The 57,671-nt window shown below is 37.7% G+C and carries 49 protein-coding genes (2 of these 49 cut by a window edge); 3 read left to right on the top strand and 46 right to left on the bottom strand.

Features of this window, described 5'->3' with window-relative positions; genetic code table 11:
- The 16 genes from VEHSUH06_RS04250 to VEHSUH06_RS04175 all read right to left on the bottom strand — a co-directional run.
- A protein-coding gene (locus VEHSUH06_RS04250; RefSeq protein WP_105097893.1) for an aminopeptidase crosses the window boundary here: on the bottom strand, positions 1-1,061 show its 5' portion. 331 nt of this gene lie to the left of the window's left edge; the window shows 1,061 of its 1,392 coding nt (coding positions 1-1,061); its start codon is at positions 1,059-1,061; the stop codon falls past the left edge of the window.
- 70 nt (positions 1,062-1,131) lie between these two features.
- A complete protein-coding gene (locus VEHSUH06_RS04245; RefSeq protein ID WP_105097892.1) occupies positions 1,132-2,115 on the bottom strand; it encodes a 3'-5' exonuclease in 984 nt (327 codons plus the stop codon).
- A 6-nt stretch (positions 2,116-2,121) separates the two neighbouring features.
- Positions 2,122-3,162: a glycosyltransferase family 9 protein gene (locus tag VEHSUH06_RS04240; RefSeq protein WP_105097891.1), complete on the bottom strand. Its 1,041-nt coding sequence runs from the start codon at positions 3,160-3,162 to the stop codon at positions 2,122-2,124.
- A complete protein-coding gene (locus tag VEHSUH06_RS04235) occupies positions 3,162-4,181 on the bottom strand; it encodes a glycosyltransferase family 9 protein (protein ID WP_105097890.1) in 1,020 nt (339 codons plus the stop codon). Before VEHSUH06_RS04235 ends, VEHSUH06_RS04240 begins: the two co-directional genes overlap by 1 nt.
- Positions 4,182-4,304: 123 nt before the next feature.
- A complete protein-coding gene (locus VEHSUH06_RS04230) occupies positions 4,305-4,799 on the bottom strand; it encodes a D-glycero-beta-D-manno-heptose 1,7-bisphosphate 7-phosphatase (protein ID WP_105097889.1) in 495 nt (164 codons plus the stop codon).
- Positions 4,799-5,764, bottom strand: coding sequence for an ADP-glyceromanno-heptose 6-epimerase (gene rfaD / locus VEHSUH06_RS04225; RefSeq protein ID WP_105097888.1), 966 nt, complete (start codon positions 5,762-5,764; stop codon positions 4,799-4,801). Before rfaD ends, VEHSUH06_RS04230 begins: the two co-directional genes overlap by 1 nt.
- Positions 5,761-7,239 carry a D-glycero-beta-D-manno-heptose-7-phosphate kinase gene (gene rfaE1, locus VEHSUH06_RS04220; protein ID WP_105097887.1) on the bottom strand — a complete coding sequence of 493 codons (1,479 nt, stop codon included), beginning with the start codon at positions 7,237-7,239 and terminating at the stop codon, positions 5,761-5,763. The genes rfaD and rfaE1 overlap by 4 nt, the downstream gene beginning before the upstream one ends.
- Positions 7,240-7,332: 93 nt before the next feature.
- A complete protein-coding gene (gmhA, locus tag VEHSUH06_RS04215) occupies positions 7,333-7,902 on the bottom strand; it encodes a D-sedoheptulose 7-phosphate isomerase (RefSeq protein WP_054747248.1) in 570 nt (189 codons plus the stop codon).
- Positions 7,902-8,828 (bottom strand): dipeptidase, encoded by a 927-nt coding sequence (locus VEHSUH06_RS04210; RefSeq protein WP_105097886.1) that lies wholly within the window; start codon positions 8,826-8,828, stop codon positions 7,902-7,904. Before VEHSUH06_RS04210 ends, gmhA begins: the two co-directional genes overlap by 1 nt.
- Before the next feature lie 26 nt (positions 8,829-8,854).
- Positions 8,855-9,331, bottom strand: coding sequence for a transcriptional regulator NrdR (nrdR, locus tag VEHSUH06_RS04205; RefSeq protein ID WP_009372078.1), 477 nt, complete (start codon positions 9,329-9,331; stop codon positions 8,855-8,857).
- 389 nt (positions 9,332-9,720) lie between these two features.
- Positions 9,721-13,167: a pyruvate carboxylase gene (locus VEHSUH06_RS04200; RefSeq protein WP_105097885.1), complete on the bottom strand. Its 3,447-nt coding sequence runs from the start codon at positions 13,165-13,167 to the stop codon at positions 9,721-9,723.
- A gap of 282 nt (positions 13,168-13,449) precedes the next feature.
- Positions 13,450-14,799 (bottom strand): M18 family aminopeptidase, encoded by a 1,350-nt coding sequence (locus tag VEHSUH06_RS04195; RefSeq protein ID WP_105081084.1) that lies wholly within the window; start codon positions 14,797-14,799, stop codon positions 13,450-13,452.
- 254 nt (positions 14,800-15,053) lie between these two features.
- Positions 15,054-16,454, bottom strand: a complete 1,401-nt coding sequence (locus VEHSUH06_RS04190) for an anion permease (RefSeq protein ID WP_009372098.1) — start codon at positions 16,452-16,454, stop codon at positions 15,054-15,056.
- Between the two features lie 138 nt (positions 16,455-16,592).
- Positions 16,593-17,426, bottom strand: coding sequence for an Mrp/NBP35 family ATP-binding protein (locus tag VEHSUH06_RS04185; protein ID WP_009350926.1), 834 nt, complete (start codon positions 17,424-17,426; stop codon positions 16,593-16,595).
- Positions 17,427-17,549: 123 nt separating this feature from the next.
- Positions 17,550-18,743 (bottom strand): PLP-dependent aminotransferase family protein, encoded by a 1,194-nt coding sequence (locus VEHSUH06_RS04180; RefSeq protein WP_105097884.1) that lies wholly within the window; start codon positions 18,741-18,743, stop codon positions 17,550-17,552.
- 56 nt (positions 18,744-18,799) lie between these two features.
- Positions 18,800-19,537, bottom strand: coding sequence for a TVP38/TMEM64 family protein (locus VEHSUH06_RS04175; protein ID WP_105097883.1), 738 nt, complete (start codon positions 19,535-19,537; stop codon positions 18,800-18,802).
- 163 nt (positions 19,538-19,700) lie between these two features.
- Here VEHSUH06_RS04175 and VEHSUH06_RS04170 point away from each other — a divergent pair, with 163 nt between their 5' ends.
- Positions 19,701-20,093 (top strand): thioesterase family protein, encoded by a 393-nt coding sequence (locus VEHSUH06_RS04170; protein ID WP_009372134.1) that lies wholly within the window; start codon positions 19,701-19,703, stop codon positions 20,091-20,093.
- Positions 20,094-20,221: 128 nt separating this feature from the next.
- On the opposite strand, the gene VEHSUH06_RS04165 is transcribed toward VEHSUH06_RS04170, so the two are convergent.
- A complete protein-coding gene (locus VEHSUH06_RS04165; protein ID WP_105097882.1) occupies positions 20,222-21,244 on the bottom strand; it encodes a branched-chain amino acid aminotransferase in 1,023 nt (340 codons plus the stop codon).
- 149 nt (positions 21,245-21,393) lie between these two features.
- A complete protein-coding gene (locus VEHSUH06_RS04160; protein WP_105097881.1) occupies positions 21,394-22,617 on the bottom strand; it encodes a hypothetical protein in 1,224 nt (407 codons plus the stop codon).
- Positions 22,618-22,775: 158 nt separating this feature from the next.
- On the opposite strand from VEHSUH06_RS04160, the gene VEHSUH06_RS04155 reads away from it, so the two are divergent.
- Positions 22,776-23,441, top strand: coding sequence for a fumarylacetoacetate hydrolase family protein (locus VEHSUH06_RS04155; protein WP_105097880.1), 666 nt, complete (start codon positions 22,776-22,778; stop codon positions 23,439-23,441).
- Between the two features lie 114 nt (positions 23,442-23,555).
- On the opposite strand, the gene VEHSUH06_RS04150 is transcribed toward VEHSUH06_RS04155, so the two are convergent.
- The 21 genes from VEHSUH06_RS04150 to VEHSUH06_RS04050 all read right to left on the bottom strand — a co-directional run bounded on the left by VEHSUH06_RS04150 (position 23,556) and on the right by VEHSUH06_RS04050 (position 43,892).
- Positions 23,556-24,053 (bottom strand): methylated-DNA--[protein]-cysteine S-methyltransferase, encoded by a 498-nt coding sequence (locus VEHSUH06_RS04150; RefSeq protein ID WP_105097879.1) that lies wholly within the window; start codon positions 24,051-24,053, stop codon positions 23,556-23,558.
- Positions 24,054-24,155: 102 nt separating this feature from the next.
- Positions 24,156-24,935, bottom strand: a complete 780-nt coding sequence (locus VEHSUH06_RS04145; RefSeq protein WP_105097878.1) for a protein-ADP-ribose hydrolase — start codon at positions 24,933-24,935, stop codon at positions 24,156-24,158.
- A gap of 186 nt (positions 24,936-25,121) precedes the next feature.
- A complete protein-coding gene (gene tnpA / locus VEHSUH06_RS04140) occupies positions 25,122-25,583 on the bottom strand; it encodes an IS200/IS605 family transposase (protein WP_005380067.1) in 462 nt (153 codons plus the stop codon).
- Between the two features lie 229 nt (positions 25,584-25,812).
- On the bottom strand, positions 25,813-26,580 hold the full coding sequence (locus tag VEHSUH06_RS04135; protein ID WP_105097877.1) for a putative quinol monooxygenase: 768 nt from the start codon (positions 26,578-26,580) through the stop codon (positions 25,813-25,815).
- Between the two features lie 21 nt (positions 26,581-26,601).
- Positions 26,602-27,087 carry a prolyl-tRNA synthetase associated domain-containing protein gene (locus VEHSUH06_RS04130; RefSeq protein ID WP_105085472.1) on the bottom strand — a complete coding sequence of 162 codons (486 nt, stop codon included), beginning with the start codon at positions 27,085-27,087 and terminating at the stop codon, positions 26,602-26,604.
- Between the two features lie 100 nt (positions 27,088-27,187).
- On the bottom strand, positions 27,188-28,210 hold the full coding sequence (locus VEHSUH06_RS04125) for a DMP19 family protein (RefSeq protein WP_105097876.1): 1,023 nt from the start codon (positions 28,208-28,210) through the stop codon (positions 27,188-27,190).
- 126 nt (positions 28,211-28,336) lie between these two features.
- A complete protein-coding gene (locus VEHSUH06_RS04120; RefSeq protein ID WP_105089059.1) occupies positions 28,337-28,915 on the bottom strand; it encodes a hypothetical protein in 579 nt (192 codons plus the stop codon).
- Positions 28,916-29,126: 211 nt separating this feature from the next.
- The gene (locus VEHSUH06_RS04115) at positions 29,127-30,641 is read right to left on the bottom strand and encodes an SMI1/KNR4 family protein (protein WP_105097875.1); all 1,515 of its coding nucleotides are present in this window, start codon (positions 30,639-30,641) and stop codon (positions 29,127-29,129) included.
- 41 nt (positions 30,642-30,682) lie between these two features.
- Positions 30,683-31,141 (bottom strand): glycosyl transferase family 4, encoded by a 459-nt coding sequence (locus VEHSUH06_RS04110; protein ID WP_105097874.1) that lies wholly within the window; start codon positions 31,139-31,141, stop codon positions 30,683-30,685.
- 47 nt (positions 31,142-31,188) lie between these two features.
- Positions 31,189-31,548 (bottom strand): hypothetical protein, encoded by a 360-nt coding sequence (locus VEHSUH06_RS04105; RefSeq protein ID WP_105097873.1) that lies wholly within the window; start codon positions 31,546-31,548, stop codon positions 31,189-31,191.
- Positions 31,541-31,960, bottom strand: a complete 420-nt coding sequence (locus VEHSUH06_RS04100) for a bacteriocin (protein WP_105097872.1) — start codon at positions 31,958-31,960, stop codon at positions 31,541-31,543. Before VEHSUH06_RS04100 ends, VEHSUH06_RS04105 begins: the two co-directional genes overlap by 8 nt.
- Before the next feature lie 28 nt (positions 31,961-31,988).
- Positions 31,989-33,050, bottom strand: coding sequence for an ankyrin repeat domain-containing protein (locus VEHSUH06_RS04095; protein ID WP_105097871.1), 1,062 nt, complete (start codon positions 33,048-33,050; stop codon positions 31,989-31,991).
- A gap of 131 nt (positions 33,051-33,181) precedes the next feature.
- Positions 33,182-33,976 (bottom strand): IS3 family transposase, encoded by a 795-nt coding sequence (locus VEHSUH06_RS04090; RefSeq protein ID WP_158251713.1) that lies wholly within the window; start codon positions 33,974-33,976, stop codon positions 33,182-33,184.
- A gap of 23 nt (positions 33,977-33,999) precedes the next feature.
- Positions 34,000-34,569: a helix-turn-helix domain-containing protein gene (locus VEHSUH06_RS04085; protein ID WP_233187877.1), complete on the bottom strand. Its 570-nt coding sequence runs from the start codon at positions 34,567-34,569 to the stop codon at positions 34,000-34,002.
- 65 nt (positions 34,570-34,634) lie between these two features.
- Positions 34,635-35,114 carry a pyridoxamine 5'-phosphate oxidase family protein gene (locus VEHSUH06_RS04080; protein WP_105097868.1) on the bottom strand — a complete coding sequence of 160 codons (480 nt, stop codon included), beginning with the start codon at positions 35,112-35,114 and terminating at the stop codon, positions 34,635-34,637.
- 387 nt (positions 35,115-35,501) lie between these two features.
- Positions 35,502-38,027 carry a DUF4268 domain-containing protein gene (locus tag VEHSUH06_RS04075; protein ID WP_105097867.1) on the bottom strand — a complete coding sequence of 842 codons (2,526 nt, stop codon included), beginning with the start codon at positions 38,025-38,027 and terminating at the stop codon, positions 35,502-35,504.
- Positions 38,028-38,065: 38 nt separating this feature from the next.
- Positions 38,066-38,623, bottom strand: coding sequence for a hypothetical protein (locus tag VEHSUH06_RS04070; protein ID WP_105097866.1), 558 nt, complete (start codon positions 38,621-38,623; stop codon positions 38,066-38,068).
- A 421-nt stretch (positions 38,624-39,044) separates the two neighbouring features.
- Positions 39,045-40,667 carry a hypothetical protein gene (locus tag VEHSUH06_RS04065; protein ID WP_105097865.1) on the bottom strand — a complete coding sequence of 541 codons (1,623 nt, stop codon included), beginning with the start codon at positions 40,665-40,667 and terminating at the stop codon, positions 39,045-39,047.
- A 268-nt stretch (positions 40,668-40,935) separates the two neighbouring features.
- The gene (rlmD, locus tag VEHSUH06_RS04060) at positions 40,936-42,420 is read right to left on the bottom strand and encodes a 23S rRNA (uracil(1939)-C(5))-methyltransferase RlmD (RefSeq protein WP_105097864.1); all 1,485 of its coding nucleotides are present in this window, start codon (positions 42,418-42,420) and stop codon (positions 40,936-40,938) included.
- Positions 42,420-43,088 carry a TerC family protein gene (locus VEHSUH06_RS04055; RefSeq protein WP_105097863.1) on the bottom strand — a complete coding sequence of 223 codons (669 nt, stop codon included), beginning with the start codon at positions 43,086-43,088 and terminating at the stop codon, positions 42,420-42,422. Before VEHSUH06_RS04055 ends, rlmD begins: the two co-directional genes overlap by 1 nt.
- Positions 43,089-43,232: 144 nt before the next feature.
- Positions 43,233-43,892, bottom strand: coding sequence for a TerC family protein (locus VEHSUH06_RS04050; protein ID WP_105097862.1), 660 nt, complete (start codon positions 43,890-43,892; stop codon positions 43,233-43,235).
- Between the two features lie 278 nt (positions 43,893-44,170).
- Here VEHSUH06_RS04050 and VEHSUH06_RS04045 point away from each other — a divergent pair, with 278 nt between their 5' ends.
- Positions 44,171-45,520: an MATE family efflux transporter gene (locus VEHSUH06_RS04045; RefSeq protein WP_105097861.1), complete on the top strand. Its 1,350-nt coding sequence runs from the start codon at positions 44,171-44,173 to the stop codon at positions 45,518-45,520.
- A 19-nt stretch (positions 45,521-45,539) separates the two neighbouring features.
- Here VEHSUH06_RS04045 and VEHSUH06_RS04040 read toward each other — a convergent pair whose 3' ends face one another.
- The 7 genes from VEHSUH06_RS04040 to smc all read right to left on the bottom strand — a co-directional run.
- The gene (locus tag VEHSUH06_RS04040; protein ID WP_105097717.1) at positions 45,540-46,661 is read right to left on the bottom strand and encodes an IS256-like element ISVat2 family transposase; all 1,122 of its coding nucleotides are present in this window, start codon (positions 46,659-46,661) and stop codon (positions 45,540-45,542) included.
- 258 nt (positions 46,662-46,919) lie between these two features.
- Positions 46,920-48,746 (bottom strand): excinuclease ABC subunit UvrC, encoded by a 1,827-nt coding sequence (gene uvrC / locus VEHSUH06_RS04035; protein WP_105097860.1) that lies wholly within the window; start codon positions 48,744-48,746, stop codon positions 46,920-46,922.
- A gap of 132 nt (positions 48,747-48,878) precedes the next feature.
- On the bottom strand, positions 48,879-51,731 hold the full coding sequence (gene uvrA, locus VEHSUH06_RS04030) for an excinuclease ABC subunit UvrA (protein ID WP_105097859.1): 2,853 nt from the start codon (positions 51,729-51,731) through the stop codon (positions 48,879-48,881).
- 186 nt (positions 51,732-51,917) lie between these two features.
- Positions 51,918-54,095, bottom strand: coding sequence for an excinuclease ABC subunit UvrB (gene uvrB, locus VEHSUH06_RS04025; protein WP_105097858.1), 2,178 nt, complete (start codon positions 54,093-54,095; stop codon positions 51,918-51,920).
- Positions 54,095-54,478: a hypothetical protein gene (locus VEHSUH06_RS04020; protein WP_105094465.1), complete on the bottom strand. Its 384-nt coding sequence runs from the start codon at positions 54,476-54,478 to the stop codon at positions 54,095-54,097. Before VEHSUH06_RS04020 ends, uvrB begins: the two co-directional genes overlap by 1 nt.
- Positions 54,468-55,403 carry a signal recognition particle-docking protein FtsY gene (gene ftsY / locus VEHSUH06_RS04015; RefSeq protein WP_024066706.1) on the bottom strand — a complete coding sequence of 312 codons (936 nt, stop codon included), beginning with the start codon at positions 55,401-55,403 and terminating at the stop codon, positions 54,468-54,470. The genes VEHSUH06_RS04020 and ftsY overlap by 11 nt, the downstream gene beginning before the upstream one ends.
- Positions 55,403-57,671, bottom strand: the 3' portion of a protein-coding gene (gene smc / locus VEHSUH06_RS04010) for a chromosome segregation protein SMC (RefSeq protein WP_105097857.1). The gene runs 1,286 nt beyond the window's last position; only the last 2,269 of its 3,555 coding nucleotides appear in the window; its start codon lies beyond the right edge, outside the window; the stop codon is at positions 55,403-55,405. Before smc ends, ftsY begins: the two co-directional genes overlap by 1 nt.

Below are 57,671 nucleotides of genomic sequence, written 5' to 3'. Positions count from 1 at the left end.
GAAGCATTTTTCTTTTCATACGCAGATGCATAAAGTGGATCGTAGCCAGCGCTAACATCGGAAGATAACATACGAGATTTTTCCAATGTGCGGCGAACGCTAACAGAATTTGGTTTACCCATAAGTGTTAGAATTTCAGCTACAGCATTTTCAAAGAAGCGAGATTGCATACCCGTAGCACCTACAGAGCCAATTTCCTCTTTATCGACAAGCAAGCAACAAGTAGTACGTTTTACATTATCTACTTCAAGCATAGCCACTAAGGATGTATAGGCACATACGCGGTCATCTTGGCCATATGCCATTACCATAGAGCGGTCAAAGCCCATATCGCGCGCCTTACCTGCTGGTACAATTTCAAGCTCTGCAGATAACAAGTCACGCTCAACAAAACCATACTCTTTTTCAAGAAGGTTATTAATGAATTTAGAAACCCCTTCTTTTTCCTCATCTTTTACTGGACGGCTGCCTATGAGTAAATCAAGAGCTTCCCCTTCAATTACTTTAGCCGCATTCTTTTGCATTTGCTCTTGCCCTAAATGAGGCAACAAGTCTGTAATACAGAATACAGGATCAGTTTCTTTATCACCAATATTAATATTTATACGAGTTCCATCTGTTTTTACCACAACACCATGAATCGCAAGAGGCATGGCTACCCAGTGATATTTTTTAATGCCGCCGTAGTAGTGAGTATCCCAGAATAAAAGGTTGCTATCTTCGTATTGAGGGTTTTGTTTTACGTCAATACGAGGAGAGTCGATATGAGCACCTAAAATGTTCATACCTAATTCGATATCATCTGTACCGATATTGAAGAGAGCAATAGATTTATCCATATAAGTGTAATAAATCTTATCCCCCGCCTTAATTGGCGTATTATTTTTAATGATATCTTTTAGATTTACATAGCCCTTTGCCTCTGCAAAATCTACGGCCTGCACTACGCATTCCCGTTCTGTTTTACCATTATCTAAAAATTGACGATACGTATCACTTAAGGCATATACCTTTTCCATAGTAGCATCGTCATAATTATGCCATGCATATTTGCGTTCCATAATCTATCCTTTCTAAATGCTCACAATCTAGTATTTAAGAAACTGTAGATGTGAACAGGAATTAATAAAATTATCTTTGGCGGTCCTTTTCAAGTTCCGCCCGGCGAAATTCCAAATACTTTCGCTCTTTCTCTCGATTAATTTCAGACTTCTGAGTATATAGAGAACGAATTTCGTCCGTACAATGCGTTAATACCTTTGTAACGTAGAATTTGGTACTACCGGACTTAATCGTATATTTTCCAACTTTAAGTTGTACTGCAAAATCACCATGTTTCGGGCAAAAGCCAATGGCGAGATGCTTGTCCCCTTGTAATCGTTCTGGCCTAGTCATTTCTAAACGAGTCTGACAATACGGACAGAAAGATAAACGTACACGTCTATCGTGAACGATACGCTTCTTCTCAGGGAAGTTTTCATACATAAAAAATGTCAAAATCGGTGGATATAGGAAAGGATTGCTACTTTCCTTGCGAATTTGGTCATAATGTAAAATTCCTTGTGGAATATCTAGCTTCTGACATATATGAGCCGTAAATACAGCATCATGCAATGCGTTATGAGCAGACAAATGCTCTGTCGATATATTGAGATCCTCCATAGCATGTGCCACAGAATACTGCTGATTTGTACCATATCGTTGATAGGCATAAATCATTTGTGCATCTACCCATTGATCATAAGATAGTGCTTTCATCTTATGGAGCATAAGATTTTCTCTTAAGATAAGAATATCATCAGAGCCCCAAGACAGTAACATATATTCATTACCACACCAATTTTGAAAGTGCTGCATAGCCGTCTTAAAGGGCACACCATGATCGAGTTCTCTAGAGGTTATCCCCGTCAGCTCTCGTACATGCTTATGCATCCGTGGCAAGTATTGAGGTTTAATGAACATCGTAAAATGATCTACGATATCCAACTTGTCATTCAGTTTTACCGCTCCGATTTGAATGATTTCACCAGTCAACGGCATTTTAGTACGCTTCATAAAGCTAATGTCATTGCTATACGGTTGATTCCACTCCAAATCAAATACTATATAATTCATAGGCTTTTATTTCGATTCTGAAAGCAACGTTTCCGCCGCTTTAATAACCTGTTCTTCAGAAATTACAGATAACCCTTTGTAATTTCCTTCTTTAATAATCTTCTTCATACTTTTACCAACCTCATAGGAGTCCATCGTTTCAAGAACGATAGCATGAGCTTGGTACGGACCATAAAAGAATGGGTTTGATGGCCCATAGAGTGCCACAATTGGCACCTTTTGGCTGATTCCTACATGCATAGGACCAGAGTCATTTGTAATCAATAGATTACAGCGGCTCATAGCCGCCGCCAATGGTCCTAACTGGAATTTTCCAGTAGCCACAATCGGTTTCGTTTCCATTTGTTCTACTACAGGTTGCACCATTTCAAGATCCATAGGGCCGCCAAAGAATACCGTCTTATACCCTAAACGACCGAAATAATCAGCTACATGGGCAAATCGTTCAGCAGGCCAGCGCTTCTCAGGAACAGCACTACCAATATTAAAACCGATGAGCGTATCACTATCGGTTAATCCATGACTAGCATAGAAATCTTGAGCCTCACGGCGCCAGGCTTCAGAAGTTTCAATGTGTAAGCCAGAATTAGAAGTATCGGTCACACCTAATTGTTCAAGTACATTGATGTACATATCTGCAGCGTGGCGAGTTTTACGGTCTAGACGGGTATATTTTGTCATAAATGGTCTAAATAAAAAATGACTCATACCAGTCGTAATGGGTGCATGAATATTCCAGGCTAAATAGGAAGTACGTTCATTGGGATGCAAATTGATAACGATATCAGGTTTACCCTTTGCATTAATCTCACGAGCAACCTCATTGAGCCCAGAAATACTATTATGACGCCCTTTTTTATCTACAACGATAAGTTCATCAATATTTGGATTATATTGCATCACTTGTTGCAGTTTTTCATCTATTACATACGTAATATGGCTATGTGGAGCAGCTTTACGTAGCACCTCTAGGAATGGAGTCGTTAAAATAACATCACCTAAGTGCATGAGAAAGGTGACCACAATGCGCTTATAATCTAGTTCCATTATAGTTCCTTTCCAAGTACTTGTTCATACACAGACCATACTGCATCTACAGGGATTTGAGCCATACAATCTGGATCATCTACGAGAGGTTGCTCAGGTGTAGCCTTCGAAGTCGGGGAAATAATAAGATGTACATGACTACCACCATATGGACCAGTCCGCTTAGGAGATGTAGTACCAAACATAGCAATCAATGGTCGCTTCAAAGCATTTGCAATATGTAATGGTCCCGTATCAGCACTAATAAATATTTGACAATGACGAATCAACTCAATTAGCTCTGGCATAGATGTAGACCCCACTAGGTTGATGAGATTCTTATTTTTTACATAGTTTTCTATGAAAGCTCCTTTTTCTGCATCATCTGGAGCACCAGCAATAACTACTTTTTTACCAGATTCACATAAGCGGATACATAGCTCGCCAAAGTTAAGAAGTGGCCACTCCTTAACAATCCAGCGAGCACCTGGTACAACTACTACATATTCATCTTCTACACCATGAGATTGTAACTTATGCTTAACGGACTTCTCCGCCTCCACATAAGCAGGCATAGGGAACTCTACGCCTTCTACATCGCCTCCAAGAGCACGTACGGTATCGAGGTATCGTTCGATAACATGATCGTATTTATGTTCACCAACAAGGGCTTTATTAACTAAATTACTGCCTTCACGAAGTTCCCAGTAGCCATATTTTTCAGGCGCACCTGATAATAATGATACAATGGCACTTTTAGCAATACATTGAAGATCCAAGGTCATATCAAAATGACGACTATGTAAATCCTTACGCAATTGATATAAGTAAGAAGGCTTTTTAAGTTGTTTCTTGTCGATAATAATCACATCATCAACCCAAGGTGTACCTGGTAAGAGGCTAGCGAATTGTTCATGAATGGCCCATGTAATACGAGCATCAGGCCAATTCTTACGCACAGCATACAAGGTAGGCAATGCATGAATTACATCCCCTAGTGAGCTCATCTTTATGATGAGTATATTCTTGTAGTCTTTCATATAGCCTCCCCAATACAACACAACAGTAAAGAACCTTATAATAGCTTTACATTAGATTTAAAAATAAAGCGAATACAAACGCAATATCAGATTAGTATATTAAATAATTGATTAAATAATAGATTAAATGATAGTTTTCATAAAATCTAAAAGATTAGTACCTGTAAATAAATAGCCCTTTACCCCAGCTGCCTCAGCGGCATCAACATCACGTTGACTGTCTCCAATTAAGAAACTTTCTGTCACATCCACATGATAATCCTTAATTGCTTGCTTGATCATACCAGGCTTTGGCTTTCTACATTCACAGTCTACAGCATAAAGAGGTATGGCCCCTTCTTTATGATGAGGGCAGTAATAGAAGTGCAAAATAGGTGCCCCACTGCGATCTAGTTCATGAGCCATATGGTCATGAAGAATCTGTACATCAGACTCTTTGTAATAACCACGGGCCACTCCGCTTTGATTCGTCACCACAATGAGGTCATACCCTTTACTGTAGGCATAAGCTAAGGCCTCTTTTGCACCGTCTACCCACTCTAAATCGCTAATTTTATATAAATAACTAACGTCTTTATTAATAACGCCATCGCGATCTAAAAATAACACCTTGCGCATTAACGTAAATATCCTTCGTTATTATCTAATAGCTCACAATATTCTTTAACGGCATCTTCCATTTTGTGGAATCCTTTATCATAGCCAGCAGCCAATAATTTAGTCGTATCAGCCTCTGTAAAGCTTTGATATTTGCCTTTTAACACCTCTGGGAATGGCACGTATTCAATCTTGCCGTGGCCGTTATAATCGATAACAGCTTGCATGAATTGATTAAAGCTATGAGCATTACCAGTACCGCAGTTAAAAGTACCAGAAATTTCTGGATGCTCCCAGAAGTAGAAGTTTACATTAACTACGTCTTTTACATAAATAAAGTCACGAGTTTGACCACCATTTTCGTAGCCATCTGTACCTTCAAATAGATTGATAATACCAGTTTCTTTATTTTTGTAGAACATTTGGCGAACTAAGGAAGCCATTTTATCTTTATGAGCTTCGTTAGGACCGTACACATTAAAATAGCGTAAACCTACTACTTGAGCAGTATATTCACCTTCATATTTACGCACATAACGATCGAATAACAATTTAGAGTACGCATATGGATTGAGGGCTTCTTCGGCTTCTGGTTTTTCTACGAAACCATTAGTACCATTGCCATAAGTAGATGCAGAGGATGCATAGATGAATGGAATACGACGGTCTTGGCAATAATGGAATAGATTTTTAGAACCTTCATAGTTGTTCTTCATCATGTATTTGCCATTATATTCCATTGTGTCTGCACAAGCGCCTTCGTGGAATACGACTTCAATAGGGCCCACATCGAATGTACCGTCAGCGATAGCACAATCAAAATCATCACAATCGATGTAATCTAAGAATTCTAGATTTTGAATATTGCGAATTTTGCGACCATCTGTAAGATCATCTACGATAAGAATATCTGTACGACCACGTTCATTTAGTGCTTTCACAATATTACTGCCGATAAAACCAGCACCACCTGTTACGATAATCATAATTTGCCCTCCTTAGCCATAGTGGCTATTTTCCCTACAATATCAGATGTAGAATAACCTTCTTTAAATGAAAGCACCTCTACATTGTCAACGGACTCGCGTCCGATAATATCTTCAATCTTATAATCGCCGCCCTTAACAAGCGTATTAGGACGTAAGTACGCTAATAACTCAGCGGGAGTATCTTCTTCAAATAATACAACCCCATCAATACACTGCAATGCACTTAATAAAGCAGCTCGATCCTCTTCACTAACGATAGGACGAGTTTCACCTTTAAGACGTTTAACAGATGCATCTGAATTCAAACCAATGATGAGATGGTCACCAAGTTGCGCGGCCTCTTGTAAGTACGTAATATGGCCACGATGAAGAATGTCAAAACAACCATTAGTAAATACTACAGTTTCACCCTTACTTTGCCACTGTGTAACAAGCTCTTTCATCTCTTCCTTCGTATATAGAGGCTTAGACTGAATGCTATGTTTGAAAGAGTGCCATAAGTCTAATAGTTCAGAGCGGTGAATTGGATAGGTCCCAACCTTAGACACTACGATGCCAGCAGCACCATTGGCGATATGCAAGGCTAATCGCATAGATAAGCCACTAGCAAGACAAGTCATCATCATAGATACAACGGTATCCCCTGCACCACTCACATCGAAGACCTCTTGTTGAGTAGCCGGATTATGCCATGTGCGGCCATCCTTTGCGATAACTGTAATCCCCTTAGCAGACCGTGTAGCCACAATATAGTCCAAATCTACATTACCCAGAACAGACTTAGCAGCCTCAACGATTGTAGCATCATCATTTTCTAATTTACGGCCCACACATTCACCAAGCTCTTTTACATTTGGTGTTATGCAGGTCGCACCATTATATTTCGACCAATCAGATCCTTTTGGATCAACGATAGTTTGCACGCCATATTCTTTAGCTAAGCTAAAGATTTTCTTCAATAAGTTAGGCGTACAAACACCTTTACCATAGTCAGATACGACAATACCGTCGATACCAGACTTACATAGATTCTCAAGCCAAGAAGCTAGTTGTGCCTCTTCTCCGCTTGTTAAATCTGTAATCGTTTCAAAATCAAGGCGCATCATTTGCTGACGATCACCCAAGATGCGCATCTTTGTAATGGTAGAACGATCATCACTTGTAATTAAACCAGTTGTATCGATTTTGTCGGCATCAAGTAAATGTTGCAATAGGCGACCATGGTCATCATTACCAGCAAGTGCACCGAGATATACCTTACAATCTAAATTAGACAAGTTAGATGCAACGTTTCCAGCCCCACCAAGAACCTCTTTCATTTTTGACACTCGGTTAACAGGAACCGGTGCTTCTGGAGAAATACGACTTACATCACCAAAAACATAACGATCTACCATCACATCGCCAACAACGGCAATCTTCAAGTTTGGCAGTTGCTTTGTTAAAAACTGATTAATGGTAGTATTTATCATAGTCCACCTATTCCTTACCCCAATGACATGTGTGCTTGATTAAAATGAGAATTAAATCGGCACCACATGTATGTATCACGTATAACCTAAAGGTTAATAATCCTCTTCAATAAGTTCGCACATAATGTGCCCAGCCAAAATATGCATTTCTTGAATGCGAGCTGTTACATTACTAGGAATTGCTAATGTAATGTCACATAATTCGGCTAATTTACCGCCGCCTTCACCGGTGAAAGCAATAGTATGCATACCAATAGAACGAGCCATTTCAGCTGCTTTCACAACATTCTTAGAATTACCAGAAGTAGAAATACCGATGAGTACATCACCTGTACGGCCTAACCCCTCTACTTGGCGAGCAAAGACAGCATCAAAATCATAATCATTAGCAATCGCTGTCAATGCAGATGTGTCTGTAGTTAAGGCCACCGCGGCAAAAGAACGACGTTCCTTTTTAAAGCGACCAATTAATTCTGCTGCTAAATGTTGAGAATCTGCTGCAGAACCACCGTTACCACAGAATAAAATTTTATTACCATTATCGAGAGCCGCCTTACAGCGATAGGCAATCTCTTGAATGGTATCCATATGCTCCATCGTCTTACCAAACACTTCAAGATGCTCGGTGAAACGATCTGCAATGATTGGATTTAAATCAGTCATTATAAAATCTCCTTTAACAGTCTATCTGCGTTCTTCCAGAACAATTTTTCACATTGCTCCACAGATAAACCAGCCTCTTTAAATGCATCATAGAGACGATACATTTCAGAAGCATCTTTAATTTCTGTATTTGGCTTAATACCATCAAAGTCAGTTCCTAATGTAACTACATCCTCCCCGCCTTTATTGATAAGATATAAGCCGTGCTTTACAATATCTTCTATGCGACTAACGGGCGATGTCCCCAAGAAGGATTGAGCAAAATTAAGTCCAATGACACCACCTTTATTGGCTATGAGTTTAATCAAGTTATCAGGCAAGTTTCTAGTATGAGCAGTAACTTCACGCGCATTAGAATGAGAGGCTACAAAGGGTACATCTAAGATATCTCCTAATTGCTCAGTACCAGCATCGTTAAGGTGAGAGCAGTCTACGATTATCCCTAAATCTTGCATAGCTTCTACAAACTCAATACCTTTAGATGTTAATTTTTTATGTTGTTCACCACAATGAGGTTCTCCCAAACCATTTGGATAGTTCCAAGTAAGCGTTATCAGTCTAACCCCATCTTGATAAGCTTGTTTAAGTTTATCTAAGTCGCCGCCTAGTACGCCACCTTCCTCGATGGACATTAGGGCACCAATCTTACCAGACTCGTACACAGACTCTACATCTTGATAAGAGAGCACATGCTGTATGTGCTCTCCATAGAGATGAATTTGTGTGGTACATAAGTTTCGCATCTCTTCATAACGACCATAAGGATCATTCGTCTTACCAAGATTGATAAAGAGTGCAAAATCTTGAACCTTACTGTGAGCCTTTTGTAATTTCTCAATATCGATTTTCCAAGTATTACGATATAAATCACCACTATCGGGATGATCGAGTAATTGCATTATCGTATCGCAATGTAAATCTATCATAAAGCCTCACTATGTAGTAACATCAACTAACTACGTTTTGGTTTTTTAGCATCTAATTTTTTAAGCGCTTTAAGCTCTTCCATGAAGCTATCGATATTATCGAACTTACGATATACACTGGCGAATCGAACGTACGCAACTTGATCAATATCTTTCAATTGTTGCAATACAAGTTCCCCAATGCGGTCGGTTGTAACCTCTTGATTGATTTCGTTACGAATATCGCGCTCTACATCATTAACTACTTGTTCCATAACGGACATAGGCACTGTGCGTTTATCACAAGAGCGCAATAGACCATTCAATAATTTACCGCGATCAAATAATTCGCGACGTCCATTTTTCTTCATTACCATAAGTGGTACTTCTTCTATAATTTCATAGGTAGTAAAGCGACGGCCACAATTGATGCATTCTCGGCGACGGCGAATACTATTACCTTCATCAGTCGTTCTAGAGTCTGTCACCTTCGTGTCTGTATGTTGGCAATAAGGACATCTCATTAGCTAATACTCCTTTTCTAATCAGTCAGTAATCATGAAAAAGGCACAATACGCCTATTTTCTTATACCTTATATACTACCATATTTAGTAGGAAAAGTACAAAAAGAACCATATAATGCTACTTAATAGTACTGACTTGTCTAAATCTTTTTCATTTGGTATGCTATTAATAAATGAACGACTTAGTTTAATCCCCCCAAGCCATGGTGGCTGGTTTTTTGGATTATTACTAAGTCGTTCTTTGTTTAAACATAGTACTATATTTAGTAGGAAAAGTACAAAAAGAACCCCTTATAAACCTATGAATTACAATCTTTTTAAGAAGATTATAATCAAAATTGTTATAAGGGGTTCTTTAGTATGCACTTACGTGCTAAATCGTATTAAATTAACGTTTAGGAGCATCTTCAACGCGAAGCAAGCAGTCGCCAGATTCGATACGGCTACCTTCACGTACAAGAATTTCTTCTACGATACCATCCATTGGAGCTGTAATTGTTGTTTCCATCTTCATTGCTTCTGTAACGATCAATGGCTCACCTTTAGCTACGGATTGACCATTCTTAACGAGAATCTTAACAACAGAGCCAGACAATGTGGCACCGATTTCACCAGGGTTAGATTCATCAGCTTTACGACGAACAACACCAGTAGTCTTAGCATGTTTATCATGAACCTTAATACTACGAGGTTGACCATTGAACTCGAACAATACAATACGATTACCATCTTCATCTGGTTCAGAGAAACCGTTCATTTTGATGATAAGGGTTTTACCTTTTTCGATAGTTACTTGAATTTCTTCGCCCCGTTTCATACCAAAGAAGAATGTTGGAGTATCAAGTACAGATACATCACCAAAGTCTTTTACAAATTTGTTGTAATCTTGGTAAACCTTAGGGTACAAGCAGTATGCACTGATATCTTCATCAGTTGTTTGAGCACCCATTTCACTCAATTCATGGCGAATATGTTCAAAGTCTGTTGGAGGCAATACTGCACCTGGACGAACTGTGATTGGTTTTGCACCTTTCAAGATAATTTTTTGTAACTCTTCAGGGAATCCTTGGTACGGAGTGCCAAGACGACCTTCAAAGAATTCAACTACGGATTGAGGGAAGTCTAATACATCGCCCTTTTCGTAAATATCTTTTTCAGTCAAGTTATTTTGTACCATGTACAATGTCATATCGCCTACAACTTTAGAGGATGGCGTTACTTTGATGATATCACCAAACATCATATTTACTTGGTGGTACATTTTCTTAATATCAGCCCAACGGTCACCAAGACCTACCATCTTAGCTTGTTGTTGCAAGTTGGAATATTGACCACCTGGCATTTCATGTTGATATACTTCAGTGTTAGGATATGCTTCTGCTTTATCTACACCTTTGTAGTAAGGACGAATACTTCCGAAGTAATGAGACATTTCTTCCATGTAATCAATGTTCATTTCAGGTTGACGGTCATGTCCACTCAATGCATAGTACATGGAGTTCATACTAGGTTGAGATGTACCATTAGCAAATGCAGAGTATGCCAAGTCGATAACGTCTACACCAGCATCTACAGCGCGACCATAGGAATAGATAGCATTGCCAGAACCTTCATGTGTATGTAAATGAATCGGTACAGTAACAGCATCTTTTAAGGCAGATACAAGATTATATGCCGCTTGAGGTTTCAAAAGACCAGCCATATCTTTAATTGCGATGATATTAGCACCTGCTTTTTCAAGCTCTTTCGCCATGCTTACATAATAGTCCAAGTTGTATTTTGTACGAGAACCATCAAGAATATCACCAGTGTAACACAATGCAACTTCAGCTAATTTATTTTGTGCACGTACTTCATCGATTGCTACATGCATATTATCGAGACTATTCAAGCTATCAAATACGCGGAATACGTCAACACCATTGGCTGCAGCACGTTGAATAAATTGGCGAACAACATTATCAGGATAAGATGTGTAGCCTACCGCATTGGCACCGCGAAGAAGCATTTGAAGCAATGTATTAGGCACTTCACGACGGAACATACGCAAGCGTTCCCATGGATCTTCATGTAAGAAACGATAAGATACGTCAAATGTAGCACCGCCCCAACATTCTAGGGAGAATAAGTTAGGCACACCTTTTGCAGCATGACCAGCTACGCGAGCCATATCGATTGTACGAAGACGTGTAGCAAACAAGGATTGATGAGCATCACGCCATGTAGTATCTGTGAAGAATACTTGTTTTTGTTCAGATAACCATTTGCTGAATTTTTCTGGACCAAGTTCATCCAATTTTTGTTTAGTACCAGCCGCTGGACTTACATCTAGAGTTGATGGCATTTGAATTGGCTCAAAGTCAGGAACTGCTTGAGGACCTGCACCAGAGTAACCATTGATTGTAACGTCAGCAATGTAACGCAACAATTTTGTACCACGGTCACGATCTGGTTTCAATTCGAACAATTCAGGATGTTCTTCAATGAAGTTTACGTTGTAAGAACCGCTTTGGAATTCAGGATGTTCCAATACATTGATCAAGAAGTGAATATTTGTTTTTACGCCACGAATACGGAACTCTTTCAAGCAACGAAGCATTTTACGAATTGTTTCTTCGTTATTAGGGCCGAATGCAGTTGCTTTTACAAGCAAAGAATCATAGTAAGGTGTTACTACAGCGCCTGTGAAAGCATTACCGGAGTCGAGACGAATACCAAAACCACCGGAACTACGATAAGCCAAGATTTTACCTGTATCAGGCATGAAGTTATTCTTAGGATCTTCTGTAGTGATACGACATTGAATAGCAGTACCTTTACAAGGAACTTGATCTTGCTCTGGAATACCCACCTCTGGGCTATGTAAATTATAGCCTTCAGCAATTCTAATTTGAGCGTGAACAATATCAATATCTGTAATCATTTCTGTTACAGTATGTTCTACTTGAATACGAGGGTTAACTTCGATGAAGTAGAAGTTACCATCAGCTGTTACCAAGAATTCTACTGTACCAGCATTAACGTATTCAACGTTTTTCATGATTTTAACTGCAGCATCACATACAGCTTTACGTGTTTCTAAAGACAACGCAAATGCTGGTGCCATTTCAACTACTTTTTGATGACGACGTTGAACAGAGCAGTCACGTTCATGTAAATGAACTACATTGCCATGTTCGTCACCTAAGATTTGAACCTCAATATGTTTAGGTTCTACGATGAGTTTTTCTACATATACATCATCGTCACCGAATGCTGCTTTCGCTTCAGACTTAGCGCGATCATATGCATCACGAAGGTCTTCTTTGCGATGAACTTCACGCATACCACGGCCACCGCCGCCATTAACGGCTTTAATCATCAATGGGAAGCCATGTGTATTAGCGAATTCTTCTAATTGAGCATAATCTTTTAACGCTCCATCAGAACCAGGAATCATTGGGATTTGTGCTAATTTCGCTTGCTCACGAGCATTAACTTTATCACCAAACATATTTAAGTGTTTGATTTTTGGGCCGATAAAGATAATACCTTCTTCTTCGCATCGACGAGCAAAGCCTTCATTTTCAGATAAGAAACCATAACCAGGATGGATAGCATCGATGTCATGTTCTTTTGCAATACGGATGATATCTTCAATGTCGAGATATGCGTCAACTGGTTTTTTACCTTCCCCTACGAGGTAAGCTTCGTCAGCTTGGTTACGATGCAAGGATAATGTATCCTCTTTAGAATAAATGGCTACAGTTTTAATACCCATTTCATTACATGCACGGAACACGCGGATCGCAATCTCACCACGGTTGGCAACCAATACGGATTTAATTTTTCTCATGTATTGCCTCCTACTAGCTTCCACAATTGTGAACTATCAGCTTTCAATTTTATTGATATATGAATATTTCCTATACTTATAGATAAAATAATATGTTTGGATAGCTCATCAAAATTTATGATGAGTTTTATATTCATAATAACATATAACTATTATACAATATTTTCAGTATATTTAAAGGATTATATCAATAATGAAAGTATAAAATACTATTTTTGTTGTTCATTACAAAAAATCATATGTCTTTTATCGATGCACATCGAATTAATTCTATTTTCTATATTATTTACCACCTAAAAAATGATTCATCAATCGATTTAGTTGCTCTTGATCATTAGCACCCATTAACTCACGGGCAGAATGCATTGCTAATAATGGTAAGCCCACATCGATGGTACGCATTGGCAACATAGCGGAAGAAATAGAACCTACCGTTGAACCACCAGGAACATCTGAACGATTTACATAAATTTGATACGCTGCACCTGCTTCTTCACAAAGCCCCTTAACGATAGCAATTGCTCTTGCATCCCCTGCATAAGATTGACTACATGCAATTTTAAGGGCAAGCCCTTTATTAAGGATAGGAATATTAGTGATATCGTTTTTCTCCGGATAATTAGGATGTAATCCATGAGCTACATCAGAGGAAATCATAAAGCCTTTAGAGATAAAACTGTCCATCTCTTGATTAGAATATCCTAATGCGTCATACAAACGTTTAATAAGGTTAGGTAAAAGCATTCCTGCCCCACCTTGTTTTGTACGACTACCTACTTCTTCATTATCAAAGAGAATAGCACAACGTACACCATTAGCATTATGTTTACGAGCTTGAATAATACCAGATAATACACCAAAGCAAGATGTTAAATTATCTAACCGAGGAGCACTAATGAAATCACTTTCTATGCCAAGTACACAGCCTTGCTCTGCAGGATATAAGGTCATTTCATAAGATAATATTTCAGAAGGATCACAATCTACTTCATCAGCTAAAAAAGTACTCCACTCATCATATTGAGCCTTGGTGTCAGGGAATAAACTTGGATTTCTATTATCAACAAAACCTCTTTCACCATTATCATCTTGTTGGGACGCCATCATCATAATGGGAAGCATTTCTTTTTGACGATTTAGTTTAACCCCATCATTGACAGAGCGATTCATGTGAATTGCCAAATTGGGAACGATAGCAATCGGCCGTTTTGTATCAACTAGTACAGAATCAACATCAAAGGCATTATCACCTTTTAATACGACAGTACCTGCAGCACCTAATGGACGATCTAACCATGTGTTTTCAATGAGACCACCATACATTTCCACATTTAACTTGGTATAGCCTTTCACAGTTGTAACAGGATTAGGTTTAACACGAATAGCAGGGAAATCAGTATGAGCCGAAGCAATACGCAATGTAGCTTCAGGTTTCTTGCCTATATGAAAAGCAAACAATGTAGTGCCAAAAACATTTACTACATAAGAACCCGAATCTAGTTGCCACTCATCATCTAAACTCAGTTCAGTAAAACCAGAATCTAACAACATTTGTAAACTTGTATCTACCGTATGGTACGGTGAAGTACAAGCACCAATATATTTTAGTAACTGTTCATTATCAAACTTCATAATTCCCTCCTACGCACAAATACAATTTGTACAATATCATGAATAGTTTTAAATTCGTTCAATTTTATAGGTTATTTACTTTTATAATTTTACGATATATACATTAATAATATATTAATTACTAATATTTTATCATAAAAAAGCCGCCCCTTTCGGAGCGGCTTTCAACATACATTGTAAATACATACAACTCTAAATCATTAAAATTTACAATTATACATACTACGACCATATAAAATTATCAGGATTACTTCTTACCACATGCCAATCAATTTCATCCATACGGAACCAAGGCCCATGAAGATGATTAAGTTGATTACGGATGCAAAGAAACCTAGTTTCCACCATGTATTTTGAGGAACATAACCAGTGTTAAAGATTACTGGGGATGGACCTGCTGCATAGTGAGTTAAGGACATACACAAGTTAGATGTGAATGCGATCATCAACAATGTCAACATTGGTGGTGCACCTGCAGAAATAGCGATTGCAGAGAATGCTACGAACATTGCAGAAATATGTGCTGTTAAGGATGCAAATACATAGTGTGCATACGTATTAACAAGAACTGCTATAACAAAAGCAATCACCCAAGAACCTTCAGGGATAACGCCACCCACTTGAACTGTGGCCCATTTAATGAAGCCCAATTTGGAAAGGAAACCGGCAAAGCCCATCAATGTACCCATCCAAACTAATGTATCCCAAGCACCTTTTTCACTTTTAACATCGTCCCAAATAAGAACGCCTGTAGCAAGCAAAATAGAAATGCCCAAGAATGCAACAGTTGTTGCATCAAGTTTAGTGAATTGAGATGTAGCCCACAATACTAAAGCTAAGATAAATACGCCAAGCATAACCCATTCTTGGAAGGACATTTTACCAAGACCTTTTAACTCTTCACGAATCATTTGTTGTGCTTCACGAGCATCTGTGATTTCAGGTGGATATACTTTGTAAATGAAGTACGGCATAATAAGCAATGCAATGATACCAGGCACGATGGCAGCCATAGCCCAATCACCCCAAGTAATGCCAATACCAAAGGATTGAAGTGCTAAAGCAGCAACCAAGGTATTACCAGCCATGGATGTTTGGAACATAGCAGATGTAATCGTATTTACTTGGTAAATAGATTGCATCAAGAAGGAACCAATTTTACGAGGACCATCTTGAGGCTCAGAACCGAAAGCTTTTGCCAAACTTGTAGTAATAGGCATGATAACGCCACCCACACGAGCTGTGTTAGATGGTGTTGCTGGGGCCAAAATCAAATCAGATAAAGCCAATGCGTATGCTAAACGTAATGAACTGCTACCAAAAGCAGAAATCAAGTTATACGCAATACGTTTCCCCAAACCAGTTTTAATAAAGCCACGAGAGAATAAGAAAGCGCCTACGATTAACCAGATAGCAGAGTTAGCAAAACCAGAGATAGCTTCGCCGATTTTCAACGTACCTGTCAAAGCAGCCACAGTAATAACAACGATGGATACGCCACCAATCGGCAATGGCTGAGTAATAAAGCCTACGATAGTAGCAACAAAGATGGCGAATAAATGCCAAGATTGAGGAGTTAACCCCTCTGGAGTCGGAATAAACCAAAGGCCTAACCCGAAGGCCGCTGGAATAATCCAGTTTAATAGTTTTTTCATACACATACCTCCTACATAGGAAAAAACCAAAATATATTTATATCTTCTTATGATAAATATAATATATTACAAAATAAAAATATGTGAGAAAAAGCTGTGCATCACTAGGTATGCACAGCTTTCATTATCATATAAATCCTATTCAGGTAGAGATACGTTCTCTAAGTTTGTTTTTTCGATAGACTCAATATCACCTTGGTCGCAAAGGTTTGCAATAGTTGGATCAATTGGTAAACGGTTCAACAATAATAGACCGTATTTTTGAAGGATTTCTTCAATGTGGCTTTCACCAAAGATTTGGTAATCCTTACCGTTATCTGGGCAATGGAAATAAGAGTAGTTTTCCACTACACCAATAATAGGCACTTGCATTAAATCAGCCATTTTTACTGCTTTTTCAACAATCATGGATACCAAGTCTTGAGGAGATGTAACGATGATAATACCATCCAATTTCAAGGATTGGTAAACTGTAATCGCTACGTCGCCTGTTCCTGGTGGCATATCAACGAATAAATAATCGATGTCTTTCCAAATTACATCTGTATAGAATTGTTTTACAACATTGCCTAGAATAGGACCACGCCATAAAACAGGGTCTGTATCGTTTTCCAAAAGGAGGTTAACAGACATAACGTCAATACCGCCTTTAGATTTTACAGGATACATGCCAATTTCGTCAGCATATGCTTTTTCCTTGATGCCGAACATCTTAGGAATGGAAGGACCTGTAATATCCGCATCGAGGATACCTACTTTGTAACCTTTACGCGCCATTGTAATGGCCATCAAGCTCGTAACGGAGGATTTACCTACGCCACCTTTACCAGATACTACGCCGATTACATGTTTAACAGAACTAAGCTCGTGTAATTGAGCTGTAAGATCTTGAGGTTGTTGAGGAGCGCCGCCACCGCAACCAGAAGATTGAGATGGGCATCCGCCACAATCACTGCTGCTACCGCAACCCATAGTATACACCTACTTTCTTGGAGGAACTACCTCACATCTATATGTAAAACCTTTTGTTTATATGGTAAATACAATGTATCTACTGTTACATTGTATCACGTCATATCAAAAATTATCAATATATTACTCGCCACAGAATTCTTTAGTTAAAGCACCTAGAATTTCCATGCCCTTTGTAATTTCTTCTACAGTTGGCACCGTATAGCTCAAGCGGAACGCATGGCCTTCCCCTGCACCATCTGCTGCAAAGGCACCACATTTAATAATCCCTACATTGCGGTCCATACATGCTTCAAAGAAGTCATCACAGTTAACTTCAGCTGGCATAGTCATCCATGCAAACATACCTCCTGTAGGCTTAGTTAAATGAACTTTAGAACTGGCATACTTGTCAAAAGCGTTAAGTAAAGCATCGCATTTCATTTTATATACTTTGCGCACATTATCTAAATGCTCATCATAGTCAATGGTATCTAGCACTTTAGCCACAACTTTTTGAGTGACTAATGGCATTTGACCTGCTGTATTATTTTTTAATGCTTGAATAGCTTCTATTACCTTCGCTGGGCCAAATAAGAAACCTACACGCAAGCCTGCAGATAATGTCTTGGAATAAGAACCTGCATAAAGAACGCGATCTTCTGAATCAAAAGATTTAAAGGTCGGGATGTATTCTCCAGCAAAGCGAATTTCACCATATGGATCATCTTCATAGATAAACAAATCATACTTAGATGCAATAGCGTAAATTTCTTTACGGCGTTCCAACGGCATCGTAATGCCTGTTGGATTTTGGAAGTTAGGAATGAGATAAATATATTTTCCCTTGCCAGATTGAGCAGCTTTCTCTAATTCACTTGGAATCATACCGTGCTCATCTGTTTTAATACCTAATGCTTTACCACCCATGTTTCGTACAGAATTAATAGCACTAGTGAAAGTAAACTCATCCATATATACTTCATCGCCTGGTTCTAATACAGTAATTGGTACAAGACCTAATAATTGACCAGCCCCATTAGAGATAATGAGCCCTTGACCTTCTGGGTTCATCTTATGTGTTTTTACTAAACGCTTCAATGTTAGCTCAGCTAGTCGGGCATCGCCTTGCATAGGCCCATATTGTAAAAGACTCATAGGATTGGAGTGAACCACTTCATCAAAAGCCTGTTCAATAACCTCAACAGGAATGGCTTCAGGTGCAGGATTACCAATACCAAAGCTGATAAAACCTTCTACCCCTACACCACGTTCAAATACTTCACGAATAAAATTAGGACCTTTTAAGGTAACCCGTTCAGGAAGAGAAAAGCTCATACTATCGCCTCTTTCATATATAATAAGTTCAAAATTTTAACTAAGATTAGAAATTGTTATGCCTTAGGATCGTGCTCTTGTTCAGCATTTTTCTTATTGATGTAGTTCTTATATACTTTCCAAAGAATGAAGTATACAATACCTGCAACAACTACGATGATTCCTAATCGCCCCATATTCTCTTGGAAATTTACAATATCTGTACCGATAGCTACTTCAAGAGCTGTAGATGGAAATTTCCCGATTAAATTTGCTAAGATATAGTCTCTCGGTTTGATTTTACTAATGGCACCAAGTGCTGTGATCACACCAGATGGAAAATATGGTAAGGATCTGGCAAATAACATGACCACAAAACCATTTTTACCGGAAAAATCATCTACTTTCATCAATACTGTACTCTTAGCAATAAGCTTATCTGCTGTATCACGTAAAAAGTACCGCATAATATAAAAGCTAATGACTACGCCAATCGTTTCTGCTAGCCAAGAAATGATAATCCCTGGCCACATGCCAAATACTAGACCATTCGCAGTAGAAATAAAAATGGATGGTAAAAAACCTACCGCATTGACGAAAATATCGAGAACCATACTCACAACCATAGCCATAGGACCAAAGCTTTGAATATATTCTGCTATTTCCTCCATAGAACCACTTGTCGCCAAGTGCCACATGGTTGGATAAAATGTAGGATCTATTATATTTATGACAATTAATAGGACAATAAAACCTAGTCCTGCTATTAACTGTACCCAACCCTCACCAGAAGGCTTTAAATTTCTTTTACTCATATATACCTCGTATTAAAAAGACTAGCTTAATTATATCACGTATTCTATAGACACGTTATATATAGTTATCCGCCTTTGATTCCAATCTAATTAGCATAAAAATAATTGAAAGATGTATAATACAATTATAACAAGAATATTCTTAACGGAAAGAAGGTATATTATGGTATCAGCAGGTCAAACAGCTACAGCAACTGTTACAGTAACAGAATCTAATATTGCAAAAACTATGAAATCTGGTTCTTTAGAGGTCTTTGCTACACCAGCTATGTGTGCTCTTATGGAAGAGGCAGCACAAGCGGCAGTACAACCCCATTTAGAAGAAGGAGAAGGCACTGTAGGTATCTCCCTATCGATCACTCATGAGGCTCCTACTCCCCTTGGTGCAATAGTAACAGCGAAAGCGACGGTAAGTGCTGTAGAAGGTCGTAAAATCACCTTTGATATTGAAGCCTCTGATGGCGTAGGTATCATTGGTCACGGCACACATGAACGCTTCGTTATTAACAACGAAAAATTTATGGCTAAAGTAGCAAGCCGAGCAAAATCTAACTAAATAAAACTAGAATATGTATCCATCAAAATCAATAGTTTAATACTATCTCTATTGGAATAAATAACGGCATCTATCAGACGATAGATGCCGTTTTTATTACTTTCACATTTACATAATTCAAAAAAGAATTAGCAAATTTCAACAATCCAACCTTCTGGCGCTTCAATTTCACAGTGTTGAATGCCGAGTAATGTGTCATATAATTTTTTAGTGATAGGCCCCATATCATCCATACCAGCAGGTACATGGATATCACCATTTTTAGTGTGAATCAAACCTACAGGAGAGATAACTGCTGCTGTACCACAAAGACCAATTTCTGCAAAATCTTTCAATTCATCTACGTGTACAGGACGATGTTCCACCTTCATGCCAAGGTAATGTTCTGCTACGTACATCAAGGAACGACGTGTAATAGATGGCAAGATACTATCAGATTTAGGTGTTACTAATTTGCCGTCTTTTGTAATAAAGATAAAGTTAGCACCACCAGTTTCTTCAACATGAGTTCTAGTAGCCGCATCAAGGTACATGTTTTCTGCGTAACCTTCGTTGTGGGCGTCTGTAATAGCGTACAAGCTCATAGCATAGTTTAAGCCCGCTTTAATATGACCAGTACCATGTGGAGCGGCACGGTCAAAATCAGTAGTACGGATTTTAATCGGTTTAGCACCACCTTTGAAGTAAGGACCTACTGGTGTAGTTAAGATACGGAATTGATATTCATCTGCTGGTTTTACGCCGATAACAGCATTTGTACCCATCATGTAAGGACGAACATAAAGGCTTGCACCGTGACCATATGGAGGAACAAAGTCTTTGTTTGCTTTTACCACTTCTTTTACAGCCTCAATAAAGCGACCTTCAGGTAATTTAGGCATTACAAGACGTTCTGCAGATTCATCTAAACGAATTGCATTAAGATCTGGACGGAAACATACAATACGTCCGTCTTTAGTATAATATGCTTTTAAACCTTCAAAAATAGTTTGGGCATATTGGAATACACCAGCACATTCGTTTAATACAACATTAGAATCAGTGATTAAAGCACCTTCATCCCATTTACCATCTTTATATGTAGTCAAATAACGGTAGTCGGTTTCTACATAACCAAAACCGAGATTATCCCAATCAATATTCTTGCTCATAACAATAACCTCCATGCTTATTAATATACTTATAATCTTAACACTATGAGCAAGTTATTTCAACATATTCTATAGAGGACAGAGATTAAACATGTAATAAGTTAAGTATACTTAAGTACAAAATATATAATACCACTTATTTTGATGCCTTATAAATCATATGGATTATCATATCTATAACGATTGATATCATAAATAATCTCTATGTCTTTATCTATAATAAATTTAGTTCGTTTCAAATCATAAGGTACGTCGTAACGCGTATGATATGAAATAGATTCTACACGACCAGTACGAACCGCATTATCGGATCCAAACGGAACTTTTACAATATCTCCTTCATATATATCATTTCTATCAGTACGATAATAAAATTCCTGGTTTATCTTAAAAATATATACAGAACAATACGTATAAATTCTTCTATCAGATATATGATTTGATTGTAAAAACTCTTGTAAAGATTTATCTCTTGTATGAGCATGTATAAAATTAATTAGATTTTTATACCAAGTGGGCACATACTGATCAGTTATATTCCCTATAAACAATGTATCTTCTTTATGCGCCCATTTAATACGTACTGTTACTATACCACCACGAGCAGGGTCTCTATCAAGGTCATGACTTTTACTAAGACTAAAAGAATCTAGACTATATAGCGTTTCGCCAATGTGAAAGTCAATATCTTGCTTCAATTGATGAATCATTTGATTATCTACATACTCGCTATGACTATGGCTAGAGTGACCAAATTGCTTACTATTACAATCAATGGAAATAGACGGCTCATTCCAATTAAAATTCAATGTATTTACGTCACCATATTCTTGGTACATATTTTTTTGCACTTCAATATGAATCTCTTGAATTCTATCTTTTTCTCGATTTCCATCAAATAAAAGTAATGTAGGCATACCTAGGATTTGTCTGAATAGTATAGACATGGCCCTCAGGGTATTATCAAAAGGAAATTCATATATAAATTCCTGATCCTCAGTGTTGATGAGATGCACTTGGACAGCACACTCATCCTCATCATATAGGTCAATATCATCGGAAAATCTAAGTCCCATAAGCTCTAATAGACATTGTTTTTTTGATTCGTCAATTGAGTACTCCTTAGTAGTTAAGGATTCTATTTTCCCCTCTACAGGTTTCGAGATATGCTCCCATTTAATGCCATAGGTAACACTAATAGCTTCCTTAATAGAAATATGTTGTATCTCTCCAATACAGTAATCTTTACGATTTAATTTTACTTCGCTTGGAACGCCATCTGGTAAATCACCATACCAGCTACCCGTACTTATAATGTCACAAGATACTACGGTACCTATAAATTTATCTGTCACATTTCTATGCATATACATAGGAACTCCTCCTTTTATTACTTTGTTTAAATATAACAAACAGGATGTGACAAAAATGCCTCTATATAATTATTTCGTCAAAAATATTCTTTACATACCGATTTATACTATAATTAACTTACCATATATGTATCTTATCTCTTAAGGAGGTATCTCTCATGAAAGAATCTACTAACCGTACCCTAATTACTAATCCCAAAAACATTATCTGTATCGGTTTAAACTATGCAGACCATATAGAGGAAACTAGTCTTGCTACACATGATTTTCCAGAAATCTTTATGAAAACATCTAATGCATTAGCGTCACATCAAGATATAGTTCCCATTCAAGATAAAAACCTTCATTATGATTACGAAGGAGAACTAGTTATCGTCATTGGTAAGGCTGGTAAAAATATATCTCGTGAACAGGCCAGAGACCATATATTAGGCTATACCATTGGAAATGATGTTTCTGCTCGAGTCTTACAATTTAGAGGCTCTCAATGGATTCTCGGCAAATCACTAGATAACTTTGCCCCTATCGGTCCTACTATTGTTTCTCCAGATAATTTTGATTTTGACAATGCCACTATTACTACAACAGTCAATGGTGAAATACGTCAACAAGCCAAATTACAACAAATGATGTTTAAACCGGACGCGATTATCGAATTTGTATCCCAGTATATTACACTACAAGAGGGTGATATTATCTTTACAGGTACACCTAGTGGTGTTGTACTTGGTAAAAATGAAAAACGATATGGTTGGTTAAAATCAGGAGATACCGTATCTATATCGATTAGTGGCATTGGTACCTTAGTAAATCAATTTAAATAGTCCCACCTATATATACCAAAAGAGATTACCTATGATGTGTCTATCCATCATGAGTAATCTCTTTCTTCTTTTTCTATGAGTCTATTTAAATATGATTTTACAATCTAATATGTACTATTTATGTTTCGCTTCAAGATTAAGCATATATTTCTTTCGTTCAATACCGCCAGCATAGCCAGTTAATTTACCATTACTACCTATAACACGATGACAAGGAATAATAATCGAAATAGGATTATGACCTACGGCACCTCCTACTGCTTGGGCAGACATCGTATCTTTTCCTTTGCTCTTAGCAATCTCTTTGCCAATATCACCATAGGTGGTAGTTACTCCATAAGGGATTGTTTGTAACACAGACCATACAGATTTACGGAATTCCGTGCCTTCTAGTTTAATTGGCGGAATAATAAAAGGCTTCTTACCAGTAAAGTATTGATCTAGCCACATTTTAGTCACTTCAAAAGGGCCTGTTAGTTGTTCGATATATTCCGCATCATCATAACTTGGTGCATAATCTTCATCGATAAAAAACAAATCTGTTAAGTATGATAATGTACCAAGCATAATCATAGTTCCTAATGGGCTTTCATAGGTGTATTTATAATTCATAGTACATTATCTCCTTCTTAAACTAACAATTCATTCATAACCTTTTGTATGTCATTATTAAATGATACAGTATTTTTATGAATTCCAAAAGGAGTATATTATTTATCCCAATAATTTGTTGTAGATGTCATAATCTATATCCTTAAATACATTAAATACCACTTGTATTTTACTATTTGTTTCTTTTAAATATGTTCGTACCGCATCTATGGCAATCTGTGCTGCTTCTTCATTAGGGAATCTAAATTCACCAGTAGAAATACAACAGAATGCAATGGAGCGTAATTTATAAGCATTAGCTAACTTTAAACAGGATTGATAGCAAGAAGCTAATTCAATTCTTTCCTTATCTGTTACACTTTCATAAATAATAGGACCCACCGTATGAATTACATGCTTTGCGGGCAAATTATACCCATAGGTCATACGAGCCACACCCGTTTTTTCAGGCATTTCCATATACTCAGTCATTCTAGCACATTCCATGCGAAGCTCTATACCAGCAAAGGTATGGATTTCATTATCGATACACTTATGATTTGGAGCAAAACATCCGAGTAATTTATTATTGGCTGCATTTACAATAGCATCTACAGATAATCGAGTAATATCTCCTTGCCACAAATAAATCTGAGGCTCTCGCTCTTCCATATCACTAATCGTTACGATTCCCTTTTCATGGGCCAATATATTTAAATATTCAGACTCTATCTTCATCCATTCAAGAGGCATTCCACCAGCAGGACGAATATTACATAAAGATCTAAAGAGAGTAAATTGCTCTTCTTCATTTATAGGGATATCTATATGTTCGTTATGCCGCTCATTGTATTCTGCTACTAAGCCTTCAACCAAATAGCGTAACCGTTCTTGCTGTGTCATATGTAACTCCTTTTTTTATAGACTATACGTTCACCTAATATATAATCAGAACCACCCGTAAAACGGGTGGTTTGCTCACGGGCTATAAGCCCGTAGTACTAGGCCAGCGTCTAAAGGCGCTGGCTTTCACTACGTTCAAGCCGCATAGCCATTGACTCGTAACGGTCCCCTTAAAGGGGATATGTATTACTTGCTACCCTTAAAAGGGTCCTCATATTCTTTTACACTAAGTTTATCTTTCATTTGGTCATGTAACTCTTGCTCACGTATATATTTTTTTACGGTAGCTTCATTTAATCCTACCGTACTTACATAATATCCCTCGGACCAAAAGTGTCTATTTCCAAATTTATACTTTAAGTTTGCGTGTTTATCGAACATCATTAGCGCACTTTTACCCTTTAAATATCCCATAAAAGATGAAACTGATATTTTAGGTGGAATTAACACTAGCATATGCACATGATCTGCCATAAGCTCCCCCTCTATAATCTTGACGCCCTTATATTCACATAAACGTCTCAGTATTTCACGTAAACTATTTCTGTATTGATTATATATAACTTTACGTCTATACTTAGGTGTAAATACTATGTGGTATTTGCATAACCATTTTGTGTGCGCAAGGCTCTGTGTCTTTGTTGCCATATAAAATCACCTTTCTTTTGTATATAATGCGGCTTGAACACCTACATTATACTTAAGCAAGGTGATTTTTTTGTATAACTTTCGTTGCCGCACCCGCATAGCGGGTGGTTTTATGATTCGCGACTACGTCGCGAACCAGTCTAAAGACAATAACAAAAAACTGCTAGCACATATGTATATGCTAGCAGTAACTTTACTGTGATTATATTATACTATATTATATTCAGTTTTAAGGTCTTACAAATGCTTGACCCCCATGGTTGACGAGGACATCCCCATCTAAAACCTTTGTGGTAACATTTTGTAGACTACCTTGGATTTGGCTCATCATGAATCGATAACCAGGACTATTTAAATGTTTTGTTAAGGCCTCTTGATCACTATAAATTTGGATAACATACCAATGATTTTTTACATTTCTTTCACGAAGCACATAACCAGCCTTATAACCCGCATCATCGCGTACGGCCCGTTCAATATCGAGTTGGTATTGACGTTGTACTGTGTCGATATCATTGCTATTAACAGTAAACTCTGTCAAAGTCACTACTGCTTTACCATCATTGACAATAGATAAAGCATCTTTTTTCTCAAACAATAGTACAGACTGTACGTCATACATTTTACGATTTGTTAATTTAGAACCTACTTCATTAACAAAGGCTTGATAATGATCGGATTTGCGATGTGTTTCAATAGCGGCTAAATCTTTATAAACCTCTACTACATAAGACTCAGATGGATTACCTTTTACATGTGCTACATTCATAGATAATGTATTAGGTTCTTTCTCCATAGATGCTGTTAGATTGGCAACACCTGCACTGTTATATGTGCCCTGTAACTCTGTAGGAACTTGATAGCGATACATGCCTACACTAGGTGCTGTGTCTACACCTTCATCACGTTCCATAACGAGAGCTGCAAAGGATGTGCTTACACCTAATACTGCTATAACAGATGTTACAAGAATATGTTTTAATAATTTACTATTCATACATGCTCCGATTCGACTAAATTACAATGTAATATATTCTACTATTGTACCATGTTCTTCAATTAAGTTAACTAAGTCTTTTCCCTGTAGCCATACAGTAGCATCATTTTGATTAGGATGTATACCAATTAGATTATCTTTATAATCCGCATCAATATAGTAATGTACCTTTCGTTCTTCATCGTGAAGCAAGCAGAATGGAGATACGTGACCTGGTTTAATCTTCAAAATATCCCATAGTTCTTCTTCGGAACCAAAGGAAATCTTTTTAAGTTTATGATCCTTACGGAACTGTTTTAGATCCACACGTTTAGAACCACGAACGGTAATCAAATAATAATGTTCCCGTTTATGATCTCGAATGAATAAATTCTTTGCATCCCACTCAGGATATGGCAACTCTACATTGGGCTTATCATCCATACTAAATAACGGTGCGTGATCCGTAATTTCAAAATCGATATGATGGTCACGTAAGCAATCATATACGCCTTGTTTATCTAACATGTAATACCTCTAATATATAGTTTACGCTTGGTGAAAGTAATATTTATAGTCATATTACTATTATATAACCTAACTATATAATCTAATTATCCCACCAAATTTATTCTGGAACTTTATAGGTACCATCAAATACAAATAATTCAGGATGTTCATGTACGAATGTGTCTTCATAGATTCCATCATATTCATAGACTACATCATCTTTTTTATCGAGGAAATCGAACAACTCCTCTTCATTTTCCCAGTCTTTCAAAATGGTCCATCGTTCTTCCCTATCAAATGGAATGGACCCACCAAAATAATCGATTACAGATTGTAAATTATCTGCTAATGTATCCATCTTAAAGAGGCGTAAACCAGCTAGAGCATCCTCCCATACAATGCCTGTAGAGTTATAGAAGAACTGATGATGTCCACCATTATTAACCTCTGCGAAGTACCAGGATATAGCATTGAGATAGCGTTGCTCTACAGTAAAAGGTTTTGCAGATTCTAAATAATCATCATATGAGCCATATATATTGATAGTCCAGTACATTGGCTCATTAATGGTCCACATATCGTCTGTAGCTTGTATCTCTTCAACAGTGATAGTACGATGACGAGGTACACCTTCTCTTTTCTTCTTTTTAGCTGCTACATACTCATTATAGGCAGCACATAAATCAGGATAATCAGCTTCACATTTTTCAAAGTCCATTTGCATATAGCACATATCCATGACTTCAAAACAATACGATTTTATATCATCTAGTTCCGATTCCGTAGCTAACCGTACACCCCGATCTACTAACCTTAGCATCTGCTGCATAGTATCCGATGTGTATGCTTCATTATTATCTAAAACAATAGCTCCATACGCATAGGCACAACGATAATACCAAACTGCATCACGATGCGCTTCATCAATAGACTCTAATACCTTAATTGCCTCTTTTTCATTGCCATTATTGTTATAAGCTCTACCAAGCTCACCTAACAGAGGTATAGATAAATTTTCTATGCCCACACTAGTTAACACATCAATAATAGTTTTTACGTTTCCACTATCATTAAGATCTTTAATAGTTTGTAACTGTTCAGCATCAGGCAAAGATAAAAACTGTTCAACACTTAAAGACATACAATACACGTCCCCTCATAGCACAAATATGTATATGAAATCATCTTAAGATAATTATAACAAACAACACAAAACTATGGGTTACAGATTTTAAAATAATAGTTAATGACAAAAACAGCTATTTAACTAGCTACCAAGCCATACGACAAATACAGGAGTACCTTCATCGTCATCGTCGATTTCATCGATATCGTCACCATCGAATTCGTGGTCATCATAGGCTAGATTTTCAAAGAACACATGATCACCGAGCTCTTTATTGGCCATTAAATTATGTAGCTTGAAAAGAAGCTCTTCAGTAGTAAAGTACTGTCCATTATCTGCTTTAAGGCGAGCATAGATTTCAACTTGCCACATACCGTCTTCTTTATCGTATTCTTCTAATTCATCGTCTTCGTATAAGTATTCATTAGGGTGAAGCTGACTTTTACTTTCAATCCAAGCTTCGTAGCTCACAAGAATTTCAGGCTCTACTAATGGCGGTAAATTATCACGATTAACGTTATGCTCTTCTAAGCATTCATAAAACGCCTTAAGAAACTCTTCTCTAGTATAAGTAGTTTTATTAAAAACCCAAGGAATTCCCTTAAACTCATGATAGTAACCTTCATATATTTTATTACCATCTTTATCAGTACCAAGATATTCAATCTGCTCTGCATTCTCATCCTTGTTAAACAGGTTTTTTATGGCATTAAAAATCATAAGATAATCCTCCTTGTAGTCATTTAAACAATGCTTTGATTTCATTATTCATAATATATTCCTCAATATTGTAAACTAATCTCATATGAAATAACGTAGCCCAAAGCACAAAATTATAATAATTTAATCTAATTTATTACTGTTATAAATTTCCGTGTATAGTAAAAGCCCTTCGCATAAGCGAAGGGCTAATATATTATTTCTCTATTAATCAACTACCACAGCAAATATAGAATACAGGTATGCCATCTTCATTATCTATAAGTCCGTAACCTTCACATTCATGGCCTTCGTATTCGATGCCTTCAAAGAATACATGATCGCCTAATTCTTTATTGGCCATCAAATTGTGCAATTTAAAGAGCAATTCTTCTCTAGTAAAATATGTACCATTATCCGCTACAAGATGAGCCATAATTTCTACCTGCCACATGCCATCTTCTTTATCTTCTTCCAGCAATTCTTCGTCTGTAACACGTTCATTATCAAAAAGTTGGTCTTCACTTTCAATCCAAGCTTCATAGGTTACTAGAATTTCAGGTTCTTCTAATCTATCGTCGTCATCTGCTTCATCATCATCTAGATATTTCTTTACATTTTCATTATATTCTTTGGAAAACGCTTCTCTGCTATATGTTTGCTTATTAAATACCCAATGTACTACATCATATGTAGGATAGTTATCCTCTTCGTATTCATTAGCGTCTTCAATATGGTTATCTTCTGTAGTCTTTTTACTATTTCTATTATCAAAGACATTCTTAATGGTTTCAAATATGACAGGATAGTCCCCCTTGTACTCTTTTGGCTTGATTTGAGTTAATAGGTATTTTACAACTTCACAACACCAGCCCAGCTGTTTATCTAAATGAGCCTCTTTAGTCATTTTCATGGCTGTCTCTATTAACTGTAATGCCTTCTGTACATGTTCAGATTCGTAGCTTTCACCAATAGCTAACATCGCATGAGCATAGCCACAGCGATAATACCAAGACCAATCACGATGTGCCTCATCTATTCGTTCAAACAACTCGATAGCCTCTGCTGCGCGGCCCTTATTATTATACATACGTCCTAAGGTGCTTAATAGTATAGGAGATAAATTATCGATGCCTATGTTAGTTAATAGCTCCATAGCACGATCGATGTCTAAGTCCTCTTGTTCATTAAGGAGCTTAACCTTATCCGCATCACTTAATTCTTGAAACTCTTCATCCTTAATTTCTTCTATACTAATATATAAGTTCTTAATAAAGTCAGCAAAGCTATCTGCTAAGAGAGTAATTGAGTAATCACCTTCTTGATCTACTCGTACAACCTTAGGCTCACCGGTAGGACCACAGTCACGATAATCGAGGAAAATCATATCATGACCACCAGAAATCGTATCGGCTACAACAACACCAATAGGAGGATATTCCCATTTAGAGATCCAAAACTCATTGCCAAATTCACCAAGTAGAGAGTATTTTTTACCTCTATCAATACCATATATACCTGTTACATATACACAATCGCCATCATCGTTAATAAAACAATTTTTCTTTACTGCACCACCATTATGGTTTTTAAGTAGCTCAATATAGGCTGCAGGCAATGTATAGCCTAGCTCAGCTTCAGCATCCTTAATATCCTCTTCGGTAACAGGTTTACCTATATAGGATTCAAATGCATAATCAACATCATTCCAAAATCCGGTCCAATCAAAGTCTTTTAGATTACTCATAATACTCTCCTAGTTTAAACCGTTATAATCTAATTTTTTAATTACTCATTCATAGAATAAGTTTTGATTAAAACTTTTACCTCACGTCGTATCAAAATAGTATCTACCATATAGGAAACTATAATATAAGGAGATGCATTTATAATCGCTATAGGGGCTAAAATAACTGCTACTCGCAATAAGTCTAGGGAATATGCATACCACTTAATATCTATGGTATTTAAAATGGGTATAACATAATCTATCACTCTTAATTCCCATTGCATTAACGGATTTAAGTCCTCACTTGTTCCTACCAGCCAAGCGAAGATAACCCCAAAAAGCAAAAAATATACTATGCCAACTGGAATTAATATCTTCGCTCGCTTTTTTAATAGATTACGACAAATCTCATCTTCTTCCTCTGGTGCTATATCATATAACATATTGCACTGAATCTGAATCCGTCTAAATCGATAGCGAATATACTTATACAAAATGTTATTCGGTGTATATAACATAATAGACTCCACACATTAGTCATACTAGCAAAATTATGAAAAATATATCATCCATCTATGGCAAAATAATGTAAATCTTTGAATTCATCATCCCAAAATGTAAAAGAAAAGATATGTGTATCATCAAAGGTTTGCTCGCAATAGGTTACAGCATCTCGTTCTGGTTCAATAATAGGCGTACCAATCCGTCTTTTCACTTCATCAATAGTTACATCACCATACCAATCTCGTATTTCGTTATAGATGAAAGTTACAATTGTATCTATATTTTTATGGTAATTAGCAGCTAATAGCTTTGCCGTATCTAAATTAGCATCTGTTGGTTTCTCATCCCAGCAAAACTGTATTCCTCCGTAGGATATGGTATATTGCCTTAACTGATCATCATATATTACAGGATTAGTCATCGTTTATACCCTTTACATAGCTTTCCATCTTTGGTCTTAAATCTAGTACAACTTCCCAATCATCTAATGATGGTACCTTATGATGTGCAATAAAATCTTTTATTATCTGTAATGCCTCTTGAGGGCCCAGCTCATTTTTACCGTATATTATCGCACCTTGCTCGCCATCATTAGTTACACTAAGCTCTATATGTAATAAATCCGTATCTTCATCACTACAAACTTGTACGAAATTATACATTTTATTATCTATGGGAATTGCCTTTGATGGTGAGATAACTACAAAATCTTGCTCTTGATCCTCAATAGCATAGAGATTTTGCTCAACCTCATTCAAAGTAATCCCTTCATACTTATAGTCACCTACATCAATTGACCAGTCTGTATAAGTTTTCTCAACTGCATCTGCCATATGTATCTCCTCAACTTTACAATATACATTAGAATAAGGTTTCTAATTGACCTGACATATCTGTCATGAACTCATCAAACTTACAAAGTTCTCGCAGCTCTTGATGCTCGGTATCATAACAACTAATCTTTTTAGACTTAGGATCCCATACAATTTGCCAATCGTTGTACTCGCCTAGAACTTTAGATAGTCGTAATAGTTTACGACGACCCACTTTAAATGGAACTGTATCAAGTAAAGGTAAAAACTCAACAGATATAAAATCAGAGTCTGGTAATTCAAAGTAGAGATTATCTTCCTCTAAAAATGATACTAACGCCTTTGGTAATTTAAAGGGTTTTAATTGATCCATTTTATTCTGTTTATCATGGAACTCTTCAGGCTCTAACGTTTTAAAATACTCCGCCATTTTCATATCGCCCTTTTCAATGGCAATGCTATAAGGACGCATACCATCCTTTTCCGTGATAGTTACATCCGCACCATGTTCTACCAAGTATTTACACATCTGTAAATCTACGTACCGAGCAGCTACACATAGTGGGGTTGGCTTAAAAGGATATACAGAATCAGGCTTATTGTAATTAATATCTACACCATTATGGATAAAGAAATCTAGGACCTCATAATTGTTCTCTGTTATGGCATTTCTGAAAGCTTTACCGCCATATTTCTGTACTGTATGGCCTAAGTCATGAATAATTTGTAGGTTCTCATATTTCTTGCCATATAAAGCAGCTTGAAAAGCATCTACTTTCACACGGTTCAAAGCATGAACATTAGCACCATGAGTCACAACATAGTCTATAATCTCTTTATTACCATACCGTACAGCTAATAAGAAACTCGGATTTTCTTCATCATTAAGATTAGCACCATGCTCTACTAACCAATGAATACTTGGCAAGCAACACATAACAAGAGCTAATTCTAAAGGTGCATGCTCACTATATTCATCAATTTCTATAGGTTGATTAATATCCCAACCATTGGCTAATGCATTTTCTAACGCCCTAATATTTCCTGTTACAATATCTGTTACGATGTGAGGTACAGATTCAAATGTACCTAAATCTTTTAACTGCATCATGTCTCTCCAAAGAACCATATTTTTAAAATGATTATCACTAATTACATTATATTACATTTATAAGTATGAGTGTATAGTAAAAGCCCTTCGCATATTGATATGTACCCATTTTCCTGGACACATATTATTTACTAGCCTAAACACATGGATGCTTCCCTGTATTTTACAGGGGGCATCCATTTTGTTTTTTTCTGAATCCTTCTATTGTTGTAATAGTTAATATATTCTTCTATCGCTACTGCAAAAGCATTAAATGATGAATATTCTGTTTCAAATCCATAATATATTTCTGTTTTCAATCTACCAAAAAAGGTTTCCATCACAGAGTTATCATAACAATTTCCTTTTCTAGACATAGACTGAATAATGCCATGTTCTTTAAGTGCTTGCCTAAAATAGCTATGTTGGTATTGCCATCCTTGATCAGAGTGGAAGATTAATCCCGAAAGATTAGTAAACTTCTTAAAGGCTTTCTCTAACATACGAGAAATCTGTTTTAAGTTAGGCCTTAATGCTAAGTCATACGCAACAATCTCATTCGTATTCATATCTAAAATAGGCGATAAATAGCATTTGCCCCACGAGAAATTAAATTGAGACACATCAGTAGTCCATTTTTGTAATGGTGCAGTTGTACTAAAATCTCTATTGACGATATTTTCTGCTACTTTACCGACTTTCCCTTTGTAAGAGTGATACTTTTCCTTCGGCCGCTTTCCTGCGAGTCCCATATTATGCATAAGCCTTTGCACTCGTTTATGATTGACTACAAAACCTCGATTAAGAAGCTCTTGGTATACACGCCGCACACCATACCGACCTTTATGTTCTGTAAAAATCTTTTGAATTTCATCTTTTAGCTTTGTATTTCTTTTATCTACAAGATCTACTTTAGTAAGTTCAAAATAATAAGTAGATTTGGACATTGGCATAGCTTTCAAAAGATGTTTTAGTTGATATCCTTGCTAGCGGAGCGTTTTGATAATCGCTGCTTTTTCGCCTTGAGTCGCGCAGCTTCTTTTTCTTCTCTCAAGGCGATCTCTTTTTTTATGACTTCATTTTCAGCTTTAATATACGCAATTTCAGCACGTAAGCGAATTAGTTCTTCATATTCACTCTCATTCAGTGTTCGAGGTGAAGTATTCTTTGGTAGTTTCATTTTGGAATCCTTTAATGGTCGCCCTTTAGATTTATTGATAAGACCATTGTATCCCAAAGTTTTGTATTTATGAACCCATTGATACAGTTGTCCAGAATTAATGCCCGCTACAATAGCTACTGCTCTTAAACCTTGACCGGAAAGAACTTGGCATACTAACTCATATTTTTCTTCTGGAGACCAATACTTATTAGCCCCTCGACTTTTATTAATGGCCGAGCCATGAAGCTGTTCTAATTTAACCCAGTCTCTTATTAGTCTATGAAATGTATCTGTCCTCACACCGTTAGGTGTCTTGGGCCATTCACCTTGGTAGAATAATTCAATTGCTTTTCTTTTAAATTCATAACTATATCTCATGAAAATACCCCCTTTACCGGTTGTCCAGTAAAGGGGGTACATATCATATACGAAGGGCTTAATTATTATTTTTCTTGTACTTGTTTACCACTCATATGTTCAATGGTAATTTCAAACATTTGTGTTGCTCGCCCATTACGAGCAATTTGTTCATCAGCTAAAGTTTCATCAGGATAATACTTCATAGCAAATTCTTTTAATCGATCTATAGATTCGGGGCCGGCTTCTAATAAACGACATTTTCCAAATACAACTACACTTTGTACATACGGCGCCCAAGATTCAGATTCATCAATTCGCTCATTACCATATACGGTAAAACATACCTTATCTAAAGTTTTCAATGCATCTACTTTATGACCAGCTTTAGCTCCATGAAAATAAATTTTCTTCTTATCACAATCATAAAAATAATTAATAGGAATAGCATAAGGGTAACCATTATCGCTATTCATGGCTAGAATACCTCGACGATTAGATTGTAATAAAGCTTCTGCAGCGCTATGGTCTATTTCATTTATCTTTTTGCGAACTGGTTTAAACATATATCTAGTCTTCCTTTCTAGTAAGCAAAGCCACTGCTTCAACATGGCACGATACCTGCTAATTGATGTCAGATAGGCTTCCTGTTCTCGGAAACATATCATATTAATTCGGAAACAAGTCCACACCTTCTGAAAACCTTAATTCTCATCTCATTATTTCAATAGTAAAACCGAGGTCTTAACTATTGAAGTGTTCGGGAAACAGTCGATACATGCCCTCTGCTACTATATAATGCAGGTCTTTTTCTGTAGCTGTACTTTACCACTGTCTCCACAGTTGAGGCGGTAAAGACCAACTTATATCCACATAATGAAGCTACACTGACTCCTGATGGGCCAATACAATCCACGAGATTGAGTTCCAGATTTCACCGTCAAGACCTAACATTATCCCAGATATGGCACTATGACATCATAGAATTTCTTGCTCCACTCCGCATGGAACCTTGCCATCTGCAGCCAGTCAGTTTCATTTTCTATGCTTACACCATTAAGCTGATAAGAAATCTTTGATGACTTGATATCATCACCGCGGCTCCATACAAGAGATGCTCCTAAAGCCTTCTCAATATCATCCTTATGGGACATCAGCATATCAAATGCTTTTTTATTTTCTTCTTTCTTAGCTTTTCCTAAGTACAAGTCAACCTTTGCACAATCAAAGTTTGCAATACAACTAATGTTAAATCCGCTTACTCCAAAAAAACCATTAATCCAGTTTTCCTTTGATGGATTTACATTGCAGAATGAGCCGCCTTCTCCATGAGCTTCCTTAATTGCTTCTAAAGCATATGCCCAATACTTTCTTCGAATCTCATATCGTGTTCCTGCCTCGTTCTCAACACTTTCATTTTCATCACGTAGGTAAAAAACTAAATCTGAAGGGTCTGTATCATATAATTTAAATACTCTGCTCAATACAGACAGCTTGCTTTGTGTGCTTGTGTTAGTCCATACAAAAATACCATCTCCGATTTCAACACTCTTTGTAAAATCAGATTCCTTCATGCTAAAATGCAACGCAACATTATCCTCCGTAGAAGCAGCAAGTTTTATAATCACATTCTTGTCTTCAGCATAAAGAATTTGTAATACTTTCTGGAACATTTCTACCCAGCTTGAAACTGGCTGTTCTGTATTCTTATAACTAAAACGTGCAATTTGTCTTCCACTCAATGAAGTATCATCGTCAAGCGTATATGAATCTAACTGCTTTTCTACTGGCTTAAATGCTGTCATCGGTGCAGCCCAGATTTCGAGCGCACGTCCCATCAAATACTGATTACGTTCTTCCAGTTCAGCCAGAGTCCATTTATCTTTTTTGGCAATATAAGTATTCATTCGAATACCACTGTCTTCAAATCCATTTTTCATAGACTTCTTTTCTTCGAATGTGCTATTGCTGTATTTTGAATTATATGCAGTCAAAGTCAGATTCGCAATTCTATGGAGCCAAGTTTCATGTATCTGTTCATAATCATCACCGAGAGACTTAACCCATGCTGGCGTCAAATGTTGAGGCATAATATGTTCGATGGAATAAATGCCATCATCACAATGACCATATACATCCTTATCTTCTGCAGTTGAGAAATTTTCCAGACGTTCTAAGATATAAATCTTATTTTTACTATTCATCTGGTAAACCTGTCTATCAGTAAATCTCACAGAGAATTCTTCGTCGTCCGGGAAGCGTGCCTTCTCCTTCTTTGATAACAGTGCATATTTGAATTTCTCAACATAATCTACATCGTTACCTTCATATCTGATGATTTCTCTATGAAGTAGAAGGAATATTTTATTCAACGCATTCGTTGGTAAATCACAGATTGTTCGTCTGAATAGATAATTCTCTGTAATCAGAAATGTATCTGCAACCTGAGACATATCCAATTTTTCCTCATCATACAGTCTTAATACTTCAAGGAAGAATGGTCTGGTTACCGTTGTCTCCAATCTATTTAATCTGTAGATACATGAATCTAATACCTTATTTTTTGTGCCACCACAAAGCAAGATTTCGTAGCGTTTAGCATATGCAAGCAGCTCTTTCAAGAGTTCTTCTACTTCAATCGATTGCTGTTCGACATACTCCTTAAAACTGATATAAATCTTCTTCTGCGATGGTATTGCCATCTGCTTGACGCTCAAATAATCCCTTACAAAGGAACTAACGTCATACTTGGTGCACTCTTCAATTCGGTTCCAGTATTTATCATAGTATTCATCTTGTTCTTTTGAAGGAAGTCCCATTAAGATAAAGTTTCTGATTTTGTCACCTTCACTCAGATCAAGGCCAGTGGAATTCAGGCTTTCAAATATTAACTGTGGGTTATCCTCATTATTAAGCGTAATGTTAATAATCTCCAAACTGCAGATTGCATCAAACAGTTCATCAATCGTTATTTCCTGTTTCTGAATTCTTTCATAAAAATAATTGTAGTTAGTAGTAAGATTTGACTCCCTGATATGTTCATCAACACTACTAAACAACTTTCCGAATGCTTTCTGGTCATTCTTTACAGGCTTTAGCTTAATACGGGTCTCCTCTGGCTGATATTTATCTACCAAGAAATCCTCGTAGATTTGCTTACCCAAAGATGAATCATTTGAAACTATTGCACCAGCATCAATGAGGTTATACATTGCTAAAAACAGCAATGAAACAGTTGTCAACCTCTGCTGTCCATCGATTACAAGAAACTCTGTATTTCTTCCTGATGGTTCATAAACAGAAACTAAGCTTCCAAAGAAATGACTTCTTCTTTTGTTTTTTATTACTTTAATAAGGTCATCATAAAGCTGTTTACAGTTCTCGGTCTTCCAGTCATAGTTACGCTGATAAACCGGGATTATGAAACGCTTCTTTGAGCCTTCCATGTATTCTATTAATCTACATTCTGAACCTTTCATGCGTCCTCCTCCAAAACAGTCACGATTTGCGATACCTTTTACTCATCGTCAAACGTATTAATATTTATCTGATCTGAATCAAGAGCTCCGATTGGATACTCACAAATCCATCCAGTAATATTAAGTACCTTGCCACAATATGGGCACACACAGTTTGATTCGCTGTCAAAACTATGAACTGCATCTGGACCCATACCATTATCCTTTTCAAAGCTACTTACATCATATACATATTCAGCTAAATCAACTTCAAACTCTGTGTTGCACTCCGGACATTGAATTGTTCTAACAAATGATAATCCTTCATCAATTTCATCTAGTTCAGATTCATCATCGATAAACAGTCCCGGAACATTATATTTAATGCTGGCAGCCTCCCTCATAACACTTGTATTACCACAATGCAATAAAGAGCTATTTAATTTCAAATCTTCTTCATCACCATCATGAACAACATACTCGTCTTTATAATTACGGATATATATTGCAGATTCACGAGAAAAACCATTTCTTTGAAGTAATATAGTAAGCGGATTTGCAGTACCAAATTCCACATATTCATACCAGTTGTTATCGAATTCTACAACGTTATGCACCTTCTTATATTCATTTGAGAAACGCAAAAAGTAATTCGAAATACTAAATTATTCCATTATCCATAATTGTATGAATTGTATTATCCAATACCAAAGGTTCAAATCTTACATTCTTTTCACAATACTCATTTGATATTCTTAGCAGTTCAATGAATTTATTCACATATGAGAATACATTGCAAATTTGAGTAGGTGTAAGATTTGACTGTTCTCTTGCCTCATCGTTTCTTAATGTATCTCCATAATATTTATGTACTTCTCGAAACTTTTTTCACCCTTATAGTTAATATAAAATGGTTTTTCATTTTTTCGAAAATATTCTTCCAAGTCCATTATCTAAAACCCACCTCTTTTTACTATGCATTTCTGCCTAATATCATTTTTATCGTCTGAAAACATCCCTTGCCTAGTGTTGTTAAATTTATACTAATTTTACTAAATTATCAGCCATAAATATTATAAAGTCAGTTGCTCCATTTAATAAATTAGAAAATGTTTCCGCATAATTTTCATTTTTCACATCAAGTGTTTTAGTTATCTTTTGATAACCTTTTCCTTTACGATGACCTGTTCCGCTTGAACGCAACTCTTGTAAATTTCTTAAGAACTTTATATGTTCATCACAATTCTCGATGTTTTTTTCGATTAACCAAGCCTCTAATTTAGATATACTTCCCACCAACTTTTCATAACTTCCAGTCAATTGGCTGGTAATTTTCTTCTCATTCAAAGAATCAATTAGTATTTTTACCAAAGAAAGCACAAGCATATCCATCTCTGTGATTGAATTATTAACTGGTACTCGCAGGGTTTCAAAGTTATATGCATCTTGCTCTGTTAATGGCAAAAATAATGGCCAACCAAATCTATCTTCATAAGCTTGGTTTACTCTCCTATATGTTTTTTTTAATACAAAAGCTGGAGACTTAGAATCTGCTGCAATGCACATAAAGTCTCTTTTTACTTTTGTGGAGCTCAATTTACCACCAACGTCTTTATTAAAACCTCTCCAGTAATGCTGTTCAGATTCACTTGGTAAAGCTCTCCCTAAATCTCCCAAATATGCTGAAACATAATCAGGGTTACTATTATCAATATATAAAGACCACAGTACGCCACATCGTATAATACCATCTTCAATTTTATAAATTTCTGGCTTAGAATAATACTTATTTAAAACTGCAGTATCGAAATAAACTGGTGTTAGATAATGAGGAGCTGTTGGATTAGCGCCGTAATAATTACTCAAGCAACTCGGATTACAAGTATGGCTTATTTCTTTTCCATTTTCATCTATTCCAATAATGAAATCAACATAGGTTTTTTCTTCATTGTATGGCCATATATTACTATCACATAAACTACAACCAATAATAACGTTTTTACCCAAAATATATGAATAATTTTCTCTTTTGGTTCCAGTAGATGTATTTCCAATATTCAGTGTGTAAAATATTGAATTCTCATCATTTCTGTACACCAATCTATCCTCTACAACCTTTTCTGATGCATCAAGATCAACACATCTGCTGTCAATATGAATAATCAATGCTTTTTCTTTTACAGCTAAATATGTCTTTAAATACCTTTTATGTATAGTAATGTATCCATTATCGTTCATTTTAACAACAGTAATTCCTTCACCATCTGAAACATCAACATATTCTTTTTTTTGTGCATTAAAATATAGATTAAACAACAGCCTAAATTCTTCTGTAACTTCAACCGAATCTGTTGCTACCCCATTAAAATTTCTTTTAATAATAAGAGGTTCAAAACCATCCCCGTTTCCCCAACGATGATACACTTTTTCATCATTTTCCCACGAACCATATACTGTTATTCCGGGCTCCATTGAGTGTGCATTATATGTGTCGTTCTTCATATCTGCTTCAACAGCATCAGTCGGAAGCAAAAAACTTTGAATATACACATCATAGTTTTTATTAACCCTATTTCCTGAAACTGGAACCATTATTTCAGCATCTAATCCATTTTCTATCCATCCACGTATATCCACTTGGTACAAATAATTTCTATCCATAAATACCATTCCCCCTTAATATCTAATCCACTGTCCGAAAATGACTTTAGTATCGAGTTGCCAGATTGGTTGCCACTTTTTAGCACCTTCTTAAAAATGCCTGACAGCTAATCCACACACTCAATTTACTTTATCTAATCCGAGGTCACAACCTGACACACATTTTTGCAGTAGATATGTTTCCGTATAAAATAACCGAGCATTTTCAGAAGTTAGGGCTTTAATCCCAACGCCCGAAAAAGCCCGGAAACACGCCACTTTCTGGCACTTATTTTTCTTTTCTTGACATCAATACTACCGTCTCCACATGAGCTGTCATTGGGAACATGTCTACAGGTTGGACTTCTTTTAGTTCATAGCCGTAGTGTGTAAGGATTTCAATGTCTCTTGCCATGGTGGCTGGGTTACAGGATACGTAGACAATGCGTTTTGGCTCCATACCAGCTGCAGAGGTTAGTACTTCTTCTTTACAGCCTGCACGGATTGGATCGAATACGATGACGTCTGGACGTACGCCAGCTTTGTAGAGTTTTGGCATTTCTACAGCCGCGTCAGCGACGATGAATTCTGTATTATCATAGCCATTGCATTGGGCGTTTTCACGAGCATTGATAATGGCTGGTTCTACGATTTCAATACCGATAACATGTTTTGCCTTATGTGCCAAGAATAGTGAAATAGTTCCTGTACCACAGTACGCATCGATAACTATTTCATCACCTTTTAGATCCGCATAAGCTAATGCTTGGTCATACAGTACTGTAGTTTGTTCCGGATTAACTTGGAAGAAGGAATGTGGAGATAAAGTAAACTGTAAGTCCTTAATATGGTCTGTAATCGTTCCATCGCCATAGAGGATATGATTTTTAGGCCCTAATATAACATTAGTACGCTTATTATTCACATTATGAACAATAGTTTCTACTTGAGGAATACGTTCTGTTAATTTTTCTACCCACTTTTCTTGGTGTGGTAAATGGTCAGTAGCAGTTACAAGGATAATCATCCATCCAGATTGGCCAATACGACCGATTACATGGCGCAATATACCCTTTCCTGTATGTTCATTATACGGTTCAATATCAAACTCTTTAGCAATTTGATAACATGCTTGAGCAATGATATTATTGCCTTCATCTTGTATAGGACAGTTTGTACCTTGCACGATATCGTGGGATCCCATCGCATAGAAGCCCATTTGAATATCGCCTTTACTGCCGCCTACAGGCATTTGCATTTTATTGCGATATGCCCACGGTTCTTTAGGTCCCAATGCTGGCTTAACGAGGTCTGGATTTTGATGGCCTATGCGTTCGATAACGTCCTTCACCTTTTGTGTTTTTAGTGAAAGCTGGCCTTCATAGGTAATATGTTGCAGTTGGCAGCCTCCACAGAATCCATAAAGGTCACAATTAGGATCGATACGATTAGGAGCCATAGTAATAATTTCTAGGAGTTTACCTGTAGCATACGTCTTTTTAACCATATTGATGGATACTTTCACAGTTTCCCCTGGTAGTGCAAAGGGAACAAAGACTGTAAAGTCATCTACACGACCTACCCCTTCACCGCTGCTACCAATACCATGAATGGTTACTAATACTTCATCACCTAGTTTAACAGGTGCATTCAGTATAGCCTGTTGTTTTTTAGACAATGCAGTAGTAAGTGATTGTTCTTGGTTCGCACGATTACCACTTCTATGTTGTTGTTTAGATTTCTTCTTACGAGCTGTACGATTTGTACCGTTCATTACGCGTCTCTTTTCTTCCAAATTTTAATCATACCAGTCACAATGAGTACGAAGAATACAGTACCAAATTTCACGAGTAATTCTTCGCCTTGAATATATGGCATAAGAAGTGGATCTTCCACGATCATTTCACCAGCAACCCAACCAAGTAGCGCACCGCCGGCCCAAAGGATGGCAGGGAATTTATTGATGATACGAGCAAATAATGTGGAGCAGAATACGATAATTGGAACAGTAATTAACATACCTGCAATAACAAGCTCTAATTGACCTTTGGCGGCGCCAACTACACCGATTACATTATCGATACTCATCATCGCATCGGCTACAATAATCGTCCAAATGGCACCCATTAAAGAATTCTTAGCTTCGATATGGGCATCTTCATCTCCACCTTTTAATAATTGGATGGCAATCCACACGAGTACAAAGCCACCACCTAAGTGAATAAGAGGAATTAAGGTAAGAGCCTCTACTAAAAGAGTAGCAAATACAAGACGCATAGCAATGGCCCCTACTGTACCCCAAATAACAGCTTTCTTTTGTAGTTCTGGAGCTAGCTTACCTGCTGCCATACCAATTACTACAGCATTATCGCCAGCTAATAAAATATCAATCAAAATAATTTTACCAATGGTTACCCACGTGGCAACTTCTAAAAATTCCATTCTGTACGTACCTCAATTCAGTCTACCAATTCAATAACTATCCCTTAACTATACCATAAATCTTCTATTTTCTCATCTATAAGAGGGGTAATAGTTTACATAAAAAATCTCTCCTCCTATGACTAGGAGAAGAGATATATTGTGTTATTTTTTAAGTTTTTTAGCTAACAAAGATGCACATACTACGAGGATCACTGCAGCGATTTTAATATACAATGCATATGGTTCCACCGTATGAGCAATCAATGTATCCTCTACTGCCATGCCAGCACCTACCCATCCAAGGATACCACCGCCAGCGTATAGGATAATTGGGAAACGTTCGATAACTTTCACAAACAAAGTACTACCATAAATAATAATTGGTACAGTAATCAACATACCAATAGCTACCATTGTCATATGGCCACCTGCAGCACCAACTACACCGATAACATTATCGATGCCCATGATACCATCTGCAATGACAATTGTTGTAATAGCAGCACGCAAGTTATCCTTAGCTTCGATATTATGCTCGCTTTCATCATCGGCAACGAGTTTATAACCGATCCATAACAGAAGGATACCACCTACTAGACGAAGAGCAGGAATATTGTTCAACGCCTCTACAAATAGGAATGCCATAACAAGGCGTAAAATAATAGCCCCCGCTGTGCCCCAGAAGATTGCTTTCTTTTGCAAATGAGACGGTAAATTACGAGCAGCCATACCAATTACAATGGCATTATCGCCAGCGAGTAAGATATCGATAATGATGATCTGAAGCATCGCCAATAAACCTTGAATAGATAAGATGTCCAATGTATCCTCCTTAGAATATAACTATAGTATATATATTATAATCGATATAGTTCAGTGGTGTAAAATTCAATTTACAAAATATATATTCATTTTTAGCATACTCCATTTATCACAAGTAGAGAAATATAACTCTACAACTAGAGGTTTTATAATACATTAAAACCTTAGTCATAATATGCGAAATAATATACATTTAATTCCCAATTCCTAAGGAATTTATCTATTAAATTAAGCTACTTTATGGTATCGTATAATTATCATTACTAAGGGAGGTAAGTATGTATCAAACATATTCTATTATACAAAAGTTATGGTTGTTCATTAAACTATTTACTCCTATGTGCATAACGCAATTCTCCCTTATAGGTGGTACATTTATAGCCATCTTTTTAACGGGACAATATAGTACGATAGATTTAGCAGGGGTTGCTACGGGGTATAATTTATGGCTCCTCTTCTATATCTTTGCACAAGGAACGTTGTTAGGTATTACTCCAATTATTTCTCAGCTATTGGGAGCTAAGAAAACCGATGATATTTCAACAATCTTTTATCAAGGTCTTTATATCGGTACAGGCCTAGCATGTATCATTTTAATAATTGGTCTCTTAGGTCTACGTCCTCTTCTGACAGCATTAAATCTGGAACCTGCTGCAGCTGAGGTATGTATTAGTTACCTGAAAGCATTTGCTATAGGTCTATTCCCACTACTTTGGGTTAATACATTGCGCAATACAGTCGACAGTCATGGATTAACACATTATTCTATGGCCATCGTATTTACTAGCTTTATTGTGAACGTATTTTTGAACTACTCACTCATCTTTGGGCATTTCGGATTTCCAGAGATCGGTGGTGTCGGTGCTGGCTATGGTATAGCCGGTGCTTGTTGGACTAACTTTATTCTCTTTAGCTTAGTATTACTATTACATCCAAAGCTAAAGGGATATCGTATCTTTAAAGACTTCAGTAAACCAAGTTTTCACTACATTCGCGAACAGCTACATATAGGTATTCCTATTGGCTTTTCCATCTTCTTAGAAGCTAGTATTTTTAGCATTGCTGGACTCTTGATGGTTCACTTTGGATCCGCCGTCGTAGCTGCTCATCAATCTGTTATTTCCTTTACCAATGTATTCTACTGTTTACCTCTTAGTATCGCTATGGCCTCTACCATTGCAGTTGCTTATGAACTTGGGGCAGGTCGTAAACAAGAGGCTATCCAGTACTCTTATATTTCTCGCATCTTAGCCATTGTATTGGCTATCATGATTTGTACATTTACGTTTACTAATATGGACGCTATTGCAGATCTCTTTACAAATGATGATGAAGTATACAAGCTTATCTACAGCTTCCTTGGATACGGTGTATTCTTCTCTGCTATCGATGCCATTGGAACCCCTTTACAAGGTATATTGAGAGCCTATAAAGATGTAAAAGTAGTTCTTTATATCTCCCTCATATCCTATTGGGGCGTATGCTTCCCAACCGCCTATATTCTTGCTAATAATCCTAATTACGGACCATTTGGCGTATGGATTGGATTACTCGCTAGCGTACTAGTAGCAGGTGTATTGTTCACTTGGCGTACTTGGTATATTCAGCGTCAATCAAAAGGGTTATAGGACAAAACGTGTTGGTACTTTAATCCCAATCATTGAAAGATAATTTGTCATAGTTATGCAAATCACCCCAAGAAATGGCATCCCCCCAAGTTGGAATTATGCCTTGAAGTTGGGCTCTTTCATTCATAGATCTATATATTTTAGAAATACTCGCATCAGTTGGCATTACCTTAAGTATTTCTTTTGCAGGAAGCGGTCTTGGTGAGTGTAAATAACACCACCAAAAGACCGCTTTTATGCGTTTTTCTACAGACATCCCTCGATGGTACCGCAATAAACGTCTGAGTTGTGCGTTTACCCCACCTTCAATAGGGTTATTAGTCCTCGGACATTCTTTATCTAACACCAATGTTTCATCTAAATATCGAAACATTGTCTCTGTATTAATTAACACCACTAGAGAGTTATAGGCTTTTAATAAGCGTTCATGCGTAGCTCTTAAATTATCATTACTATCACGTGTCATTTCACTTAGAAACTCTTTAAAAGTCACTCTCCAATTAAATAATCGTTGAATCCATATTTGTGCATCTTCCTGTGTTTTTACACTATATAAATCGCTTGCTAAATCTTTTAACATAATGCCTGCTAACGTCTTAGGTCGTCTAGTAGTGTAGCGATGCACTTGCCATACGGCATGAACAATACAACGTTGAAGCTTGGCGGTACGCCAAACTTTTTTTAATGCTTTTCTAAGACCAGGTCCACCATCAGAAACGACCACAATGGGTGTCGCTATTCGCTGCATAAGAGCTTGCCATGAGCGAGACTGTTCTGACCTACATAAATACCACCCTAATACATATTCACCATCATAACAGATCAAAATACAAGCTTTTTTAGCTAAGTAAATACCATCAACGAATACCACATCTCTCGAGGTTTCAATTTTGGGCGGCATAGGCCATATTTGCCAGAAATCAGCTATCTGTCTACGAAATGTACGGCCCTGCCCAGGCATGTCCTGTTGTGTTTCTTTACTAAATAACCAATTTAGAAATCGATGAAAACATTTAGTAGTATTATCAATAGTTTGTGTAAAGGTGATGTTACACTGCTTACAATGCCATCGTTGTGATCCAGCTTTAGTTTTCCCATATTTTTGACAAGAAAATCCACAATTTATACATCTTACCAGCATGATTATTCCCTCCACTTAGAACACGATTTTCTAAGAAGATATAACCTTATTGAAGCCAGTAAAATCAAGGGGTTTGGGACTTTTTACCAACACATTTTGTCCACCCTCTAAGTTTATCAAAAGAACTTAAAATGGCGATGGAAGCAGTAATTTACTGGCTCCATCCCCTATAAAACCAACACGTTTTGTCCTATAACCCAATCAAAATAAATAACATACGTATACAGTTAAAGAGCATCTCATGTAAGATGCTCTTTTTTATTTCAACATATCTTGTTTTTCTACCTTAGACATGCGGAAGAAATTATATAGTGTTTCTGCCGTCTTATAGTTCATAGATTCCACCTTTGAAAGCTCATCAATGGATGCCTCTTTCATAGCCTCTAAACTATTAAAATGTGCCCACAAGGCTTTGCGGCGTTTAGGGCCAATTCCTTCTATATGATCTAGAATGGATTCTAAATTACGTTTTCCACGAAGCTTACGATGGTACGTAATAGCAAATCGATGGGCTTCGTCACGTATTTGTTGCAGCAATTGAAGCTCTGGTGTGTGATGGCTTAAGATGATACTTTCAGATTGTCCTTCTACAAAGACCTCTTCAATACGCTTAGCTAAAGAGATAACAGGCACATCTGTAACACCTACACCGCGAATCAACGGCAACGCTGCATTGAGCTGACCTTTACCGCCATCGATAATAATCAGGTCTGGCATAGGCCAATCTGTTTCATTACCATAGCGTCGTTCCATAATTTCAGCCATAGACTTAAAGTCATCAGGTTTACCTTGCGTAGTTTTCAATTTAAAACGACGATACTCCTTCTTCGCAGGCTTACCACCTTCAAAGACAACCATAGATGCCACCGTTTCGGCCCCTTGTGTATGGGAAATATCAAAGCATTCCATACGCTCTGGTAATCGCGGCAAGTCTAGGACTTCAGCTAGTTTTTTAACAGCCCCACCAGTCTTATCGATTTGGTACTGCCATTGACGACGGCGCTCTTCAAGGAAGGTTTCTGCATTCTCGTGGGCCATCTTAATCATGTCCATCTTATAGCCACGCTGAGGCACAGATATCTCTACATTCTGACCTTTGAGCTGTGTAAACCATTCACTTAATAAGTCTCTATCAGAACTATCCATAGGTAATAATAATTCCTTCGGAATGAAGTTCGTATCCCCATAGTATTGCTTGATAAAGTCCGTCATAATCGTTTCTGGAGTATCTCCATCGTGTTGAACAAAATAATTCTCACGACCTAATAGTCGTCCACCACGGATGAATAATAGCTGTACACAGGCCATAGATGTATCAACAGCAATCCCTAATACATCTAAGTCGCCCCGTTGTGTAACCATACGTTGCTTTTCTTGTATTTTTTCAATGCTGCTCAACTGATCTCGATACCGTGCTGCATCTTCAAATCGTAAGTCTTCTGCAGCTAGTTCCATCTTCTCTTTGATTTCCTTCAACAATGGTATAGGCTTTCCTTCAAAGAGCTCTATGATTTCATCGATGTATTTCCGATAGTCCGGTATAGATATTTTATTAAAGCACGGCGCTTCACAGTAATGCATATGGTATTGCAAACATGGGCGCTCTACCTTCATAGACTTACATGTGCGCAGTGGGTAGTACTGGCGTATCAATTTCAATACTACATGAACCGATGTTACATCTGTGAAAGGGCCAAAATATTTTGCCCCATCACGTTCAAGGCGACGTGTCATATATACGCGAGGATAATCTTCTTGAACAGAGATTTTCACATACGGATAGGTCTTATCATCGCGGAGCCGAATATTGTATTTAGGCTCATGCTCCTTGATAAGTGTATTCTCTAATATGAGAGCCTCCATCTCTGTCTTTGTTTGGATAATCTCTACATCGACAGCACGCTTCATCATAGCCGTAACCTTAGGGGCTCGGTTAGCATCATTACGCACATAAGACCGCACGCGATTACGTAAATTAATAGCCTTACCTACATAGATGATGCGGTTGTACTGATCACGCCATAAATACACACCGGGCGTAGTCGGCAAATGACTAACCTTCTCTAGTAATTCTTCAGATGGCATATGTCCTCCTTTCCTTATAGATTTTAAGGAAATAGAATACATTCTTTTCTAAGATATGTCCATGATAAATGATTAGAAAATGTATTCTATTTCCCTTATGATTTTTATAGAAACTAAATATAATGCTTTATTTTATTTCTTATTTTTAGCTGCTTTCATAAACTTCTTAGTTTGTTCTAATACAGGACCTAAGAATTTGCCAGTATAACTTTCTTTCACCTTGGCAATTTGCTCAGGCGTACCTGTTGCTACAATGGTACCACCACGATTACCGCCTTCTGGACCTAAATCGATGATATGATCCGCCATCTTAATAACATCTAAGTTATGTTCAATAACAACCACTGTATCTCCACCATCGACAAGTTTTTGTAGTACATCTAAGAGCTTACGAATATCTTCAGCATGTAGGCCTGTAGTAGGTTCATCAAGGATGTAAAGGGTTTTGCCTGTACTACGACGAGCCAGTTCAGTAGCTAATTTAACGCGTTGAGCCTCACCACCAGATAATGTTGTGGCAGCTTGACCTAAACGGATATAGCCGAGACCTACCTCTTGTAAGGTAACCATCTTACGATGAATTTTAGGAATCGCGCTAAAGAATTCTACTGCATCATCTACAGTCATATCTAATACATCGGCAATGGATTTGCCTTTATATTTAACCTCTAAGGTTTCGCGATTATAACGAGCGCCTTTACATACTTCGCAAGGTACATATACATCTGGCAAGAAGTGCATTTCAATTTTGATAATACCATCGCCACGACACGCTTCACAGCGACCGCCTTTTACGTTAAAGCTAAAGCGACCTTGTTTATAACCGCGCATCTTAGCCTCTGGTGTTTGGCTATAAAGCTCGCGTATAGCATCAAACACACCTGTATATGTGGCAGGATTAGAACGAGGTGTACGACCGATAGGGCTTTGGTCAATATTGATGATTTTATCAATATGTTCTAAGCCACGGATTTCTTTATGAGCCCCCACCTTATGGAAGGAACGGTACAACTGATTAGCTAAACCTTTATAAAGAATTTCATTGATTAAGGTAGACTTACCAGAACCACTGACACCGGTAACCACATTAAATAGGCCGATAGGGAATTTTACATTTACATTTTGTAAATTATTTTCCTTCGCACCACGAATTTCGATGCAATTCTTACCTGGTTTACGGCGCTCTTCAGGAAGGGCGATAAACTTACGTCCACTCAAGTACTGACCAGTAATGGAGTTCTCAACCTTCATCACTTCGTCAACAGTACCAGCTGCAATTATTTGACCACCATGCTCACCTGCTCCTGGTCCGATGTCTACGAGGTAATCCGCAGCACGCATTGTATCTTCGTCGTGTTCTACAACGAGCAATGTATTGCCTAAGTCACGTAAGCCTTTCAATGTATCAATGAGACGATCATTATCTCGTTGGTGTAAACCGATAGACGGTTCATCTAGAATATACAATACACCAACAAGACCAGAGCCAATTTGTGTGGCCAAGCGAATACGTTGTGCTTCACCACCAGAAAGGGTCCCTGCACTACGGTTCATAGTAAGGTAATCAAGGCCTACATTATTGAGGAAGCCAAGGCGAGCATTGATTTCCTTCAGAATTTGAGCACCAATCACTTGTTCCCGCTCAGTTAACTGTAAATTACCAAAGAAGTCCAGTGCTTCTTTAATGGTCAATTGCGTTACTTCATTGATGTTCTTATCCCCTACAGTAATCGCTAATACTTCGGGTTTAAGACGAGCACCATGGCATGTAGTACACGGCTTTATGGACATAAATTTTTCAAACTCTTCACGCATAGAATCGGTAGATGCTTCACTATGACGGCGTTTTACCATCGGCAAAATACCTTCGTACTCTGTAAAGAATTCCTTTACTTCACCTCTCATATTTTCATAGGTGAAAGCTACCTTATCCGTCGTGCCATACATGACTTTTTTCTGTAATGCTTTTGGCAATTCATCATAGGTAGAGTCTAAAGAATATCCATTAGCTTTTAATAGGCCTTCTACTTGACGCATAAACCATGCATTAGGATTAGAGCTCAATGCTTGCACACAACCATCGGCAAAGCTAATAGAGCCATCTGGAATAACGCGCTCTTCGTCTACTTCCATAGTGGATCCAATACCCAAACATGATGGGCAAGCACCAAATGGGCTGTTGAAGGAGAACATGCGCGGTTCAATTTTTGGTAATGAAATATGACAATCTGGACATGCAAAGTGTTGACTATACATGTGTTCAGGGCCGTCTACCTCTTGAATCACTACGATGCCTTCTGCCCATTTTGATGCGGTCTCCATAGAGTCTGCCAAGCGGGATTCGATGCCTTCTTTTACAACGAGGCGGTCTACTACGATATCGATAGAGTGTTTTTTATTTTTTTCTAATACAATCTCTTCATCTAATGTACGTACAACGCCATCTACGCGGGCACGAACAAAGCCTTCTTTACGAAGTTGTTCAAAGACGGATTTATGCTCCCCTTTTTTTCCTTGAATCATAGGCGCCAATACTAAAATCTTTGTACCTTCTGGGAAGCTCATTACATCATCTGTCATTTGTTGTATTGTTTGTTGTGTAATAGGCTTACCACATTCTGGACAATGGGCATGACCTACACGAGCAAATAATAGACGCAAGTAGTCGTAAATCTCCGTTACAGTACCGACTGTAGAACGAGGATTACGGCTTGTTGTCTTTTGATCGATAGAAATCGCTGGAGATAAGCCTTCAATATAATCTACATCAGGTTTATCCATTTGTCCCAAGAATTGACGAGCATACGCAGACAAGGACTCTACATAGCGTCGTTGCCCTTCTGCGTAAATCGTATCAAATGCTAAGGATGATTTACCAGAACCACTAAGGCCAGTCAAAACGATAAACTGATCTCGTGGTAAGGCTATATCTATATTTTTAAGGTTATGCTGACGCGCACCTTTTACTATCAATTGATCTTTCATTATGTTCCCTATTTAAAGAGATGATACCAAATGGCATCATCTCTATTTTTACTAACATGAAATAATATATGTATATTATCGCACATATAGTCTATATAATCTATGTGTTTTCTTACAATCTATATAGATTCGATTTATTACATTCAGGTAATATTTTTACAATATATGAATGTATGTTACTGCTACTTAAGATTTACTCTTTGAACTTGTACGTTTTTTACCCTTGCTAGATGTAGGCTTTTTAAACTTGCTTTCACCTGCACTATGCATATCGGACCATTGTTGACGTAGTTCTCCTAATTGGTCACGAAGCTTTGCTGCCTTTTCAAATTCAAGCTGCTTTGCAGCGGCCTTCATTTGACGATCAAGTTCTTCAATTTTATTGAATAACTCTTCTGGCGTTATATCTGCCACCTTAGGAGTGGATGTATCTTGTGCATATGGTTCATGTCCATGGTCCATACCTGCTGAAGAGGCTTTCTTTTTCCCTTTCTTCGGTGAAAAGTCCTTCCCATCGGTAACCATATCTTCTTCAATTTTCGTCAACTCAATAAGTTCTTTTACATCTTTAGAGACAGACTTAGGCGTAATATTATGTTCAATATTATAAGCCTCTTGCACAGCACGACGGCGATCTGTTTCATCGATAGCACGTTGCATAGAACCTGTTACACGGTCAGCGTACATGATAACGTGACCGTTCACATTACGAGCTGCCCGACCGATTGTTTGAATCATAGCTGTATCAGAACGTAAGAAACCTTCCTTATCCGCATCTAAGATAGCTACCAAGGAAACCTCTGGCATATCTAGGCCTTCACGGAGCAAGTTAATACCAACCAGTACATCGAATACACCAGCCCGTAAATCACGGATGATTTCAGCACGCTCGATAGTAACAATATCAGAGTGAAGATAACGAACGCGGACGCCCATTTCCTTCAAGAACTCTGTTAAGTCCTCAGCCATCTTTTTCGTTAAGGTCGTAACGAGAACGCGTTCATTCTTAGCTGCACGCTTATGAATTTCGCCGAGTAAATCATCCATTTGTCCCTTAATAGGACGAATTTCAATGGATGGATCTAATAAACCTGTAGGACGAATAATTTGTTCTGCAATATTCGTTTCCACTTCCATTTCATACGGACCAGGTGTGGCTGATACATAGACGATTTGATTGATACGTTCTACGAATTCATCGAATTGAAGTGGTCTATTATCGAGTGCAGATGGTAAACGGAACCCATATTCGATAAGGGATTCTTTACGAGCACGGTCACCATTATACATGGCACGAATTTGCGGAATCGTTACATGAGACTCATCCACCATAATGAGGAAATCATCTGGGAAATAGTCTATCAATGTATATGGAGCTTCTCCAGCCTTACGTTCAGACATATGGCGGGAATAATTCTCGATGCCCGAGCAATAACCCATTTCTTGCATCATTTCTATATCGTAACGGGTACGCTGTTCAAGACGTTGAGCCTCTAATAGACGGTCAGCAGCTTTCAACTTAGCTAATTGTTCGTCTAATTCAGCTTCAATACGCTCTACAGCAATACGCATCTTATCTTTCGTTGTTACATAGTGAGATGCTGGATAGACCGCAACGTGCTTGCGTTCAGCAATCACTTCACCAGTCAAAGCATCTACCTCAACGAGGCGATCGATTTCATCGCCAAAGAGTTCCACTCGAATGGCTCTTTCACTATACGCAGCAGGGAAAATCTCGATAGTATCCCCTTGTACACGGAAGGTACCGCGGATAAAGTTCATATCATTTCTCGTATATTGAATATCTACGAGTTTAGACAGAATTTCATCACGAGATTTCGTCTGCCCTAAGCGCAAGGACAACACGAGTTCAGAGTAGTCCTCAGGGTCACCTAAGCCATAAATACAACTAACAGAGGCAACGATGATAACATCGCGGCGCTCAAAGAGGCTCATCGTAGCGCTATGTCGCAGTTTATCGATTTCATCATTGATAGACGCATCCTTCTCGATATACGTATCACTGGAAGGAATATATGCTTCTGGTTGATAGAAATCGTAATAAGACACAAAGTATTCTACCGCATTATTTGGGAAGAAACTTTTAAACTCACTACATAACTGCGCAGCTAAGGTTTTATTATGAGCAATAATCAGCGTTGGCTTTTGAACGGCCTCTATAACCTTAGCCATAGTAAAAGTCTTACCTGTACCAGTGGCACCGAGTAAAACTTGGGCCCATTCACCGCGTTCAATGCCTTCTGTTAAAGACTGTATGGCAGTTGGTTGGTCCCCTGTAGGCGTAAAGGGCGCCTCCACTTTAAATGGTTGGCCCCCTTCGTAATTATATGTATTATGTTTCATTACTGTTCATCCTGATGTTTACGGATAGCTTTGAGCTCTTCCTCTGATAGACGGCGACCTGCATTTTCTGCTTGGTTCAACGTATCCTCACCTTCTAATACTTCGATGAGCATAGCAATGGAGAAACGATCTAATGTAGGCGTAGTCTTTTGGATTTCATCAGCCATCATCCAATCTGATTCAGTATAGTTATTAATACGTTCTGTAATCTCTTCCCAGTTTGAAAGTAGCAATCTTGTAATAGGTCGATATAATTCAATGCCGAAATACTCGATTAAGCCAACAATCTTTTCCATATTATCTAGGCTTACATTACATTCATTTTTCTTATTTTCAGATTCTACATATTCAAGTAAGAATTCCCGGTTATATTTATTTGTCACCTTGAATCATTCCTTTATTAAATAGTGCATTAGCAAATTCTTTCGCATTAAATGGACGTAAGTCATCCATGCCTTCGCCAACGCCAATCCAGCGCACTGGTACGCCTAGTTCCTCTTTAATAGAGATAACTACGCCACCTTTTGCTGTACCATCAAGTTTAGTCACCACAATACCATTTACTGGTACGGCTTGACCAAATAATTTAGCTTGGCTTACAGCATTTTGACCTGTCGTACCATCGAGAACGAGCAATGTTTGATGCGGTGCCCCTTCTACGTGGTTATTAGCTACGCGGCCCATCTTCTTAAGTTCTTCCATAAGATTAACTTTAGTGTGTAGACGACCTGCAGTATCGACGATAACAAGGTCTGCATTACGAGCTTTTGCCGCTTCCATAGCATCGTATACAACGGCTGCTGGATCAGCGCCCTCTTTATGTTTAACGATAGGCACACCTACGCGATCTGCCCAAATGGATAATTGGTCAGCTGCAGCGGCACGGAATGTATCACCTGCAGCAATGATAACCTTTTTACCTTCTTTTGTGTAGTAATTAGCCAATTTAGCGATAGTTGTTGTTTTACCAACGCCGTTTACCCCCACAACAAGGATAACCTCTGGATGGTGTAGTGTAATTTCGTCCTCTTGGTCAACTAGCATTTCTGTAATGCGGTCTTCCATAAATGGCATTACATCACCAGTATTGTTGATAATACCTTCTGTTACACCACGACGAATTTCTTTCATCAAATATTCTGTCGTTTTAGGACCAAGGTCACTAGTAAGCATAACTGCTTCTAAATCATCTAAGAAATCATCATCAATTTCTGCATAACCAATGATAACTGTCTCTACATTTTTTACAAAGGACTTACGAGTCTTTTCTAAGCCCTCTTTAATTTTATTAAAGAATCCGAATGCCATTATGCAAGATCCTCCTTCACATCTTCAAATGCTACTGTTAATAATCGCGATACGCCTCGTTCAACCATGGTCACCCCTTGTAATACTTCGGCAGCTTCCATCGTCTTTTTACGGTGCGATACTACGATAAATTGTGTTTCTTTATTTACCCGATTTAAGTAAGAACTAAATCGTTCTACATTGGCTTCATCAAGCGCTGCGTCAACTTCGTCAAGCACGCAGAATGGAGCTGGACGATAGTCTAGGAACGAGAACAATAATGCAATAACCGTAAGGGCACGCTCACCACCGGATAACAAAGTCAATTGTTGTCGTTTCTTCCCTGGCGGCTGAATGTAGAAATCGATACCACCAGTTAAGATATTATCTGGATCAGTTAATACGATTTGCGCCGTACCACCGCCAAATAGTTGGCTAAATACCTCTTGGAATCTACGGCCTACTACATCTAATACATCGTATAGCTGTGTACTCATAGCCTTGTCCATTTCAGCAATAACCGCTTGCAATTGCTCTTTCGCTGTATCTAAATCTGCTAACTGTGTACTTAAGAAGTCATAACGCTCTTTAGTTTCTTCGTATTCCTCAACAGCGTTCGGATTGACTGGGCCTAGTTCGACAATTTCTGCCATCAAGCGAGCTTGCTCATCCTTCCAATCGTTTACAGAACCTTCAATGCGAAGAGCCTGCACATCTTCTATGGTAAAGCCTAACCCTTCTAGTTCTTCTACAAAGCGTTCACAGTCCATGCGATAACGAGTAATTTTACCTTCCATATCTACAAGACGACTTTGAACTACTTTATAACGTTGGTTTAACCGGTCTTGTTCGCTCAAGATAGCTTCCAATTCCTCGCGACCTGTAGACGTATTTTCATAAGCCTCATCGCGAAGTGCGCGCAATCGTTCAACCTCTGCCGTAGCCATATCTAGTTCCCGGTCGGCCAATTCTTTAGCCTTAGGTAACTCCACTTCACAACGCTCTGTAGTACTAATTAGCAAATTACGTAATGGTGTTAAGCGCTCTACAATGTTAGCAATGGATTGATTACGTTGTTCTCGCTGAGTTATACGTTCCTTAATGGTTTGTCGCAACGTATCACAGGTGAGGCGAGCCTCTGTGAAAGCTTCATAAGCCTCTTGCTGTACCTTTTGTAATAGAGTTAACCGCTCCATTAAGGCCCCTTGATTGCCATCTATACCGTGGTCTTCTTGCAAAGAAGCCAATGCTGTTTCTTGATCTTTCAAGTTAGCCGTTATACTAGCTAAATCAATATCGATTTGTAATAAACGTTGCTCTTCTTCACGGAGAACACGCTTCTTACGATCCATTTGATTTTGAATATTTTGTACCTTTGTTTCGCTAGCCACATACAGTAAGTTCATATGTTGGTAGCTTTCATCAAGGGTAGCTCGTTCTTTTTCAGCTTCCTCAACCCGTTTTTCAAGGTTTTCCAAGCTAGCTGTTAAGGAACGAATTTGTTCTTCAATTTGCAAGAGCTCTTGTTCAAGGCTAGCCGCCTCTTCCTTACGGCTCAATACAGAGGCACGCTTACGCTTTGTAGCACCACCAGTTAAAGAGCCGCCAGGTTGGAATTGTTCCCCTGTAAGCGTAACGATACGCAATTGTTGATTATATTTTTTTTGCAGACCAATAGCATCATCCATGGAGGATACTACCAAAGTGCGCCCCAATAAGTATTGAAAAATATGGGCGTATGTATTATCAAAGGAAATACAATCAACAGCAGTGCCGATTACACAGCTTTCATGTAAAGCCGGCGTATCATAGGGTTTTCCTTTTACAGAATCCATCGGCAAGAAGGTTACGCGACCACCTTGGATAGATTTCAAATAATTGACACCCTCCGCAGCAGCGCGAGCAGTAGTAGTCACAACATGGTTAACACTACCACCTAATGCCGTTTCGATAGCCGTAGTATATTTATCATCTACCGTAAAGAGATCACCAACAGCACCTGTAATCTGTCCCCGCCAAGATCCTTTCCCATTTAGGATATTTTTAGTACCTTCTAAATAGCCTTCATGTTGTTCTTCCCATTGGGCTAATAGTTCGATACGACCTTTAACACGTTGCTCTTGAGTACGCAATTTTTGTAATTCTTTGCGTTCTTCACGAGCTTGTAAGGCTGCTTCTTTGCCGCCATCAACGAGGGCTTGTCGTTGGGCAGAAAGAGCATTAAACTGTTGGCCTAATGTATCAAATTCACCGCGAGCGGCTTGTAATTCACTATCTACTTGACCTATT

Source organism: Veillonella sp. S13053-19, assembly GCF_002959835.1.
In the GTDB taxonomy this organism is placed as follows: Bacteria; Bacillota; Negativicutes; order Veillonellales; family Veillonellaceae; genus Veillonella; species Veillonella rogosae.
Note: the sequence above shows the minus strand (reverse complement) of the source record. Positions and strands in the feature narration are given on the sequence as shown.

Bases quoted from the DNA above. Each gene is read 5' to 3' on its own strand.
- VEHSUH06_RS04245 (WP_105097892.1), bottom strand. From the start codon at position 2,115: ATGAATTATATAGTATTTGATTTGGAGTGGAATCAACCGTATAGCAAT.
- VEHSUH06_RS04240 (WP_105097891.1), bottom strand. From the start codon at position 3,162: ATGGAACTAGATTATAAGCGCATTGTGGTCACCTTTCTCATGCACTTA.
- VEHSUH06_RS04235 (WP_105097890.1), bottom strand. From the start codon at position 4,181: ATGAAAGACTACAAGAATATACTCATCATAAAGATGAGCTCACTAGGG.
- VEHSUH06_RS04230 (WP_105097889.1), bottom strand. From the start codon at position 4,799: ATGCGCAAGGTGTTATTTTTAGATCGCGATGGCGTTATTAATAAAGAC.
- rfaD (WP_105097888.1), bottom strand. From the start codon at position 5,764: ATGATTATCGTAACAGGTGGTGCTGGTTTTATCGGCAGTAATATTGTG.
- rfaE1 (WP_105097887.1), bottom strand. From the start codon at position 7,239: ATGATAAATACTACCATTAATCAGTTTTTAACAAAGCAACTGCCAAAC.
- gmhA (WP_054747248.1), bottom strand. From the start codon at position 7,902: ATGACTGATTTAAATCCAATCATTGCAGATCGTTTCACCGAGCATCTT.
- VEHSUH06_RS04210 (WP_105097886.1), bottom strand. From the start codon at position 8,828: ATGATAGATTTACATTGCGATACGATAATGCAATTACTCGATCATCCC.
- nrdR (WP_009372078.1), bottom strand. From the start codon at position 9,331: ATGAGATGTCCTTATTGCCAACATACAGACACGAAGGTGACAGACTCT.
- VEHSUH06_RS04200 (WP_105097885.1), bottom strand. From the start codon at position 13,167: ATGAGAAAAATTAAATCCGTATTGGTTGCCAACCGTGGTGAGATTGCG.
- VEHSUH06_RS04195 (WP_105081084.1), bottom strand. From the start codon at position 14,799: ATGAAGTTTGATAATGAACAGTTACTAAAATATATTGGTGCTTGTACT.
- VEHSUH06_RS04190 (WP_009372098.1), bottom strand. From the start codon at position 16,454: ATGAAAAAACTATTAAACTGGATTATTCCAGCGGCCTTCGGGTTAGGC.
- VEHSUH06_RS04185 (WP_009350926.1), bottom strand. From the start codon at position 17,426: ATGGGTTGCGGTAGCAGCAGTGATTGTGGCGGATGCCCATCTCAATCT.
- VEHSUH06_RS04180 (WP_105097884.1), bottom strand. From the start codon at position 18,743: ATGAGCTTTTCTCTTCCTGAACGGGTTACCTTAAAAGGTCCTAATTTT.
- VEHSUH06_RS04175 (WP_105097883.1), bottom strand. From the start codon at position 19,537: ATGAGTAAAAGAAATTTAAAGCCTTCTGGTGAGGGTTGGGTACAGTTA.
- VEHSUH06_RS04170 (WP_009372134.1), top strand. From the start codon at position 19,701: ATGGTATCAGCAGGTCAAACAGCTACAGCAACTGTTACAGTAACAGAA.
- VEHSUH06_RS04165 (WP_105097882.1), bottom strand. From the start codon at position 21,244: ATGAGCAAGAATATTGATTGGGATAATCTCGGTTTTGGTTATGTAGAA.
- VEHSUH06_RS04160 (WP_105097881.1), bottom strand. From the start codon at position 22,617: ATGTATATGCATAGAAATGTGACAGATAAATTTATAGGTACCGTAGTA.
- VEHSUH06_RS04155 (WP_105097880.1), top strand. From the start codon at position 22,776: ATGAAAGAATCTACTAACCGTACCCTAATTACTAATCCCAAAAACATT.
- VEHSUH06_RS04150 (WP_105097879.1), bottom strand. From the start codon at position 24,053: ATGAATTATAAATACACCTATGAAAGCCCATTAGGAACTATGATTATG.
- VEHSUH06_RS04145 (WP_105097878.1), bottom strand. From the start codon at position 24,935: ATGACACAGCAAGAACGGTTACGCTATTTGGTTGAAGGCTTAGTAGCA.
- tnpA (WP_005380067.1), bottom strand. From the start codon at position 25,583: ATGGCAACAAAGACACAGAGCCTTGCGCACACAAAATGGTTATGCAAA.
- VEHSUH06_RS04135 (WP_105097877.1), bottom strand. From the start codon at position 26,580: ATGAATAGTAAATTATTAAAACATATTCTTGTAACATCTGTTATAGCA.
- VEHSUH06_RS04130 (WP_105085472.1), bottom strand. From the start codon at position 27,087: ATGTTAGATAAACAAGGCGTATATGATTGCTTACGTGACCATCATATC.
- VEHSUH06_RS04125 (WP_105097876.1), bottom strand. From the start codon at position 28,210: ATGTCTTTAAGTGTTGAACAGTTTTTATCTTTGCCTGATGCTGAACAG.
- VEHSUH06_RS04120 (WP_105089059.1), bottom strand. From the start codon at position 28,915: ATGATTTTTAATGCCATAAAAAACCTGTTTAACAAGGATGAGAATGCA.
- VEHSUH06_RS04115 (WP_105097875.1), bottom strand. From the start codon at position 30,641: ATGAGTAATCTAAAAGACTTTGATTGGACCGGATTTTGGAATGATGTT.
- VEHSUH06_RS04110 (WP_105097874.1), bottom strand. From the start codon at position 31,141: ATGTTATATACACCGAATAACATTTTGTATAAGTATATTCGCTATCGA.
- VEHSUH06_RS04105 (WP_105097873.1), bottom strand. From the start codon at position 31,548: ATGACTAATCCTGTAATATATGATGATCAGTTAAGGCAATATACCATA.
- VEHSUH06_RS04100 (WP_105097872.1), bottom strand. From the start codon at position 31,960: ATGGCAGATGCAGTTGAGAAAACTTATACAGACTGGTCAATTGATGTA.
- VEHSUH06_RS04095 (WP_105097871.1), bottom strand. From the start codon at position 33,050: ATGATGCAGTTAAAAGATTTAGGTACATTTGAATCTGTACCTCACATC.
- VEHSUH06_RS04090 (WP_158251713.1), bottom strand. From the start codon at position 33,976: ATGTCCAAATCTACTTATTATTTTGAACTTACTAAAGTAGATCTTGTA.
- VEHSUH06_RS04085 (WP_233187877.1), bottom strand. From the start codon at position 34,569: ATGAGATATAGTTATGAATTTAAAAGAAAAGCAATTGAATTATTCTAC.
- VEHSUH06_RS04080 (WP_105097868.1), bottom strand. From the start codon at position 35,114: ATGTTTAAACCAGTTCGCAAAAAGATAAATGAAATAGACCATAGCGCT.
- VEHSUH06_RS04075 (WP_105097867.1), bottom strand. From the start codon at position 38,027: ATGAAAGGTTCAGAATGTAGATTAATAGAATACATGGAAGGCTCAAAG.
- VEHSUH06_RS04065 (WP_105097865.1), bottom strand. From the start codon at position 40,667: ATGGATAGAAATTATTTGTACCAAGTGGATATACGTGGATGGATAGAA.
- rlmD (WP_105097864.1), bottom strand. From the start codon at position 42,420: ATGAACGGTACAAATCGTACAGCTCGTAAGAAGAAATCTAAACAACAA.
- VEHSUH06_RS04055 (WP_105097863.1), bottom strand. From the start codon at position 43,088: ATGGAATTTTTAGAAGTTGCCACGTGGGTAACCATTGGTAAAATTATT.
- VEHSUH06_RS04045 (WP_105097861.1), top strand. From the start codon at position 44,171: ATGTATCAAACATATTCTATTATACAAAAGTTATGGTTGTTCATTAAA.
- VEHSUH06_RS04040 (WP_105097717.1), bottom strand. From the start codon at position 46,661: ATGCTGGTAAGATGTATAAATTGTGGATTTTCTTGTCAAAAATATGGG.
- uvrC (WP_105097860.1), bottom strand. From the start codon at position 48,746: ATGCCATCTGAAGAATTACTAGAGAAGGTTAGTCATTTGCCGACTACG.
- uvrA (WP_105097859.1), bottom strand. From the start codon at position 51,731: ATGAAAGATCAATTGATAGTAAAAGGTGCGCGTCAGCATAACCTTAAA.
- uvrB (WP_105097858.1), bottom strand. From the start codon at position 54,095: ATGAAACATAATACATATAATTACGAAGGGGGCCAACCATTTAAAGTG.
- ftsY (WP_024066706.1), bottom strand. From the start codon at position 55,403: ATGGCATTCGGATTCTTTAATAAAATTAAAGAGGGCTTAGAAAAGACT.